The sequence below is a fragment of the Methylorubrum sp. POS3 genome, from assembly GCF_043352485.1.
Taxonomy (GTDB): Bacteria; Pseudomonadota; Alphaproteobacteria; order Rhizobiales; family Beijerinckiaceae; genus Methylobacterium; species Methylobacterium suomiense.
In genome coordinates this window covers 740984-797461 of the sequence record NZ_JAPRBT010000001.1, presented here as the reverse complement: position 1 = coordinate 797461, position 56478 = coordinate 740984, and the positions used below count along the sequence as shown (strand labels likewise).

Here is a 56478-nt window from a genome sequence, read left to right as displayed (position 1 = left end):
GCCTCGCGGACGGCCGAAAGTCGGAGGCCGGCAGACCGATGAGGCGCCCGCGGCTCACCGCACAAAAAGAAAGGGACGGCCGAAGCCGTCCCAATCCATCAACGTCCGAGGAAGATCGAAGCCAGTCGCTGGAGCAGGCCCCGCGGTGCGGGCGGAGGCTCGCTCTGCCCAGGACTGTGTCCGATCTAAGCGTTGGCGGCGAAGGGGTGGGTCGCCGACTTGCGCTGCTCGGTCACGGCCGAAGCCTTCGGCTCGCCGTTCACGGCGCGCTGGATCGAGAGCTTGGTGGCCTCGTAGTTGTACTTCTGGATCTTGGCGTCGTCGGCCGCTTCCCAGTGGATGAACACGCCGACGAGCACGAACACGTCGTCAGCCTCATCCGCCGGGATGATGCCTTCGGCGACCGCATCCTGCACCGCCATGGCGACGCCGTGCTGGGCCGGGCCGAACATCTGGACGGCCTGACGGGCGTCGTTGATGGTGACCTTGTTGAACATCAGCGTGTTCGGCTTGCACGGCAGGTTCGGCGCGATCACGGCGAGCAGGCTGGTGAAGCCGTGCTTGTTGTTGATCAGGCCGTTCGCGAAGGCCGTCTCGGCGGCCGAGCCGCGCGGGCCGATGATGAGATCGATGTGGGCGACCTCGTTGCCGTCGCCGACGAGGGCCTCACCGACCTGAAGCTTGTTGATCTTTGCCATTCGGGGTCTCTCCCTGCATTCCTGAAAAAAGGCCCGCCCTGAGAGGAGGCGGGGCCGGAAGCCATCCTTGTTCGCGGCGCCCGGCAGGGGGCCGAGCCGGTTAGCCCGGATAGCGGGGCGGACCCTACAGCGGGCCTTTGCGCCGAACAACCCGCGCAAGAGCCTGAAATCGGCGATTTTTTGGACCGGCCGGGTCCTTGACGGGACGGGATTTCGTTCCTTTGCGGGCGCGGGATCAGATCCGCTCGTCGCGAGCCGCGAGCAGGGCATCGAGGAACAGCGTCGCAACGGTGAAATCCGCGCTCGTTCCCGGATTGAGGCCGTCGGCCTTCAGGGCGCTGTCGTAATCGAGCAGGGCCGCGACGGGTTGTTCGGCGAGGTCGAGCCCGGCGAGGCGGGTCGCGGCCTCCGCCCGCACGGCCTCCGCGCGTTCGGCCCCGTGCTTGCGGGCGATGTGGCTGTCGGGAACCGTCGTGAGATGGGCCAGATGGACGGCCGTCGTCGTCCAGGGCGCGACAAGTCCCCGCCCCCGGGCCACCTCGAGCGCCGGGAGCCCGATCGCGAACAGATCACGGAAGCCGTCGGTATAGGCGCGGGCGATGCGGTCGCGCGGGGCGGCCTCGGCCATCGCCTCCGACAGCGACGGGACGGAAGCCGTCTCGGTGACGTCGTGGCGCGCGGCCTTGCCGAGGCCGCCGGGATTGGCTCGGCGGATCGCGGCGAAGACATCGGCCGCGTCCGACGCATCGAGTTCGCTGAGGACCGTCGAGAGGCCCTCCGCCAACGTCCCACCGGCCTCCGCGGCGCGGGCCAGCGGCGCACAGAGGAGCAGGATGCCGAGATTGGTGTTCTGGCCGACGGCCGCGATCGTCGCCTCCACGCCGCCGTGCACCCGTGCGCCGACCCGGGCACCCGGCGCCGCGAGCAGGGGGGCCGACACGTCGGCACTGGTGACGAAATCGGCCGTCACCATGCGGTGGCCGGAGGCATAGGCGTGAACGTTGCCGGGCTTGAGCGCGTCGAGTTCGGCGAGACAGGCGGCCCGATAGAGATCGGCCACCGTCGCGGCGGGCAATCCCGCCCTCATCCGAGGGCCGAGACGAGGCGCGGCGGGCGGGCGGCGCGGACCGCGTTGAGGAAGCCGCGGGCGACCGCGCCGGCGATATCGACCTCGGTGACCTGCTGGAGCCCTGACCAGGCCGGCATGGAATTGACCTCGAGTACGAGGAAGCCGCCCTCCCCGTCCTCGACGAGGTCGATGCCGGTATAGTCGACGCCGACCGCGGCGGCGGCGGCTTCCGCGAGTTCGGCGGCGCGGGCCGGTACGTCCCAGGCATGGGGCCGACCGCCGCGATGGACGTTGGTGATCCAGCCATCGCCCTCGCGGATCATGCCGGCGATGGCCCGGCCTTCGCAGACGAAGACGCGATAGTCGCGCCACAGCCCGTCGCTGCGCGGCACGTAGCGTTGGAGATAATAGACGCCGCTGACCGCCTCAGGGATCGGCAGGTCGTCCGGCGTCTCCAGCAGCATCAGCCCCTCGCCCTGCGAGCCGAACAGGGGCTTGAGAACGATCGGCCGGCCGGGTCGGGCCTCGCGGGCGACGATCTCGGCGGCGGCTTCGCGTTTTGAGACCACGAAGGTGTCGGGAGTGGGCAGGCCGGCGCGGGCGATCAGCAGCGAGGTCGCCGCCTTGTCCACCGAGCGCTCGATGGCCACCGGCCCGTTCCAGACGGTGACGCCCGAGGCGACCAAGGCGTGGAGCACGCCGAGCCGCATGGTGGTCGCCTCGAAGGTGCCGCCCGCGATGGTGCGCAGGAGGACGCCGTCGGGCAAGCCGTCCGCGAAGCCTGGCACCTGCAGCGGCTCGCCACCGCCGGTCACGACGGCCACGTCGGCGAGCGAGAACAGCACCGGCTCGACGCCGAGCGAGCGCAGCGCCGCACGCAGGCGCGCCTTGTGCCAATTGCCGTTATCGGCCGCGAGCCCGATGCGCATGGATTCTTCCGTTTTTCTCCCTCCCCCGCGGAGGAGGAGGGTTCTTTGGCGCTTGCGCTCTACGCGAACGAGGCCTCGACCAGCTGCGGCTCCAGCCGGCCGCCACGAAACGTCTTGCCGGTCTTGACCGAGGTCACGATCGCCTCGGCCGGCGAGAACAGGGCACCGTCGATCTTGTAGAAGTCGCCGTTCACCCGCGAGAAAATCTCGGCGAAGGGGGCGCCGTGATCCGCCGAGGTGGTGGAGGGCAGCTGCTCGGCGAGCTGCTTGGCATCGGCATCGTCGGCATCGATGAAGAGCTGCACCCGGCCGCCATAGATGATGGCGTCGTTGGTGCGGCCCATCGCCTGGATGAAGTCCGGGTGCTGCGGCGAGAGCGGCGCCGAACCGATGCCGTCGAGGATGCGGTGGAGGTCGAAGCCCACCGTGTGGGCCTTATGCAGGGCCACTTCGAGAACGCGGGCGACCACCTGGGTCGCGCCCGCCAAGCTCTGGGTCGGGGCGTAGATGAAGGTGACGTTCTCCGCCGCGATGCCCGTGGCGGCGGCGACCTTCTGAACGACCGAGGCCGGAGGGGCGCTGGCGGATTCCAGCACCAGGGCGGTCTTCGTCGCGTTGTCGCGGTAATTCAGCTCCTTGTAGAGTTCCTCCACCACGGCCACCGCGCGGCCGGGCCCGGAGCCGAGGGCGAAGAAGCCGGAATCGCCCTCCTCGTCGGCGAGGCTCCAGCCGGCATACTGGCTGCCGAGGCAGGCGAGCACCGGGTCGGACGAGTGGACGACGACGCTGTAGGGCCAGGAGGCGATCGGTCCGGTCGGGGCGATCGACACGGTGCCGAGGCCGCCCAGGCAGATCTCGGCGATGCGCCGACCCGCCTCGATCGAGCCGCGGGCATTGGCGCCGGCATCGACCGTGCGCGCTCCGTTCTCCTGTGCGACGACGAGCCGGAGCTTGGCTGCATCAGCGACGAGGCTCTCGACCAGCGGTCCCGCCAGCGCGTTGAGGCTCGGGACGGTCGTGTTGGAACTCATGCCTGTTCTCCGTGTCGTCGAGGCGAGCGCGTAGCGCATCGGCCCGCACCCGCAAATTCCTTTTGACCGTCGCCGCTTCTGGCCCGGTCGCCGTCACCGTGCAGAGCGGGGCGTCGCGCCCCACCCGGCTGCCGGCCCGCGGTCGGTCATGGACATGGGCCGGCCAGTCGAGCGGCGGCAAAGCCGCGTATCCCCGCGCCGCGTAACAGATCTCGGCGCCGGCCGCATCCGGCGGCGAGGGTTCCGGCGCCGCCATGCATCCGAGGCTCGCCTCGATATGCGCCAAGAACAGGGGCGTCGGGCGCCGGTCCAGAACGTCGAGGGTGGCGCCGGGGCGCGGATTGAACTCGAGGAGCCACCAACCTTCACCCTCGACCAGCAGATCGGCGCTGGCCAGACCCGCGAGGCCCGTGGCGGCCACGATCCGGCCGACGGCCTCCGTCACCGCCTCGCGGAGAGCGGGCGCGACCGGCCCGGCCTCGTCCCGGCCGCGAGCCAGGGCACCGCCGTAGCGGAACGGCCGCAGCCGCGAGGGCGCCTGCCACTGTTCCGTCAGCGCCAAAGCGGCGATGCGCCGGCCGTCGGCCAGAAAGTTGAGGGCGAAGGCTCGGCCGGGCATGCGGGCCTGGAGATAATGTCCGGGCGGGGCGGTACCGGTGGCGCTGACGCGAATATGCGAGCCGCCGCAGCCCCCCGCGCGCTTGAGGAGCCACGCGCTCCGCTCCGCCACGGGGCCGGCATGGAGCGGCGGGTGCGGGATGGCGAGGCGCGCGCACAGGGCGGCGAAGCCGGCCGGATCCTTCAGGGCCGCGATCGATGCGGCCGACGCACCGAGGAGCGGGAAACGGGCCGCGATATCCGCGATCAGATCCGGTGCGCCCTCGAAGCCGCTGCCGAGAACGATGCCGACCACCCCACCCGCCGTTTCGGCCAGCGCGGCGAGCCCGGAGAGCACGGCGTCGCGGTCGCGTCGGCCGGCGCCGAAGCGTCCGGGCAACGGACGATGGGCTTCGGCGAGGGCCAGGGTATCCTCGTCGCCGAACAGATCGAGCACGTAGGGCTTCAGCCCGGCCCGCCGGGCCGCCTGGGCCAGCGCCCGGCCGGATTGGGCGGCGATCAGGACCGCGCCGCCCTCGACGATGCGGGGCGCGGTCAGCCGGCGATCTCGACGGCGAGGGTGTAGGCGTCGCGGAAATCGAGGCAGAGCGGCTGGTCGGCCTCCAGCATCTTGCGGAACAGCCGGCACTGGGTCTGATACTTGACGTTTCCGACCGCGAGCGCACCGATGCCGACGCCCTTACCGACCGGCAGGGGGACGTCCTTGGCATTCACGTCGATGCCGGCGATGCCGGCGGGCGGCACGGCGTTCACGTCGGAGGCGACCAGGAGCTTCGGCGCCGATTCGAGATCCTCGGCCGTCAGGATCGGGATGCCGGCGGGACCGGCCGAGAGGATCACGTCGGCATCGGTGATGGCCGCACGGCGGGCTTCCGGCAGCGTGCCGTCGACCGCGCCGACATCGATGCCGAAGCGCCACTTCATCGTGAAGGCGATCTTGGAGACGCGCTCCTCGCCATCATGGCCCACCAGCACGGTCTTCGCGCCTTCCAGCGCCCCGATCACCGCCGCGACATAGGCGACCACGCCGGCGCCGCCGAAGATGACGATGCGCTTGCCCTTGAGATCGGTGCCAAACTTTGCCTTCAGCGCCCGGTTCACTTCGGCCACCATCGCCGCGCCGGTGGTGAAGGAGCCGGCCGGATCGGCGAAGACGTGGTTGGCGAAGGGCGGCACGAAGGCCTTCTTGGCGCGATCGACCATGTCGAGGGCCGTCTCGGCGTTCTTGCCGCCGATGAAGATGCCGGTGCGCACGCCGTCCTGCGGAGCGCGGGAGAAGATCGAATCCTGGGTGAGCGAGACCACGTCGGCGAGATCGACGCCCGTATAGGTGATCAGGGTCTCGAAGCCGGCATCGACCGCCATGTTCACGTCGAACGGGCTCATATGCTTGAGCGGCGTCAGCATGTGCAGGATCGAGCGGGTCATGGTGTTCGTCTCCCGTGATCGCGGTCCCGCGGGACCACCTCAGGTGCAAAGCCGATCGGACCCGTGCTGGTCAAGCACAGGTTTATCGAAACGGGTCTTAGCGAAAAAAATCTAAAGATCGGTCACCGAGGCGCCACCGTTGCGCCCGGAGGCGATGACGAAGCGCAAGCGACCCGGGCGTTCCAGGGCCCCGACCAGCCGTTCCGCCTCGGCCTGCGACGGCATCAGCGCGAAGCCGGTGGGCCCCCAGGAACTCTGGCCGTAGCCCCGCACGCCGCTCTGCGCGACCGCCGCCAGCGCCTCGGCCACGGCGGGGCTGGCGTAGCGGCCGCCCTGATGGGGGGCGAAATGATCGCCGACGCGCTTCTGAATCTCGGTGATTCCGGCGCCGAACCCGTCCGGCTCCGCCGTCGCCGCGGCGGGCAGGATCTGCATCAGCACGATCCGGCAGATCTCCGCCGCCTGAGCCGCGTCGAAGGGGGGGAGGTCGCGGAATGCTTCCGTCTCGCGCGAGCCATGCACACCCGTCATGGCTTCGTCGAGCATCAACACCACCCGCCAAGCCTCGGGATAGGGCAACCGCGCGATGACCGGAGGCGGCGCGCCGGACCCGTCGCGACCGCCATCGATGATCAGCCCCCCCTCGGTGAAAGCGGCGAGTCCGACACCGGAGCGATTGCCGCGGTCGAGCACATCGGCGAAATCGGCTGGGGCGAACGGTTTCCCGTTGAGGCGCGCGAGCGCGGCGGCGACCGCGAGGGCGAGCTGCGTGCCCGAGCCGAACCCGGCATGGGGCGGGATCGCCTCCTCGACCTCCACCGCCACCGTGTCCGGCACGTCGAGATAGGCGGAGGCCGCCAGCAGATTGGCCCGAACCCGCTCGGCCTCGGGACCGCTCGCGGCGACGCGCTTGGCCGGTCGCGCCACGAGCTGGATCGCGGGCGCGTCGAGGGCGAGGCCGATGCTGCCGAAGCGGCGCCCGAGGCCGCCATTGAGATCGAGGAAGCCGAAATGCAGGCGCGCCGGAGCGCGGACGCGGACACCCGTGGCGGTTCGGGTCGCGGTCTCACCCGTGCGTTGAGGGACCTCGGCCACCGTCGCTTTCCCCTCTGAAGATATCGGGCCGGAAAACGAGCCTTCCGCGATGCGGCGGCGGCGGGCGGCCTGTCCCGGCGGGCGGCTTGTCCCATGCTGCGGGGCCCGCGACAACCTCGAAGGCGCGGGACGTCCGAGCGCCGAGAATGTGGCGTCGGGGTTGGGCCGCGCCGCCCGCGTCATGCGCGCAGGGTAGGAATGGTGCGGGATGGGCCGGAAATCCTGGGCCGGAACCGCGACGGGACTTGCGGGCTCGGTTTCAGGGATGCAAAACCACCTCGCTCCTTCCCGGAGCCGGTCCGAGCATCTGCCCATCGCCTGTCGCAGGCACGGGACATCGAGGCTCCACCAAGGGCGTCCTCTCCGGCGTCCCTCGGACACGGCCGTCTTTCGCCCCGCCGCCCGTCCTTCGGGTATCGCGGGGATGCCCGAAGAAACGACGGTGAGGAATCATGGCAGCCTGGGTGAAGGGGGGCGCGGCGGATGTGGACGCGGCGGTGGCGGCCGCTGCCGACCTGCTGGCCGCCGCACGCGTGCCGGTGCTGGCCGGCCTGAACGCGGATGTCGCGGGCCTGCGGGCGGCCTATCGGCTCGCCGAGACGCTCGGCGCCTCGCTCGATCCGGTCGCCGGCAACAGCATCTATGCCGAACTCGGCGCGCTCAGTGCGGGCGGCGCCATGACGACGACCCGTGCCGAGACCGAGGCCCGCGCGGACGTGGTGCTGATCCTGGGCAACCGCCCCTGGGACGGCGACCTGATCGCCGAGATCGCCGCCGCTCCGATCCGCCGCGGCCGGGCGACCGGCTCGGAGCGCGCCCTGCTCTCGTTGGGTGGTCCGCAGAACGGGGCGATCCGCCACGTCGCCTACGGCGCCGACGAGGGCGGCCTCGCCGTCTCGCTCGGACATCTGCGTGCCTTCGCCAAGGGGCATCTCGCCGGCGAGGCCGCCTTCGCCGACCTCGCGAGGCGCCTGTTCACGGCCCAGTACGGCGTCGTGATCTACGATGCGGAAGAGGTCGGCGAGATCGGCGTGGAGATGCTCCAGGGCCTGATCCGCGATCTCAACGAGAGCACCCGCTTCTTCAGCCTGCCCCTCGCCGACCCGTTCCAGGGTCGCGCCGCGGTGCAGCTCTCCGCCTGGACCACAGGTCAGGCGCCCCGGGTCGGCTTCGGCCGCTCTCTGCCCGAGCACGATCCCTGGCGCTTCGACAGCGCCCGCCAGATCGCCTCCGGCGAGGCGGATGCCGCGCTCTGGCTCGCAGCGCTTCCCGCGCCGCGCCCCGACTGGCTCGGCAAGCTCCCCACGATCGCCATTGTCGGCGAAGGCTCGACGGAGGCCGCGGGCGAGACCGCGGAGATCGTCATCACCGTCGGCGTGCCGGGCGAGACCGTCGGCGGCGCGCTCTGGAACCAGCGGCGCGGCGTCATCGCCTACGCGGACGCGACCGCCCCATCCGAGGCCGAGACCGCCGCGGGCGTGCTCGCCCGCATCCGCGACCGCCTCATCGAGAAGGGTGTCTCATGCTGACCCGTATCCATGGCGGACGGGTGGTCGATCCGACCGCCGGGCGCGACGGCGTCGGCGACGTGTGGATCGAGGATGGCCGCATCGTCGCCCCCTCGGACCGCGCGCCCGACGAGACCATCGATGCCACCGGCTGCGTCGTGATGGCCGGCGGCGTCGAGGTTCACTCGCACATCGCGGGCGGCAACGTGGTGATGAGCCGCCTGCTCCTGCCCGACCTCTACGTCAGCGAATCCGCGCCCAACGGCCATCCCTTCGCCCATGCCGGCGGCTCGGGCAGCTGGGTCGGTGCGAACTACGCCCGGATGGGCTACACCACCGCGGTCGAGCCGGCGCTTCCGCCCTCGAACGCGCTGGCGACCCATCTGGAACTCGCCGACATTCCGCTGCTCGACCGCGGCGGCCTCGCGGTGCTCGGCAACGACGACCACCTGCTCCAATTCCTGCGCGACGGCGAGGGCAAGGCGGCGGTGCGCGATCTGGTGCAGCAGACGCTGGCCCATTCCCGGGGCCTGGGGGTCAAGTGCATCAATGCGGGCGGCGCCTCGGCCTTCAAGGACGGCGTCCTCAAGCTCAGCCTCGACGACGAGATCCCCTGCTACGGTCTCTCGACGCGCAAGATCATGTCGGCGCTGCTCGATGCGGTCGAGGAAATCGGCGTGCCGCATCCGCTGCATGTCCACTGCAACAATCTCGGCCTTCCCGGCGCCGACGACTCGCTCGTCGCGACGCTGGAGGCGGCGGAGGGCCGGCGCATCCACTTCGCCCACGCCCAGTTCTACGCCTACGGCGTCGCCGATCCCGAGAACCCGATGACCGGCGGCTTCCGCTCGGCGGCCGAGCGGATCAACGCCGCGATGGAGGCCCACCCGAACGCGACCTACGACGTCGGTCAGGTGGTGTTCGGCCAGACCGTGACGATCTCCCTCGACATCCTGCGCCAGTTCGGCGGCCGCAAAGGCGCCAAGCCGAAGAAGTGGGTGCTCACGGCGGGCGATGCCGAGGGCGGCGGCGTGGTGCCGTTCCTCTACCGGCCGCGCGGCCCGGTCTCCTCGCTGCAATGGGCGATCGGCCTGGAGCTGATGCTGCTGTCGTCGAACCCCGAGCGCACCATCCTGACGACCGACCACCCGAATGGCGGCGTCTTCACCGAGTATCCGCGCATCATCCACCTGCTGATGGATGCCGAGGAGCGGGCGAAGGAGATCGCGACGCTGCCGGCCGTCGTCGGCGAGCGCTCCGGCCTGCCCAAGATCGAGCGCGAGTACAGCTTGAGCGAGATCGCCCAGCTAACCCGCTCGGGCCCGGCCAAGCTCCTCGGGCTGACCGACCGTGGCCATCTGCGCGAGGGCGCCAAGGCGGATATCGCCGTCTACCGCGATCAGAAGGATCGCACGGCGATGTTCTCCCACGCCAAACTGGTGCTCAAGGACGGCCGTCGCATCGTCGAGGACGGCGAGGTCGTGGCCTGGATCTCCGGCAAGACGCTGTCGCTCGATGTCGAGGCCGATGCCGGCATGGAAAAGCGCGCCGAGAGCTACCTGCAGGACCGCTTCGGCGCCGGACTCGACACCTTCGCGGTGCCGGACGCCGCGTTCCCGGAAAACACCGGGACGTTCGAAGACGTGGCATGCCGGGCGTGAGGGAACTGAACTGATGGCTGACCTCACCCTCAACGGCATCAAGGTCGAGGACACCTTCGCCGAGGCCTTCGACGTCGCGGGCACCGCGATCATCGTGACCAACGACACCCCGAAATGGGCGATGATCGCGGCCACGGTGATGACCGGCTTCGCCACCTCGGTGATCGGCTGCGGCGCCGAGGCCGGCATCGATGCCGAGCTCTCCCCGGAGGAGACCCCGGACGGACGCCCCGGCGTGCGGATCCTGCTGTTCGGCTTCGAGCCGAACGGGCTCAAGGACCAGCTCCTGAAGCGCGTCGGCCAGTGCATCCTGACCTGCCCCGGCACCGCCTGCTACGCGGGTGTCGAGGGCCCCCACAAGATCAAGCTCGGCGGCGCCATCCGCTACTTCGGCGACGGCTTCGCGGTCGCCAAGCGGCTGCCGGACGCGACCGGCAAGATGCGCCGCTACTGGCGCATCCCGGTCATGGACGGCGAGTTCCTGTGCGAGGACTCGACCCGCGCCGTCGATGGTGCGGTCGGCGGCGGCAACCTGCTGTTCCTCGGCCGCAAGCACGCGGACACGCTCATCGTCGCCGAGGTCGCGGTCGAGGCGGCCAAAGCCGTGCCCGGCGCGATCCTGCCCTTCCCCGGCGGCATCGTCCGCTCCGGCTCGAAGGTCGGTGGCCGTACCAAGGGCATGATGGCCTCGACCAACGACGCCTATTGCCCGACCCTCAAGGGCCGAGCCGGTTCGGCGCTGCCGCCCGAATGCGGCGTGGTGCTAGAGATCGTCATCGACGCCCTGACCTCGCAGGGCGTCGCCGAGTCGATGCGCGCGGCGCTCCACGCTTCCACCGAGATCGGCGCCAAATACGGGCTCGTCGCGGTCACCGCCGGCAATTACGGCGGCAATCTCGGCCGGCACCACTACCACCTCCGCGACCTGTTGGAGAAACCCGCCGCATGAGCACGCTGAGACTGCGCGGGGCGCCGCCGGAGCGGATCGACCTCCTCAACGTCACGCCTTTGGCGCTCAAGGGTCTGTCGGAGGCGGAGGCCGGAAAGCTCACCGTGGGCACCAGCCGTCGCGGCGTGAGCCTCGGCGACCTGTTCGACATCTCCCTCGACGGATCCGATACGCTCGTGATCGAGGGCGGCTCGGACCGGCTCGACCGGGTCGGCGCGGCCCTCTCGGAGGGTGCGATCCGCGTGGAGGGCGATGTCGGTCAACGCCTCGGCGAAGGCATGGCCGGCGGCACGCTCATCGTCTCCGGCTCGGCCGGCCCATTCGCCGCCACCGGCGCCACCGGCGGCACGATCACCATCGAGGGTGATGCGGGCGATCACGCCGGCGGTGCCGTCTACGCCGCCAAGGCCGGGCTCGACGGTGCGATCCTGATCATCAAGGGCAAGGCGGGCGACCAACTCGGCGACCGCATGCGCCGCGGGATCATCCTGGCCGGCTCGGCCGGTGCACAGACCGCCTCCCGCATGATCGCGGGCACCATCGTGGTCTCGGGCAGCATCGGCGACCATCCGGGCTACGGCATGCGGCGCGGCACCCTGATCGCGGGCGGCCACGGTGCCCTGCTTCCCACCTTCGTCGAGACCGGCACGCCCGACCTCGTCTACGTGCGGCTGCTGGCCCAGACGCTCAAGCGCCTCGGCGCGCAGCAAGCCGGACTGCTCGGCGGGGCGCTGCGGCGCTATTCGGGCGACCTCGCGACGCTCGGCAAGGGCGAGATGTTCGTACCAGCTTGAGGCCGGAAGTCTCAGGCGTCTTCCAAGGCCGTGATCCCGGGTCCGTGCAGCGGAACCCGGAATCCACGATGGGCTAAGACATCGTCCGCAATCGCGCATCACAGGTCGATTGCAGGTTCGCCTGCGGCGGCCCGGCATGACGCCTGGGGCTTTCGGACGCGGCACGATCGTGCAGCAACACCCATCACCCATTGCATAAAATCACTTGCCGCCCTGCCGCTTCCTCCCACTTTGCTTCGAGGCGGTGTGCGGGTGGAAGCCTCACGCCGCGCTCACCCTACGAGGTCTGCGGCATGTTCCTGCTCCTGTCCGTCTGTCTCATCGCCGAGCCGACGAAGTGCCACGACGAGCGGATCAACCTGACTTTCGACAATCCGAACCCGTTTCTCTGCCTGCGCAATTCGCAGGCGACGCTGGCCGCGTGGCAGGAGGAGCATCCCGACCTGCACGTGAAGAGCTGGCGCTGCGCGCCGAAGGGCAGCGTGCCGGACAAGACGTGAGACGGTCCGGCTGCCTTCCCATCATTGCGAGGCGAGATTGATGCAATCCAGCGCTCTGCGCTGACCAGAGCATTCGTCGGGGCAACCCCCTCGTCGGCGTAGTCTCGCTCTGTCCGAAAAGGTCCCACCTTGGATCACTTCGGCTCCGCTTCGCGAAGACGGCGTGAGGCGGGGGATGGGGCGAACAACCGAACTTGTGGGCTTACGCGCGCTTGAGCCCCCCGCTCCGCGGTGGCAGGGTCCACCGGCCGCCTCAAGCGGTGGGAACAAGCAAGTCCATGCGTTCGCTCAAGGTTCGGTTCGCCCTGTTGCTCGGCGGAACGGCGCTGATCGCGCTGATGGCCGCGGCCGGCGTGCTGTGGTCGACGCGCTTGTCCGAGCACGTGATCGAGCGGACGCTGGCCGCCCAGCATCGGCTGGAGCTGATGGCCGAGTTGTCGGGTCGGCTCGCGCAGTACGGGTTGGCGGCCATCGAGAGCGTGAACAATCCGGAAGCCCCGCCCGAGGCTCTTTCGGTGACCCGTGACCGGGTCGATCAGGCTTTGACGACCGTCGACGACGCCCTCGGTCGGGGGCTCGGTTCGAGCAGCGATCCCCAGGACCGCATCCAGTATCTCGCCCGGACCCGGCCGCTCGCGAGCGTGCGCGCCGCCCGCGCGATGCTCGACCGCCAAGTGCTGATCGCCCAGCGCGAGAACGAGCCGGAGCGCCGCCGCACGGCGATGCAGGGCGCGCTCAACGGCTTCGGCGCAATGACCGGTCCGCCCCTCTCGCTCCTGATCGAGGCCGAGCGTCGCAGCATGCAGGTGGGCTCGGAGGATGCTCGCACCCTGTCGCACCGCCTCACCGCCGCGTCGCTGGCCGCCATGGCCTTGGCGCTCGCCTTCGTCGGCCTGCTCTACCGGACGGTCACCCGCCCGACCCTAGCGCGGATTGCCGAGATCCGCCGCGCGGCGGGAGCCGTCGGCAGCGGAGCGCTCGACACCCGCCTCTCGGTCGAGACCCGCGACGAGCTCGGCGTGCTGGTGGCGAACTTCAACCGCATGGTCGCCCGCCTGTCACGGCGCGAGGGCCGGCTCGCCGCCGACCGCGCCGCCCTGGAGGACACGGTCCAGGCCCGCACCGCCGATCTGCGCGCCGCCAATCAGCGGTTGGAGATGGTCGACCGCTCGCGGCGCCGCTTCTTCGCCGATGTGAGCCACGAGCTGCGCACGCCGTTGACCGTCATCCTGGGCGAGTGCGATCTCTCCCAACGCTCGATCGAGCGAGGGACGCCGCGCCCCAGCGATTTCACCCCCGTCTTCGGCACCATCCGGAAGCGGGCGCAGCGCCTGAAGCGGCGGGTGGAGGATCTGCTGCGGGTCGCGCGCTCGGAATCCGGGCAGATCGAGCTGGACCGGCGCCCGGTTTCGGCGGTCGCCATCGCGAGCGATGCCGTGGACGATCTCGCCTCCGAGGCGGCGCGCCGCCGGATCGAACTGGTGCTGGAGCCCGGGCATCGCGATCTCGAACTCTCCGCCGACCCCGAATGGCTGCGCCAAGTCATCGAGAGCCTGATCGACAACGCTTTCCGTCACGCCAGCGGACTGACGCGCGTCGTCGTCTCGGTCGGCGAGCGCGTCACCGCCGAGGGCGAGCGGGCGCTCATCCTGGTCGAGGATGACGGGCCCGGCTTCCCCGAGAACGCCGATGCGCTGTTCGAACGGTTTCGCCGCGACAATCATTCGGGGGAGCCCGGCTTCGGCATCGGTTTGGCTCTGGCGCGCTGGGTCGTTGAGCGTCATGATGGAACGATCAGCCTCGGCAAAGCCGGGCACGGCGCGGGCGCGCGGGTGGTCCTAGACCTGCCCGCGTTCGATCTGGCGGCCGGGCCGGAGAGACACGGGGCGGCACGGGAGAGGATCGACGCCGTATGACGACGCGCGTTCTGATCGTCGAGGACGACATCGACATCCGCGGCATGCTGGCCCGCGGTCTGGAAGCCGAGGGGTTCGACGTGGGCGTCGCCGGCCGCGTCGAGGATGCCCTGAGCGCCGCCCGCGAGGCGGCGCCGGAAGCGGTGGTGCTGGACATCACCCTCCCCGACGGTTCGGGCCATGACGTCTGCCGCTCGCTGCGCGAAGGGGGTTATCCTGGGGCGATCCTGTTTCTGAGCGCCCGCGACGAGGTGCGTGACCGGGCCGAGGGCCTCGCGCTCGGCGCCGACGATTACATCGTCAAGCCGTTCGTGTTCGATGAGCTGCTGGCCCGGTTGCAGGTCCACCTGCTGCGCCGCCGGGAGGCCGACACGCCGCGCACGGTCTTCACGGCGGGCCGTCTGACCCTCGACGTGAACATCCGCCAAGTGAGCTTCGGCGAGGCCTCGGCCCGGCTGACCCCGCGCGAGGCCGAGCTCCTCGCCCTGCTGATGCAGGAGGTGAATCGTCCGGTCTCGCGCGGCGAGATCTTCGACCGCCTCTGGGCGAGTCAGGGCGGCCTGTCGCTCAACGTCGTCGATGTCTATGTCGGCTATCTGCGCTCAAAGCTGTCGGATTTCGTGCGGTTGGGCGGACCCATCATCACCACGGTGCGCGGCAAGGGCTTCATGCTCGATCTACGGGGCCAGGATTTCCGGCACTGAGTCTCGCTTTGCGTCCATCAGCCCGGGGCTGACACCGAAGCGGGCATCGAATATCCGCCGCTTCGAGTGGCTCCGAAAACGGGTTCGCGGTTCCGCTCGGCGACGTCGAATTGACGCGTTCGGGTCGTCGTCATGGCGTTCCGTCCCGTCACCGCCCAGCGCGGAACACCGTCCCACTCGGATCGTCGGCCCCTCGCCCACGGCGGCCGCCGGGGCTACATAGCCCGGACTTCAGCCTTCTCCGGGAGACTCAACCATGCCCTTCTCGCCGCTTCGGCCGGCCGGCCTTCTGTCCGTGCTGTTGCTCGCCGCGACGCCGGTCGCGGCACAGATGGCGCAGACACCCGAGAAGACGGTGCCGCTCTCCAAGGGCGAGATTCAACTCTCCTTCGCCCCCGTGGTGAAACGGGCGGCGCCCTCGGTGGTCAACGTCTACGCGACCCATGTCGAGAAGCGCACCGCCCGCTCGAGCGCCATGGACGAGTTCATGCGCCGCTTCTTCGGCGAGGACCGCCCCGGAGGCGGGCGCAGCCCCGGCGGCATGCCGGGCGAGCGGGCCCAGCGCTCGCTGGGTTCGGGGGTGATCGTCGACGGATCCGGGCTCGTCATCACCAACAACCACGTCATCGCCGAGATGAACGAGGTAAAGGTCTCGCTCGCCGACAAGCGCGAGTTCGAGGCGCAGATCGTGCTGCGCGACCCCCGCACGGACTTGGCCGTCCTCAAGATCAAGACGCCCGCCGACATCGCACCGATGCCGATCGGCGATTCCGACCATCTCGAGGTCGGTGACGTGGTGCTGGCGATCGGCAACCCATTCGGCGTCGGCCAGACGGTGACGCAGGGCATCGTCTCGGCTCTCGCCCGCACGCAGGTCGGCTCGTCGGACTACCAGTTCTTCATCCAGACCGATGCGGCGATCAATCCGGGCAATTCCGGCGGTGCCCTGGTCGATCTCCAGGGCCGGCTCGTCGGCGTCAACACCGCGATCTACTCGCAATCCGGCGGCAGCCACGGCATCGGCTTCGCCATTCCGGCCAGCATGATCCGTGCTGTGGTCGAGGCCGCCAAGACCGGCGGCAGCCTCGTGCGGCGGCCCTGGCTCGGGGCACGGGTGCAGAGCGTGACGCCGGATATCGCCGAGAGCGTCGGGCTCGATCGGCCGACCGGCGTGCTGGTGGCCAGCATGCAGGCCAAGAGTCCGGCGGAAGAGGCCGGCCTCAAGCGCGGCGACGTGGTCCTGTCGATCGACGGGCAATCGGTCGATGATCCGGAGGCGTTCGGGTACCGCTTCGCCCTCAAGGGCATCTCCGGCACCACGCAATTCGGCATTCTGCGCGGCACGCGGCGGCAGACCCTCGCCGTCAAGCTCAGCCCGGCGCCGGAGACGCGTCCGCGCGACGCCCTCAAGGTCCGGGCCCGCACGCCCTTCGCGGGGGCGACCCTGGTCAACACCTCGCCCGCGGTCGGCGAGGAGTTGCAGGCGGATCTGCCGGAGGAAGGCGTGGCGGTGAGCGCGGTCGAGGACGGCTCGCTCGCCAACCGCGCCGGCTTCAAGAAGGGCGACGTGATCGTGGCGATCAACGGCATCCCGGTGGCCTCGACCAAGGATCTCGATCGACTGACCCAGCGCAGCTTCGGCCTCTGGGAAGTCTCGATCAACCGCGGCGGCGAGGTGCTCACCTCCGTGTTCGGGGGCTGAGCCCGCTCGCATGGAAAGCCTCGGGACGGAGCACGTCCATGTCGGCCGAGACGGCTGGCTGTTCCTGACGGCGGGCAGCAACAACGTCGTCGGGCAGTTCAGCCGCTCGCGGCTGATGGCGCGGCGCGTGCGGGGGTGGAAGCGTCTGTTGCTGTCCCGCCTGCGCGGCTGCGACGCCCTCGGCGCGCAATACCTCCACGTGATCGTGCCGGAAAAGCTGACGGTCTACGATCATAAGCTCTCCGAGGGGCTCGCCGTGAAGGTTCGCCTCTCGCCGGCTTGGCGCCTGCGCCGCTCCCTGTTCTGGCATCGGCGCGCCCGCCGCGCCTGCCTCGACCTCGTCGGCACCTTCCGTTCGCTCCGGGATGCCCGCGACCTCTACTACCGGACCGACAGTCATTGGTCGTTCGAGGGCTGTGCGGCCGCCTACCGCTTGATCTGCGCGGCCTGCGGCGCGGAGCCGAGGGATCTATCGAGCGAGCCGCAGGAGCGGCGGGAGATGGCGGGCGATCTCGGCAGCAAGCTGACGCCGCCGCAAACCGAGCTGTGGTCGATCCGCAGCATCCAACACCATGCGGAGCGGATCCATGCGAGTCCGATCGTACGCCTGCGGGAGCAGACCGGCCGGGCCGACACGCTCCATGTCGGCGCGCATGTGGTCTTCCGGAACGAAACGCCGGGGATCGACCCGCGGCGGGTGGTCCTGTTCGGTGATTCCTACGCGCATTTCGCGCCGATCATGCTGACCGCCTTCATCGCCGAGACCTTCGCCGAGGTGCACTTCGTGTGGTCGTCGTCCCTCGATTGGGGCTACCTGACGCGCGTGCGGCCGGACCTCGTAATCGGGCAGGTGGCCGAGCGCTTCATGTTTCAGCTGCCCGACGATCGCTTCGACTTGGACGCATACGCCGCCGAACGCTTCGGCGCTGAGCTGGCGCAGGCCGGCCCGGAATCGGATCAGACAGTCGGAGTGGCTTCGGACGCCTGATCGCCCAGGAGGAGAGTATCGGCACGGGAGATGGATGCCAGCTTCCAGAATGAACCGATGCAGCCCAGAGGCTTCGAAAATCGGAACTCGCTCGACCGGGATAGGGGCCTCCGACCGTTCCACATCATCCCGACGGTCGGGCCCGACATGCCCGGCGCAAGGTTTCATTCAACCTGTTTCTTGAATGTTGCGTGGCAGCTGCTCCGCACCGTCGCCATGTGCGCTCGCGCAATGCACCGGCAACCTGAGCGGTCTACACCCGAACGCACACGAGGGCCGACAAGGCTCCGAAGCGAGGGGTGGACATCATGCGGGACCTGTTCAAGATCGCGGCAGCCGGAGCGGTGCTGAGCGCCTACGCGGCCCTGGTGCCCTCGATGATCGAGGCGGCACCCGCCCGGGGCGAGGCCAAGACCTTCACCCATCGTCTGCCCCAGGCCGGGGGCGCGACCCCGGTCAGCGTCCGGATCGAGACGGCAGATGCGGGCGATCGCCTGTTCGACGCCCGCCGGCCGATCCTCGTCGGCTTCTCGGCGGGCGGAGCCTCCCGTTGACCACCGCGGACGCGCCCCTTCTCGCCGCGGTGTTTCTTGCAGGCCTTGGTGGGGCCGTGATCGTGAACGCCCTGTTCGCCTGACCTTTCCTTCAGGCGTCGGACGAGCTGACGGGCCCCGGCTCTAGCGGGCGAGCCTCGCGTCCCTCATCCCGTCGCGGCGAGTGCATGCATGTTGCCGCGCAAGCCGGCGCAGAGGTCGTCGACCTCCGCCTGATCGAGGGCATCGCCGCTCGTCGCCGCGATGGTGTCGATCAGGTCGTCCTTCCGAGGGTCGAACGGGTGACCCTGCATTCGGTAGAACTGGTAATAGCGCAACGCCGCCAGGAGCGTGTCACGCTCGCGAGCGGTCACGGTGATGTTCTGCGTCGTCATGGGAGTCCCCTTGGCTTGCAACGAACGGCTGGGCGAGGCCGCGCGCGACTCGCCAAGCTTGACCGTTGTAACCCCGGGATACGAGGTCCGTCCATGAACGGATGTTAAGGTTGCCGATCCCAATCAAGCCGGAACCCGGTCCGCCTGCCCGCGACTGGCGGTCGGCTGCGTGGCCGGAAGCTCGTAGTAATCTTCGAGGATGCGCGGGTAGACAGCGGGCCGGAAGGCGGGCAGCTCGGCTCTGAGCGCGTCCAGAGGCAGCGCCAGCAACGCCGCGTTGAGCCGCTGCGGATCGCGGGCCAACGTTGGGTCGAGGCGGTAGCCGCACCCGATCTCCGCCAGCCGCTCGGCCTGCGCCCCGAGATCGAACACGACCGGCGGCACGCCTGCGGCGAGCGCCAGGGAGAGGGTGTAGCAATAGGTTTCCGGCCACAGCGAGGGCAGTAGGACGACATCGGGATCGAGCCGCGCCAACTCGGCGAGCGCCAAAGCATCGCTGGCATACGGGCCACTCTCGCGTACGCCAACGGCCTCCAGGGTTTTGGTGGCGTAGCTATGCCCGATGATGGTGTAGCTGATCGGCAGATCGCGCAGCTGTGCGTCCAAGGCTAGGTCGTGGACGACGTCGAAGCCCTTATGGATTCCGATCGAACCGATCAGCGCCACGCGCATCGGCCCGTCCCGACGCTGAGCCAGTCGCGGCGGAACCTTGGGCACGACTTCCTCATGCGGGCGGAGCGTCAGTCCCGAGAGGCCGAGTGCCGAGCCGATGCGCTCGGCGAGATCACGCGACGGCGCGTAGACCCGCCGGGCACCGGAGAGGAAACCGGCCCAGGCACGGCGCCGCTCCGCCGGATCCGGCGGTGAACTCTCCTTGTCGCAGTCGAGACGGATGCACGTGCGGCAGGCCGACGGCTCGGGCAGACCGCAATAGAAACCCTCGGGCCGCACGAGATTGTTGCGGTGGCAGACGGCGGAATAGTCGTGCAGCGTCACGTCGTAGCCGGAGGGCAGGCTGACGATCAGATCCATCAGGGCGCGCGTCGAGCGCTCGTCGAGGCCGGCCAGCGAGTGGACATGGACGAGGGCCGGATCCAGCCACGAGATCAACTCGGCCACGAAGTCGACCTCGTGTGCCAGCGCGATCGAGGAGAGCACCAGTGCCGGAAAATCGATGGCGCTCGTTCCCGGCAGATCGACACGGATCTGGGACAGCGCGTCGGTGCGCAGATAGACGACATCGAGCCCGACTGGGGCCAAGCGTGCGCTCAGCCCCTCGATATGGGTTTCGATGCCGCCACCCAGATCGTGGGTGACGATGAGGGCGGTGCGGCGCTCCGGCTTGGCCGTTGCCCGCTGGGCGAAGCGATAATAGTCGAGGCGTTGTCGGGCCGAGCGGGCGGGATCGACCTGGATGTGGGTCTCGACCCGGCGCTGGTAGTCGGGGTGCTTGGTCAGCACAGTGCGAAAGATGTCCGCCCCCTTGGTGGCCAACAGCGCCCCGAAGGAGACGCTGCCCGAATGGAAGACGAACACGTCATGGGCGAGGATGTTGGCGTATCCTGCCTTGAGTGCGCGTAGGCAGAAATCGTTCTCTTCCCCGTAGCCGCGCCCGAAAGTCTCGGCATCGAGGGGGCCGACCGAGTCGATGACGTCCCGGCGCATGTAGAGGCAGAACCCGACCCCCGTCGGCACCGGTGAACTGGTCCGGCTGTTGCAACGGCTGGCAAAGGCATCGATCTCGGCCGGGCCGACTTCCAGCTGAGCTTGGTTGTCGACGCAGAAGACCGGGTAGCTACAGATCGTGGCATTGTTGGAGAACGGGGTAACCGTCGCGACCTTCGGGTCGTCGGCAGCGTGCCAGAGCAGCCGGTCGAGCCAGTCCCCGAAAACGACGATGTCGGCGTTCAGCAGCACGACATCCCGGCCCGCCGCGAGATCGAGACCGCGATTGCACGTCCGGACGAAGCCGAGATTCTCGGCATTGCGCTCCAGCCTGAAGAGGCCGCGGCCAGCGAGCTTCGCCAGCGCGGCGGAGAGGGCGGGCTCGGGACTACAATCGTCGAGGACCAACAGGGCGAAGGGCGTGAGCTGACGCGTCGTCAGAACCGAGTGGATCGCCCGCAGCGTGTCGTCGATGCCCTTGTAGACCGGCATGATCAGGACCACGCTGGCGAATTCGAGATCGGCGGCGGGGTGCGCCCGATCCCACTCGTCCGGCTGCGGCGCGACTTGCGGCGGCCATTGTCCGCGTCCGTAGGGGTCGGGCTTGAAGCCTCGCTCTCGACCGACGGTGAGGTAATGGAAGAACGGGTTCAGCCCGGGGGCGATCTCGCGGCGGTAATGCGCGCGATAGAAGCGCATCGAGAAATGCGGGTTCGGATCGCGATTCTCACGCGCGCCGTGGTCGAGGAAATGCCGGATCGGATCGATGCCGGAATCCCGGATATCGGCATTGCGATCGAGGTAATACGCTTGGTCGAACGCGGCGGCGACCGCATCGTAGATCTGTCGATCGGTCGCCTGTGACGGGTCGGACGGGAGCCGGGTCGCCCGTTCTGCCGCCGGCCTCAGCGGCTGGCCGTCCGAAGCGATCAGGCGTTGGGTGGAGACGAAGTGGTAGAACGGGCTGACGTCGAGGCGACGGACATGGGCGTGGCGCAACAGGTAGCCCGCGCCGTCGAAGCTGTCGTTGGGCGCAAGCCCGCGCCGCCAGCCCGTCGTCAGGTAGTGGAGGAGGAGATCCTCCCCGCCCGCCTCCAGGCCGGCCGCGCCCGCATAGTGGCGGGCGTCGAAATACGGTGCGACGACCTCCGCCTGCAACGCGAAGAAATCAGCGCCCGGATGCGTCGGCCTGCGCAGCCGCTCGGCGGGCGACAGCCGCGCGTAATGCAGCAGCGGGTTCTGGGGTGCACCCTCGGACAGGTACCGGTCGGCGTAGTAGAGCGTCGAGAACACCGCCGACGGATTGCGGCCCTCGCGCCAGCCATGATCGAGGTAATGCAGCAGCAGGTCCATCCCGCCGGCGGCGACGTCGGGATATTCCGCTCGATAGAACTGAGGATCGAAGAAGGATCGCACCGCAACGGCATCGCGGCGATTGCGCCGAAGTATCCTCGGCAGTCTGATCACGACCCATCCTTCGAAGCGGCTTGCATCGGCCCGTTTCCTACATCGACGGTAGGGGAATCTGGGAGCGAAAAATGGCTTCGGCGCGGCGCATCCCTCGGTGCTGGCCATCGCTGTCCGAAGCCATCGCGCGAGGCGATTTTCTCGTAGTTCGCGCCCCGCACGGGTTGGCGCGCGACGGCCGATACACATTCTTGGGCGAATACCCGCTGGCCGACGGGACAAGATCGCGGACTGTCGGTGCGAGCGGATGCCGCGTCGCAGAGACCCAAAGGCAGCGCACTTCGCGCGATTGCTCCGGTCCGCCCCCTTCCCCCGCCCCCAGGTTCGGCCTTAATGCTGCCTGCCGCCGATACGTGCGGTCGTTGAAGCGGCATCGCCCCGGGAGGGCACGATTTCCGACGGTCTCTGGTCTTCGGCGCTCGGCCTGCTCGCCGTCGTCGCCCTCGTCCTCGCCAACGGCTTCTTCGTCGCGGCGGAGTTCTCCCTGGTCGCGGTGCGGCGCAGCCGGATTGCGGAACTTGTCAACGAGGGCCGCCTCAACGCCAAGGCGCTGCAGCGGGCGACCGACCGCCTCGACGCGCATCTCGCCGCGACCCAGCTCGGCATCACGCTCTCGTCGCTCGCACTCGGATGGGTCGGCGAGCCGGCTCTCGCCCATTTGATCGAGCCGGCATTCACCTGGATGCCGCCGATGGCCTCCGGCTTCACCGCCCATACGCTGGCGGTCGTGCTGGCCTTCGCGATCATTACCACGCTGCATATCGTGCTGGGCGAGCTGGCTCCGAAGAGCCTGGCGCTTCAGCGCAGCGAGCGGACCGCGCTGGTCATCGTGCGCCCGCTCAGCCTCTTCCTGCTGGTGTTCGGGCCCGCCATCCACTTCCTCAACGGGCTCGGCAACGGCGTGCTGCGTTTGCTCGGCCTGCGCCCCGGCGAGGGCGATGGCAACCTGCCCTCACCGGCCGAACTCAGCCTCCTCGTCACGGCAAGTCACGAGGCCGGCCTGCTGCACGAAGCCCAGGAAGATGCGGTGGCGCGCATTCTCGCCATCGGCGAGCGGCGCATCCGCGAAATCATGACGCCGCGCAACGAGGTCGACTGGGTCGATCTCGACGATTCTCAGGAGGAGATGATCGAGGCCGTGCGCGCCTGCCGTCACGAGCAGATCGTGGTGAGCCGCAGCCAGATCGACGATGTGGTCGGCGTTCTGCGCAAGCAGGATCTTCTCGATCAATTCCTCGACGGGAAGCCGCTGGACGTAAAGGCGGCGACCCGCGAACCCATCGTGGTCCATGAGGGGCTGGCGATCCTGAAGGTGCTGGAGATGTTCCAGACCAAGCCCGTGCGTATGGCGATCGTGGTTGACGAGTACGGCAGCCTCGAGGGCATCATCACCCAGACCGATCTTCTGGAGGCCATGGCCGGCGAGATCCCGGAACCGGGCGAGGAGAAGATGGTGACGGAGCGCGAGGACGGCTCGCTCCTCATCGACGGCATGATGTCGGCGACGGATGCCTTCGACCGCCTGGGCTTCACCGACAAGCCGCGCTCGGACGATTTCTCGACGCTCGCCGGCTTCTTCATCGTTCAACTCGGCCGCATCCCCACCGAAGGTGATTTCATCGAGGCGCAGGGGTGGCGCATCGAAGTGGTCGACATGGACGGACGCCGCATCGACAAGGTTCTGGCGCAGCGGCTGGAGGAGGTCTAACGACCTGCCGCGACCGGGAACCGGCGATGGTCGCCGGCCCCGTTCGGGCCGGGCACGATCCGCAGGCTTACAGTTCAGGGGCATGCCGATCCGGCACCCGATTATGGCACCGGCGCGCCCTGCACAGCCCCGATCGAACCTCCGACCCGGCATCGAGGCTGTTGCGTCCGCGACCGTTCTAATGGGCTGCGGAACAGCCGGGCCGATCGTCCGCGGCGCAGCTCGATCGTTCAAGAAATACCGTTCTCGCGCCGAGGCCGGACAGGGAAGGCCCGCTTTGCAGCGTTGAACCGTGGATTCAATGGTTCAGCCAGAGCTCGGCCAACGGTACACGAATTAAGGCTACGTTCTCCGTCTTGTGGGCGGAGACTACAAACGGGCGAAACCGGCGGCCGAAGTCTTGCAGGTCCTTCTCATCTCCGTCAGCCTCCTGACGGGTACGGCCTCTGGCCGAATGCAGATTGCCGTTGCCGGGGCAGGATGGACATCCAGAACGTCTTCGTACTGACAGGAGCCGGCATTTCCGCCGAGAGCGGTCTCGGGACGTTCCGCGACCGCGGAGGCGTGTGGAGCCGCTTCGATCCGATGAAGCTTGCGACGCCGGAAGCCTTTGCCGCCGATCCCGTACTCGTGCACGACTTCTACAACATGCGGCGCCGCGATGCCCTGAACGCGCAGCCCAACGCGGCCCATACGGCGCTCGCACAACTCGAATCCGGGCTCGCGGCGCAGGGCAGAAACCTGTTCCTGTGCACCCAGAACGTCGACGATCTGCATGAGCGGGCGGGCTCACGCGCCGTCGTGCATATGCACGGCGAGTTGTCGCGGGTGCGCTGCCTCGCCTGCGGGAACGGGCGGCCCTGGCGGGAGGATCTGACGGTGGAGACGCCGTGTCCGAGCTGCGGCGTGGCCGGTCGGATGCGGCCGGACGTGGTCTGGTTCGGCGAGATGCCGAAACATCTCGACGCCATCGAGGACGCCCTCATTAAATCCGATCTCTTCGTGGCCATCGGCACGTCGGGGGCGGTCTATCCGGCGGCGGGCTACGTCGCACAGGCGCAGGCCTTCGGCATCCCGACACTCGCGCTCAATCTGGAAGCCGCCGACAATGCCGGCATGTTCGCGCGCACGCGGCTCGGGCCGGCAAGTGCGACCGTGCCGGCCTTCGTCGCCGACATTCTGGCCGGCGCCGACGGATCGGGCTGAACCGACAGGTGCAGATCGCCGTCGCGGGGATGGGCCGCCCCGCGCGATCCCCTATTTCCCGGAAACGTCGCCGCACGGAGCGCGGGCGACGGGACGGGGCTGGACCCCGAACCGTCGCCGTGGCCTGCCTCTTGCTCCGGCAGACGGACAATGATGGGAGGGGTGGCGCGGATGGCGCACACGGCGTTCGACGAAATGAACGGGGGCGGGGCCGGTCAGCCCGATCCGGCCACCGTGCGGCAGGCCTACGACATCCTCAAGGCCTGGCTCGACAAAACCTCCCCCGAGCATTTCAACACCCGCCGCAGCCAGGCCGAGATGCTGTTCCGGCGCATTGGCATCACCTTCGCGGTCTACGGCGCCAACGAATCCACCGAACGGCTCATCCCGTTCGACATCATTCCCCGCGTCCTGACCAAACCGGAATGGGACTTTCTGGAGCGTGGGCTGAAGCAGCGGGTCACGGCCCTCAACGCCTTCATCAACGATATCTACGGCGCCGAGGAGTGCATCAAGGCCGGCATCATCCCGCCCGACCTCGTCTACCGCAACCCGCATTACCGGATGGAGATGCGGGCCTTCGATGTGCCGCACGATCTCTACGTCCACATCGCCGGCATCGACATCGTCCGCACCGGTGAGAACGACTTCTTCGTGCTGGAGGACAATGCCCGCACCCCGTCCGGCGTCTCCTACATGCTGGAGAACCGCGAGGTGATGATGCGGCTCTTCCCCGAATTGTTCTCGCGCCACCGCGTCGCCCCGGTCGAAAATTATCCGGATGCGCTGCTGGCGACCCTGCGCAGCCTCGCGCCACAATCGGCGACGCGCGACCCCACCGTCGTGCTGCTGACCCCGGGGCGCTACAATTCGGCCTTCTACGAACACTCGTTCCTGGCCGACAAACTGGGCGTCGAACTCGTGGAGGCAGGCGACCTCTTCACCAAGGACGACGTCGTCTACATGCGCACGACGGAAGGGCCGCGCCGGGTCGACGTGATCTACCGCCGCCTCGACGACGATTTCCTCGATCCCCTGGTTTTCCGCCCGGACTCGGTCCTGGGCGTGCCCGGCTTGATGAACGCCTATGAGCGCGGGAACGTGACCCTGTCAAACGCCGTCGGCACCGGCATCTCGGACGACAAGGCCGTCTACAGCTACATGCCGGAGATCGTGAAGTTCTTCACCGGCGAGGAGCCGATCCTGCACAACGTGCCGACCTATCGCTGCCGCGAGCGGGAGGCCCTGTCCTACGTCACGGAAAACCTCAAGGATCTTGTCGTGAAGGAGGTCAACGGTTCGGGGGGATACGGCATGCTGGTGGGGCCGCACGCGACGAAGCGCGAAATCGACGAGTTCGCCAAGAAGTTGCGGCACGCGCCAGACAACTTCATCGCCCAGCCGACGCTCTCGCTCTCCACCTGCCCGACCTTCGTTGCCTCCGGCGTGGCCCCGCGTCACGTCGATCTGCGCCCGTTCGTGCTGGCAGGCGCCGACGAGATCCGCATCGTGCCGGGCGGTTTGACCCGCGTCGCCCTCAAGGAAGGCTCCCTGGTGGTCAATTCCAGCCAGGGCGGCGGCACCAAGGACACTTGGGTGCTGGATGCCTAGGCATCTCGATCACCTGTTGAGCAATTTTTCCGCGGGGTGTCGCAGGGCTCTGCCTCGTAACCGGGCAGATGCCGCGCCGATCGCCGAAATGTCTAAGAGCTGGCCTGCGAGCTGAACCCCCATGCTGTCCCGGACTGCCGACAATCTCTACTGGCTCTCGCGTTACGCCGAGCGTGCCGATTTCCTCGCGCGCATCCTCGATGCAGCCCATCGATTGGCCGCCCTGCCGTCGAGCTATGGCGGGCGCGAATCGAACGAATGGGCCTCCGCCCTGTCCTCGGCGGGCGATCCGGAACTGTTCCGCACGCTCTACGACACGGTCAACGAGCACACGGTCTGCAACTTTCTGGCGTTCTCGGCCCAGAATCCGTCCTCGATCCGCTCCTGCATCGCCACCGCCCGCGAGAACGCCCGCTCGATCCGCACCGCACTCACTACCGAGATGTGGGACACGATCAACGGGGCCTGGCTTGAGTTGCGCTCCTACGAGGGCCGCGACCTGTCGCGGGAGGAGTTCACCCAGTTCCTCGATTGGGTGAAGCGCGTCTCCCTGACATTCGACGGCTCGGCCTACCGGACGATGCTGCGCAACGACGCCTACTGGTTCACCCGCGCCGGCACGGCGATCGAGCGGGCCGACAACACCGCCCGCATCCTCGACGTGAAGTACCAGATCCTGTTGCCGGCCTCCGAGCGCGTCGGCGGCTCGCTCGATTACTTTCAATGGACCACGATCCTGCGCGAGGTCTCGGCCTTCAACGCCTATCACTGGGTCTACCGCGAGAGCATCAAGCCGCTCTTGGTCGCCGACTTGCTCATCCTGAACCCCGAGATGCCGCGCTCGCTCGCGAGCTGTTACCGGATGCTGGTGGAGCATCTCGATCTGATCGCCGATGCCTATGGGCGTCGCGGCGAGAGCCAGCGCTTGGCGAGCAAGATGCGGGCGAAGCTCGGCAGCGCCGATATCGAGCGCATCTTCGCCTCCGGCCTGCACGAATTCATCCAGGGCTTCATCGGCGAGAACAACGCCCTCGGTGCGGCGATCAGCGAGCAATATCTCGTGTGACGCGGCCGATGCACGATGGGGCAATCGCGAGCGCCGCACGATGCGATCCATGGCTTCCGGTCGCGATGACGGATCGCTAGACCCTCTCCATCCGCGCGGCGCCGGTTTGCCGTGCGGGCGGCGAGGCGGCAACCGACTGCCAAGCCTTTGGGCATTCGACCCGATTCCCGAATCGCCAGCGTGGCCCTAGCGTGCGCCGAGGCGCCGAGGCAGGATTCCCGACATGCGTATCCGCATCGTCCACGACACCGTCTACACCTACGAGCAGCCGGCACGCGGCCTGATCCAGCTGATGCGGCTCACGCCCCGCGATCACGATGGGCAACACGTGCGGGAGTGGCGCATCGAGCCTTCGGTCAATGGACGGCTGACCGCGCGGGAGGACGGCTTCGGCAACCTGATCCATTGGTTCTCGGCGGACGATCCGACCGACGCGCTCACCGTGCGGGTCACCGGCGAAGTCGAGACCTTCGAGACCGACGGCATCGTGCGCGGCGCGGTCGAACGACTGCCCGATCTGTTCTATCTGCGCGATACGCCGCTCACGGAGGCGAGCCCCGAGCTTCAGGTGTTTGCCCGGCGGATCGCGGACGCGGGTGACGCCGGCCCGCTCCCCGTGCTGCATCGATTGCTCAGCGCGGTGCCCGAGGCGGTGGCCTTCGCCCCCGGCCCCGCCAGCGCCAGCACGACGGCGTCGCAAGCCTTCGAGGCGGGCAGCGGTGTCTGTCAGGACCTCGCGCATGTTTTCCTCGCCGCCGCGCGGCATCTCGATATCCCCGCCCGTTACGTCTCCGGTTATGTCCGCCGCAGCGACGAGGAGGAGGATGCGGCCCATGGCTGGGCCGAGGCTCTGGTCCCCGATCTCGGCTGGGTCGGGTTCGACCCGGCCTACGGACTCTCGACCACCGAGGCGCATGTGAGGGTCGCCACCGGCCTCGATTATCTGGGCGCAGCGCCGATCCGGGGCAGCCGCACCGGCGGCGGCACCGAGACGCTCACGGTGACGTTACAGGTCGGCGAGAGCACGGTTCCGGTGCATCGTCCCAACCTCCCGATCCAGGCGCAGAGCCAGTCCCAGGGCGGATAGACCGAGGGTCCGGGATCCGCTGTTTCGGGCCACGGCCCGGCACACCTGCTCGAAAGATCGGCTTGCGGGCCGAACCCGTGCCGTGCCATCCGGCGCGCTCTTCTGTTTCGAGGCCCAGCGCCGCCATGACCTACTGCGTCGGAGTGCTCGTCGAGGACGGGCTCGTGATGATCGCCGACACCCGCACCAATGCGGGTCTCGACAACATCTCGACCTACCGCAAGCTCCACATGTTCAATGCCCCCGGCGAGCGGGTGATGATGCTGGCCTCGGCCGGCAATCTCTCGATGACGCAATCCGTCCTCTCCATGTTGCACGAAGGCGTGGATGACGAGGAGACCGACGGTCCGCCCCCGCGGCTTCGCGACGCGCCGACCATGTTCAAGGCAGCTCAACTCGTCGGTCGGGCGATCCGGCGGGTGCGCGAGATCGAGAAGGCAGGAGCCGAAGCGGCCAACCTGCGCATGGAGGTCTCGTTCCTGTTCGGCGGCCAGATCGGCAGCGAGCCGATGCGGCTGTTCATGATCTACTCCGCGGGCAACTTCATCGAGTGCAGCCGCGACGCGCCGTTCCTGCAGATCGGCGAGCACAAATACGGCAAGCCGATCCTCGACCGAGCGGTCACCTTCGAGACCGATCTCTACGACGCCCTCAAGGTCGGTCTCGTCTCGATGGACTCGACCATGCGGTCCAATCTCGGCGTGGGGCTGCCGATCGATATCGCGGTCCTGCGCCGCGAGGCCCTCGACCTCGAGGTGAATTACCGGATCGAGGCCGGCGAGAGCTATTTTCACGATCTGCGCGAGCGCTGGTCGGCGGCTTTGCGCGCGGCGCACCGGGCGATCCCGCGCCCGCCCTACGGGCCACAGCGGTAGCCGTCACCGGTCCCCATCCCCTCACTTGAGGTATCGCGCCAGCGGCCTTGGAGGATTCCGGTGACTTGCGCGTTTCGCTGGATTCCTCCTTCCAGCCGCCGCTCCGCACCTCAGGGTGAGGTGTCGATGGACGAACCAACAGAACTCCGCACGGCAGTGCCCTCCCCCACCAGCCGCTCGACGATGGACCGCACTGCGGCCCGGTCGGCCGGGTCGCGATCGACCGAGCGGTGGATCGACAATCCCTCGATCATCGCGTCGAGCGCCTTCGCCGTCTCCGGTGCGAAGTGGCGGCCGAGCGCCGCGCGGCTCTTGTCCATCCAGTCCCGCATGACCGATTGGAGCGCCGGACGGCGCGCGGCGAAGGCGTAGAGTTCGTAGCTCAGGAGCATGGTCCGCGGCCTGGCCCAGCTCTCATCGACCACGAGATCGACGACCGCCTCGAGGGCCTCGTCACGGTTCGAGGCTGCCGCGAGCCGTTCGGTGAACCGGGCCGCCACCGTGTCGGCAAGCAGCGTGAACGCCTCGGTCAGGAGCAACTCCATCCCCTCGAAATGATAGGTCATCGAGCCGAGCGGCACGCCGGCCGCCGCCGCGATCCGGCGATGCGTTGCACCGGCGACGCCGTGCTCGGCGACGACGTCGAGGGTCGCCCGCAGGATACGGGCGCGGCGATCCGGGTCGTAACGGCGGGCGGCGGGCAAGCGAGACCGGCGATTGGCATCCGGGGAGGATGCGTACATATGTACGCATCGCTTCCGGCAACGGAAGCCCTCCCCTTCTCGCGGGCTCGGACCATCAACCATGACGATCAAGACGCAGAAGCAGCGGATGCTGGCGGGCGAACTCTACGTCGCCGACGACCCCGAGCTCGCCGCCGATATCCGGCGCATCTCGGAATGGATGGACCGCTACAATGCCTCCAACACCCTGAGCCAGCCCGAGCGGCAGGCCCTGCTGGAAGAGGCGTTCGCCGATGTCGGCGAGGGCTGCAACATCCGACCACCCTTCACCTGCGATTACGGCTACAACATCCGCCTCGGCCGCGGCGTATTCATGAACTTCAATTGCTGCATCCTCGACGTCGTCGCAGTCTCCATCGGGGATATGACCCAGATCGGCCCCGGTGTGCAGATCCTGACCGCCGACCATCCGCGTGATCCGGCTCAGCGGCGCCAAATGCTCGAATTCGGCCGCCCGATCCGCATCGGGGCGAATGTCTGGATCGGCGGCGGTGCCCTGATCCTGCCGGGCGTCACCATCGGCGACGACGCCATCATCGGCGCCGGCAGCGTCGTCACCCGCGACGTGCCTGCGGGCGCCACCGTCGTCGGCAATCCGGCCCGCCAGCGCTAGTCAGGCGACCCCAAAGGGCAAAGTCCTCGGGCGGGGCGCCGGGGCCGAGCCCCGGTATTCCTTCAAAACAGGGCTTCGCCCTGAACCCACGAAACGACTTGTCTTTCGAAACCTACGACCATCGCTCAGATCAGTTTGAGGCCCTTCAGGCTGGCATGGCCATCCCGGCCGAGGATGACGTGGTCGTGGACCACGATGCCGAGCGGATCGAGGACCGTGACAATCTCGCGGGTCATGCGGATATCGGGGCCCGACGGCGTCGGATCGCCCGAAGGATGATTGTGGGCCAGGATGATCGCGGTGGAGGACAGTTCCAGCGCCCGCCGCGCCACCTCGCGGGGATAGACCGGTGTGTGATCGACGGTGCCACGGCCTTGCACCTCGTCGGCAATGAGGTGATTGCGCCGATCGAGGAACAAGACCCGGAATTCTTCCCGCGCCGAGAACGCCATGGTGGCTCGCAGGTATTCGAGCAGCGCGCTCCAGGAGGCCAGCAGCGGACGGGCCGCGATCGCGCCCCGGGCCAGTCGGCGACCGGCGGCCTCCATCAGCTTGAGATCGGCGATCACGCCCGCGCTGACGCCCTCGATCTCGGCCAATCGCGCCGGCTCGGCGGAGAGCACTTCGGCGAACGAGCCGAACCGGCGGATCAACGCCTTGGCCAGCGGCTTCACATCCCGCCGGGGAATGGCCCGAAACAGGGCGAGTTCGAGCAGTTCGTAGTCCGGCAGGGCGTCGGCGCCGGCCTCGGCGAAGCGTGCCCGCAGGCGCTCGCGGTGGCCGTGATAATGCGGCGCCTCCGCGGGTGCAGCCTCGGCGAGCCCCGGCAGCGTTGCGGCGGGATCGGGCGGCCGACGGGCCATCGCGGACGGCTATTCCCCGGTCCGCTCCGTCAGAACTGGGGCTTGGGCTGATCGAGCCCCTTGGGCGAGAGGGTGAAGATCTCGAAACCGGTCTCGGTCACGGCCACGGTGTGCTCGAACTGGGCGGAGAGCGAACGGTCGCGGGTCACCGCGGTCCATCCATCGGCGAGCACCTTCACCGCCGGGCGCCCGAGATTGATCATCGGCTCGACCGTGAAGAATTGCCCAGCCTTCAGCGGCACGTCGTAGCTCGCCTCGACGTAATGCAGGATGGTCGGCGCATCGTGATAGACCCGGCCGAGCCCGTGGCCGCAGAAATCGCGCACCACCGAGCAGCGCTCGGCCTCCGCATAGCTCTGGATGGCCCGGCCGATGTCGTTGGTCGAGCCGCCGGGCTTCACCGCGTGGATGCCGCGCATCAACGCCTCATAGGTGATCTCGCACAGGCGCTGCGCCTTGCGCGGCACCTCGCCGATATAGGCCATCCGGCTCGAATCCCCGTGCCACCCATCGAGGATCAGGCAGATGTCGAGGTTGACGATGTCGCCCTCGCGCAGCGGCTTGTCGTTGGGAATCCCGTGGCAGACCACGTGATTGATCGAGGTGCAGATCGACTTGCGGTAGCCGCGATAGAACAGGGACGCCGGATAGGCGCCGTGATCCATGCCGAACTCGTAGGCGAGCTTGTCGAGCTCGTCCGTCGTCACGCCGGGCTGCGCCGCCTCCATCAACAGGTCGAGCGCCTCCGCCGTGAGGCGCCCGGCCCGGCGCATGCCCTCGAACCCCTCGGGCCCGTGGATCGGCGGCTCGGGCGCACGGCGCCCGGCCTCGGCGGTCTGGTCTCGGCTCACTGGGCTCGGCTCGTGAATTTCGTGCGTGACTGGCGTTGCGAACGTTCTACGCCGCGCCCAAGGCGGCGCCAACCCGGCTGAGTGGCAGGCGGGCATCGTTGCGGCGCAGACCCGCCCGTGCCAGACGACGTTGGGATCGGCAGGCCCGCCGATGGTGTTAACGGGCGGTGTTCCCGGCCAAAGCGGAGGATGACATGGCGACGCGCGGCTTCACGGGGCGCCCACCGGCGGCGGAGATCCGCGAGCGACTGCCGCCGGGCCAGTATCTCACCGACGATTTTCCCGTGCTTCAGCTCGGGCCGACGCCGCGGGTCTCGACCGATGGCTGGCGCTTCACCCTGCGTCATGGCTCCCGGCCCCTGGTGAGCTGGACCTGGGAGGAGTTTCAGGCCCTGCCCCGCACCCGCTGGGGCGGCGACATCCATTGCGTCACCAAGTGGTCCAAGTTCGACACCGCCTGGGAGGGCGTCAGCATCGACGACCTGCTGGCCGCTGCCGGACTCGATGCGCCGACCGGCTTCGTCCTGGCCGAGGGCCACGACGATTACACCACCAACGTGCCGGTGGCGGATCTCGTCGGCGGCAAGGCGATGGTGGCGACGCTCTACGACGGCAAGCCGATCGAGCCCGATCATGGCGGCCCGGCGCGCCTGCTGGTGCCGCACCTGTATTTCTGGAAGAGCGCGAAGTGGGTGAAGGGCCTGCGATTCACCGAGCGCGACGAGGCCGGCTTCTGGGAATTGCGCGGCTACCATATGTACGGCGATCCCTGGCGCGAGCAGCGCTTCACCGACGATTAGAGGATCCCGTGGCCGAGGCCGCCCCGTCCCGCTGGCGCGACGCGACGATCCGGGCGATCACGCCCGCGACGCCGCGGGTCAAGAGCTTCCGGTTCGACGCCCTCGGTGCGCCGCACCGCGCCGGTCAGCATGTCGACGTTCGGCTGACAGCGCCGGATGGCTACCAAGCGCAGCGGAGCTACTCCATTGCCTCCGCACCGGGCGATCCGCGCGGCCTGGAGCTGATGATCGAACGGCTCGAAGGCGGTGAGGTCTCCGGCTTCTTCGACGCGATCGCGGAGGTCGGCGACACGATCGAGATCCGTGGTCCCATCGGGTCCTTTGCCTGGGAGGCCGGTGACGGTGGCCCGGTGCTGCTGATCGGCGGCGGTTCGGGCGTGGTGCCGTTGCTGGCCATGGTGCGTGAGCGGGCGCTGCGCGCACCGCAGGTGCCGATGCTGTTGCTCTATTCGGTACGAACGGCGGCCGAGGCCATCGCCCGCGGCGAGTTGACGGCACGCTCCCGCGACGAGACCGGGTTCGACCTGACGCTCCTCCTGACCCGCGAGGGCCCGACGACGGGCCGACGCATCGACCGCGTGATGATCGATACGGCGATCGAGTGTCTCGGGATGCCGCGCCACAGCTTCGTTTGTGGCAGCAACGCCTTCGTCGGCACCGTGGCCGATCTGCTGGTCGATGCCGGCGTGCGGCCGGCCACGATCCGCACCGAGCGGTTCGGGGAATAGATCGTTCGCCGAGGCCGGCGCCGACAGAAGAAATCTACGCTCTACCGGGAACCTTGACCGCAAAATCCTTCTTCCTATCGGGCCTGGGACGGCAATACGTTCCCTGGGAGACAGAGATGAAGAAGACCACGCTCGCGCTGGCGGTCCTGCTGGGCGGCCTCGCTTTCGCTTCCGGTTCGGCTTCGGCGGCTCCCCTCGCCCCGGCTGGCCTTCAGGCTGAGACCGGTGTGACGCCCGTGCGGATGAGCCCCGGCGAGCGGATGATGATGCGTCGGCACATGATGCGGAAGCGGATGATGCACCGCCATCACCACCACCGGATGATGCGCCATCGCATGATGCACCGCATGTAATCGAGCGGACCGGGAGGACACCATCTTCCCGGTCCCCAGCACGGGACGAGGAGGGCTCAGCGTTGGTTGCCGCTCCCGTCCGGACGCCCGATTGAAATGAGGGTCCGGGCCGCTGTTTCGACCGAAATCGTCCCGCCCCAGGAGATATTGGCTCGACGACCGATACGATGGGGACGCAGCCTCGAAACCGAGGCGCATCGATCATCTTTCCGTTTTATAAAAATCAGTTGCCTCGAATCCTGGACTTGTCATCACAGGAGAGGGATCGATGCGCGATACGCGTGCTGCCGGCCCTTCACCGATCCGGCCCTCGAATCGAACTAAGATGCGGCCGGGCTCTCGGGCATTCAGAGTACCGTGTCCCCGAACATGCCTGATCCAGATATCAGCGAGCGGCTGAAACGGCCTCACCAGTGTCGGCCATCAAAGGTCTATTCGGGTACAGCAACGCAGGTCCGAGACGCGCGGTTGGTCCCAAACCACGGACGCCCCAGCGGTTTCACGATCACGACCGAAGCTGTCAAGTCAAAACGGCTACCACTCGAAGAACGAGTCGAAACCGGGTAACAGGCACGCCAGGGTCGCCGCGGCCCCGACTAGGCCCGCCATCATCACCGCCACCGCCACGCGACACTCCTCCACAGTCTCGGCAGACTGAACGTCGCAGGGCGCCATAAGTTCAGGCGGGCCCCTCACCATTTGATGAAACGGTCGGCACTCGGGCGTGCCGCAATCGTCAGGGCGATCGCGCCGATCGCACCGGTGATCATGATGACAGCGGCAAGCGTCACGTCAGCTCCCCTCCGCACGGCAGCCGGAGCGCCGATCACGCTGTCCTCGTGGGGTTGCGCCGCTCATCGTTGAGGGCGGCGCCTTGCCCGAAAGGCTCGCGAGACGCTTCGGATGGCTGTTTGGAGGTCAACAGTGCCAGACCATGGTCTGTGCCGTGCGGCAGATTGGCCGCACATCGTTCCGCATCCCCTGAACTGACTTCAGGAAATTTTGCGCTTGGCCGTCGAACGCCGTTTCGTTCGTTTGGGCTTCGCAGCCTGGCCAGCCGCAGCCTTCGTCATCTCGGCGAGCATCAGGCGCTGCTGGCGCCGGAGCGTATTGGCGCCGTGCCCCATCCAGAAGCCGGCCACCCGATTGACCGACGACAGCCACAGGCCGAGCGCAGGGTTCTTCATGCTGAGATCTCCACCGGTTCAACGAAACCGGGCGGGATCCGTTCAGCAAAGGACCAAACGTTCTGATTTCGGTGACAGCAGGACGGATCCAGGCACCCCCGAAAACTTCGGCGGCTGCGATTGGCCGGTGCGGCTACCGCGATCTGCCGAGCGAAACCCCGCAGACAGCCGGATCTCCGGCCAATCCCGTCAGACGCGGTCTTCCGTGGCTCTCAGGAAAGGCTGCACCAAGACGCGTCGGCCAGAGAGATCATGGACGCTGACGTGCCATTCCTCCCAATCTTCCCGGTCGTCGAGGCTCCGCATGACCTCGCGCGCCACTTCATCGGCGCGCCGCACCACGCGCTCGGGAAGACGAATGTCCTTCCCCGTGGAATCGAAGACGCATTCGGTGCCGTTCGTCGCATGAAAACGGTAGCGAGCCATTGCGAGCCTGTCCCTCCTCACCGAATCGACCGAGATAAGCGTTCGTGTTTCGTTCCAGTATGTGGACAGGTTGTGGAGAAAGGCAAGGCAGGGCGTGCAATTCCAACGGCTTGCACGCCCTTCGGGTGAACGGGACAACGCGTACTCCAAGCGTCGCAGGGCGCGGGGAATACATCGCAAGCTGTTGATGTCGCTCGAACCGTCGTTCGAAATACCCGCAAGACTACGACCGGGGGTCTCGGAGCGGCTGGCGAAGGACGGGAAACGCGTTGGCCGCCCCTCAGCGCTAAGCATCACTCTGGTGATGCTCACCGTGCACCAGCGTTATCATCAATTATTCGAGAGCAGAGTGCTTCTGTCAACGTGCTATCCTTGGTGGCATGGATGTATGCGCCCAAGTGCGCACAGAAAATAAGTAATTATCAGGGTACGTTGGCAGCCAACGGATGGGAGAGAGACCTGCCATCGCAAGCGGAGAGGTTCAGTGCCGCCGACGAATTTCGACACACATCAGTTCGCGGCTCAGGCGCACGCTGGCCAAGTGGACAAACGTGGCAAACCCTACATAAGGCACATCAATCGCGTCGCTGCCGCTGCTGACAAGCGCGCTCGCCATGCCCTTGAAGTCGATGGCCTCAGGATCAATCCTGAGCACGTGCTACAGGCGGCCTACCTTCACGACGTGCTCGAAGATACACCGACATCAGCCGATGATTTGATCCGTGCAGGCTATGCCCCCGCCGTAATCGAGATGGTTCGCCTCCTCACGAAGACGGACGAACCCATGAACTACGCCGAGCGTATCAGTGCCCTCATCGAAACGAGAAGCCTCGGGGCCATTCTCATCAAGTTATCCGACAATGAGGACAACGCGAGCATCGAGCGCGCGCTTTCGAACAAAGAGGGGCTGACGGCACGTTACGCCGCGTCCATGCCGCGCCTGAGGGATGCCGCTGCCGCATTGGGATATACGGGCTCCTAAGTCGCAAACGGCCGCCTTGTCGGTCGCGCGCATGTTCCTCTCGGATGCCCTGACGAGCGCGACAAGCGCCATATGGGGCGCGGCTCAGGACAGCTTCTTGCATCTTCAAGGGATTGGTGCGGACGGCGGGACTCGAACCCGCATGGCCGTGGGGCCGCAAGATTTTAAGTCTCGTGCGTCTACCGGTTCCGCCACGTCCGCGCCGGCTTAGCGGTAGCGGGGCACCGGGGTCAGATCAAGCGGCAGAGGGGTTCCAGCCGTAGAGCCACGCATAGCGGGCAGCCATGCCTTCGGGGCCGAGGCGGGCCATCACCCTGTCGCGGGCGAACCCCACCAGGCGACCGGCATGGTAGACACGGCCATTGCCGCGGGCCGCTCGCTGCACCGCCGCGACGCGGTCCGACCGGGCGGCGGCGTAGGCGTCCAGCGCGGCGGGCACCTCCGCATGGGCGGAGAGTTGCGCGGTCAGCACCGCCGCATCCTCGATGGCGAGCGCCGCGCCCTGAGCCAGGAACGGCAGGACCGGGTGAGCGGCATCGCCCAGAAGCGCGATCCGGCCCCGTGCCATGGGCCGGGCGGCGGGACGGTCGACGAGGGACCATACCACCCAGGCATCGGGGGTGCCGAGCAACTCCGCCAAGGGGGCGGCGGCGTCGGGGAAATGGTCGCGCAGGGCTGCCGGATCGCCGATGCGGCCCCAATCCTCGTCGCCGTCGCGCTCTGGGGCGATGGCGACGACATTGAGCCGCTTGCCGCCGCCGACGGGATAATGGACCACGTGCCGGCCCGGGCCGAGCCACAGACCCGTCTCCTCCCCCTGGAACGCCTCGGGTGCGGCTTCCCTCGGGATCAGGGCGCGCCACGCCGCCTGCCGGTGCAGCCGTAGGGGACGCGCGTCGAACCGGGCGCGGAGCGACGAACGGACCCCGTCGGCGCCGATCAGCAGATCGGCGCGCCAGGATTCGCTCTTGCCGCCGTCGATCCCCGACATGGTGAGCGCGACCCCATCCGCCGTCTCGCTCAGGGCGGTCACCTCGCGACCGACGCAGAGTCGGATGCCGGGGCGCCCGCGCACGGCATCGAGAAGCAGCGTCTGCAGGTCGGCCCGGTGGATGACGTAGTAGGGCGCGCCGTGCCGTTGCCGGATCGAGGCGCCGAGGCGGATCCCGCCAATGGTCCGCCCCGTCGCGAGCGATCGCACCCGCACCCCCGGCGGCTCGTCGGCCGCCCGTCGCAAGGCGGCGCCGAGACCGAGCCCGATCAGGACAGCGCTGGCGTTGGGCGAGAGTTGCAGCCCCGCCCCCACCTCGGAAAAGCCGGTGCGGCGCTCGATCAGCGTGACCGTGTGTCCCGCACCGGCGAGCGCCAGCGCCGCGGTCAACCCGCCGATGCCGGCCCCGACGATGGCGATGGTACGGCCCGTCACGGCCCGCTCAGGCCGCCTTCTCTCTCTTGCCGATCCCGTCCGCCGCCTCGGTCCAGACGCAGGAGGCGGGCTCCGCCGTGCCGGGCTTCAATTGAGCGTCGTAACGGAACAGGGTGGAGCAGTACTGGCAGATGATCTCCGTGTCCGCCCCCATATCGAGGAAGACGTGCGGATGGTCGAACGGCGGCAGCGCACCGATGCACATGAATTCCTTCGAGCCCACCGCGACCACCCGCAAGCCGGGTTGATTGTGGAAGTGCGGAACGCCCTTGTCGGCCATCTCGGATTCCTGCTCTCGCCCCGTCTCGCGCTCTCAGGGCGGTCCCCGCACGGTCTAACCCGCGAGCGCGCCCACCGCTAGAGCGATGCCCGACCTTACCGGTCACAGCCGTCGGCCTTCGGATTGTCGGGCATTCTTCGAGCGGGCCGCGGCCCTCGGCAGGATGGGGGGCTCGCGCTCCAGGTTTCCCAAGGACCGTCCAACCTTGTGCATCGCCGCTGGCTTCAGCGCGCGTCGCGGCAGTCCTGGCAGATGCTGTCCAACACGCCATCGAGACGCTTCTGGCGCGCCGTGCGCTCGGTCGGATCGGCCTCGGGCGCGGCGGCACGGCCGGGGGGCACGGTCTGTCCCGTGCCCGCGCGATAGGGCGCATTGACCGTGGTCTCCGGCCCACCGCCGGTCCCGGTATAAGTTGCCGCCACCGCCCCGGCGGGCGCGAGCGCAAGACTCCCCAGGACGAGGCCCCTGAGACCTCCCCTCCGAATTCCGTCGATGATCCGCGCCGCTCCCCTCATCCCTCTCTCCGATCGTTCACGCCGAATTGGCGTCTCGAATGACAAAGACGGGATGGCGCACGCCGATCCCGTCGGCGCGCATGGGGCGTGCTCGATCGCACGCTGGAGCATGCGCCGGTCAAAGGCTTTCGCCGCTTCATCAATTCCGCACGTCGCCCGTTCGATGGCAGAAAGCTGCGCCCGGGCTGAACTGGATCGGGTCGGCGAAGCCCTCGACGAGTTCCGCACAGCGATGGACCACGGTTCGCTCGATGGCACCGCAACGATCCGTTCGCATCCAACGCGTGCGCGACCTCTCAGCGACTCCGAATGCGTCGCTCTTGCATGATCGTCGGGAAAGCAGCGGTGTAACCAGTGAGGGACTTCGCGCCATTGAGCAATCAGTAATACATTTGTCGAGAAACGACCGGGAAGCTACTTTCGATCGTAGAAGTTTTTCCGCCAGTACACAATCGCTCCGCACCTGAAAAAGTAGCTGATAATTCCACATATATTTGTGAAAGTTACAATTTTTACGGAAACCCGACTTATAACATCACATTGCCTCGTCCGGCAGCCGCACCAGGAACGTCGCCCCCTGGCCTGGCCCGTCCGAGAACGCCTCGGCTCGGCCCCCATGCAGTTCGGCGATGCGCTTGACGATGGAAAGGCCCAGGCCGGTCGAGCCCTCGCCGCCGGTGGGCTTCGCGGACAGGCGCTGGAAGCGGCCGAACAGGCGGGCAGCGTCCTCCGGGGACAGGCCGGGCCCCTCGTCCGTGACGGCGCAGACGGTCGCCCCGGTCTCCTGGCGCACCGCGACCGCGATGGCGCCGCCGGGATGCGAATACTTGATCGCGTTGGACACGAGATTGTCGACGGCCTCCCGCAGGCGCTCGGCATCGCCGCACACGAATAATTCGGCCGGCAACGCGGTGGTCAGGCGCTGCCCCTTGGCTTCGGCCAGCGGGCGGTTGGCCTCGCAGACCTCCCGCGCCAGGCCGGCGAGGTCCACGGGCTCACGCCGCAGAGTGATGTCGAGGGCATCGTTCATCGCGTCCGCCATCAAGCTGTCGATCATGTCGATCAGCCGGGTCGCGGAGGCGCGCACATGCTCGACCTGGGTCGCCATCGCGGCCCGCGCCGGGGGCGGAGCCGGCTGGCCCGCTTCGGGCTCCATCCCGATCAGGTCGGTCAGCATCTCGGACCGTCCCAGGATCACCGCGAGCGGGTTCTTCAGATCGTGGGCGATGGTGCCGAGAATCTCGGTCTTGAGATTGTTGGCGCGGCGCAGGTCCGAGCGTTGCAGGGCGAGGCGCCGGTTGGCCCGGATCAACTCCGCGGTCCGTTCCAGCACCCGCTGCTCCAGGGTGACGTTGGCCCGCTGCAGCCGCTCGTAGAGGATCACGTTGTCGAAGGCGATCGAGAGCCGGCCGGTCAGGAGCGTGATCAGGGCCCGGTCGGTGTCGGAGAGCGGGCGATCGGTGTCGATCAGCGCCACGATCTCGCTGCCGCTCGCGGTATGGACATAGAGCGTCGACCAATGCTCGCCGAAGCTGTGACGGCGGGCGGCGAATGCCTCTTCGACCACCGGCCGGATATCGGGTGCGAGCGCGTCCGGCGTCCGCCCGACATAGCCGCCATAGAGGCCGGATCCGGCCAGCACACTGAAGCGGCTCGCGGAATGATCCGCCTCATTGCCCTCGCGCAGCACCAGGATACCCGCGCAATCGGCATTGAGCAGCGAGGCGACCTGGGTCAGCACGCCCTCGGCCAAGCGCTGCATCGATTTCTGATCGAGCAGCATCGGGGCGGCATCGATGATGATTTCGAGCCCGCGCCTCGTCTCGTCGAGGCGCTTCAGCTGCTGATAGGCCCGCAAGGCCGCCGTCAGACTGGTGAACAGCCGGTCGGCGGTCAGTTCGGTCTTCGCCTTGTAGTCGTTGATGTCGTAATCGACGATCACCCGTCGCTCCGGGGCCTGCCCCGGCTGCCCGGTGCGCAGGATGATGCGGGTCGTCTCCTCCCGTAATTCCCTGCGGATGTAGTCGACGAGCTTCAGCCCCGCATCGTCGGTCTCCATCACCACATCGAGCAGGACGATGGCGACGTCCCGCCGCTCGGCCAGCAGGAGGCGCGCCTCCGCGGCGGAATAGGCGGACAGGATCTCGAGCCCCCGCCCATCGAGTTCGTAGCCCGACAGCGCGTAGCGGGTGCCCTCGTGCACCGCCGGATCGTCGTCGACCAGAGCGATGGTCCATGCACCGACGCGGGGCCCGACGGCGGGCTCCTCGTCAGGCACGAGGTGGAGCAGATCGTCGTCCATCGTCGCTTTCAGCCTCGTGAGACCCCCGGACATCGGCCGTGTCTTGATCGATGCGCGTCTTCCATGCAGTTCGATACCGCATGCAGCGGGAGAGTTCGAACAGGCGAAGAAATCGTGGTGAAAGATAGGCCGTGTTGATCCGTTTCCTGTGTACGTAGCGTGCTCGATCACTGACGGCGGCTCCAGACGATGCATCGAAGAAATAACGATCTTCTGTGCAATGCGGAACCAAACAGGTCGCCATACGGTGATGGTTCGGGCATCGTCCGAAATGCAAATGGTCTATCCACACCGAGACCGAGCATGCGAAGCATTGCGAGCAGGGAAACCTTCAGCCCGATGACGCGCGACATCGCTTCACCATGCGGGATCGTGCCGCGATGACGGAATCATCCGGCTCCGGCCCTCATATCGTCGTCGTGGACGACGAGCCCGATGCCCGAGCGATGGTCGGCGATTATCTCCGCTTGCACGGCTTCGACGTGGCGCTCTGCGACGGTGGACAGGCGCTTCGGGCGCATCTCGCCGGACGCGCACCCGACCTGATCGTGCTCGACCTCAACATGCCGCAGGAAGACGGCCTGTCGATCGTCCGCGATCTGAAGGCGCGCAGCCGGATTCCGATCATCATGCTTACGGCGACCGCCAGTCCGATCGACCGGGTGGTCGGGCTCGAACTCGGTGCCGACGATTACCTGCCCAAGCCCTGCGAGCTGCGCGAACTGGTCGCCCGTGTGCGCTCGGTGCTGCGTCGGGCGCAGGGCGCGCCCGCCCCGGTGCAGGCCAAGCCCGAGACGCCGGACCTGCCCGCGCGCCGGATCCGGTTCGGGACGAAATGGCTCGAACTCGACGCCGTGCGCCTGCGCGACGACCAGGGCGTGGAGCAGCCGCTGACCCGCTCGGAATTCGAGCTGCTCAAAGCCTTTGCCGATCATCCCAAGCGGGCGCTCTCGCGCGAGCGCCTGCTCGACCTCGCCGATGCCCGCGACCCCGATGCCTTCGATCGGGCGATCGACGTGCGGATCAACCGTATCCGCAAGAAGGTCGAACCCGACCCGGCCCATCCGCGATTCATCCGCACGGTGCGCGGCCTGGGCTACGTCTTCCGCCCCGACGGGGACTGATCGCGTTCGGCCGCAGGGCGGATGACCGAATTGTTTCGTCGATTCCTGAGCCGACGTAACAGAAGCCCCGGATCCGGTGATCCTGTGACGGGCGACGCAAAACCCCGGACATGCGGTCTCCCTACAAGGCTCCTATCGACGACGGCGAAGCCGCGGGGGATGTCATGCAGGGATGGATTTCGATCGTGGCCGTGAGTGCGGTGCTCTCGGCCGGCCTCGTGGCCGGACGCGCGGCCGCGGATGCGACGGCGGCCCCGGCCGCGCCCCCCTCGACGGCGACCTGGAGCGACCCGCCGGCCCGGTCCGCCGTCACGGCGCCGGTCGCCGTCGAGCGTCGAACCGAGGCGCGCCCCGCACCGGCCTGCACGGCCCAGGCTTGGGCTCCGCTGGCGTCGGGCTGCGACGCCCGGGGCCGCCCGGTGCGCATCATCGCCCTGACCCAGCGCTGAGGAGGGGGCGATGCCGCATTTCTCGAAGGATCTCCTCGACGCCGCGCCCGAGAGCCTCGACTTCCTGCGCGAAGTTCTGCACGGCCCCGGCTCGGGCCAATCGACGAAGCGTGGGCGGAGCAGCCAACCAGCCGCGATGACGGTTACCAACGAGGAACGCCTCCTCGGACGTCGCATGGGCGATTCGGTCACCAAAACGAGCGGCAGCACGGTCGGTGGCAATCCCGGCCGCACGGCACCGGTCCGGCGGCGTCGACCCGCCTCCCTGATCGGGGCGTGAATCCGGGCGGACGCGTCCGTTGATGAAGGGCAGCCGGGACACGGTGCGTGAAAGCCTTGTCGCCCCGGGGAATTCCGGCGACGATCGGCCCCGTTGGCCACTTCTGCTCTCCGGAGCGCGGCGCGGGTTGAGGATGCGGGTCGGGCGAAAGATTGCCCTCGTCGGCGGCGTCCCGATCCTGGTGGCCGCGGCCATCGCGGCGGCGGGCTGGGTCTTGCTGGCCCAGGAGCAGCGCGCCCGCTCCGGCGCCCTGCTCGCTGCCCGCGTCTTTCACGATCTGACCGTCGCCCGGACCGAGCGCGAAGCCTATATCGCGGCGCATCCAGCCGAACGCGCGGCGCGCGAGGAGCGCTTCCTGACGCTCACCGGCGATGCTCGTCGCGGCCTCGATGCCCTGCAGATCGATGTCCGCACCAAGGGACAGGCCGAGCGCGTCGCCTCGGCGCTGCGGACGCTCGACCGTTCGATCGAGCGCATGCGTGCGCTGTCGGCGCTGACCCGCGAGAACGACGGACTCGTCGCCGAAATGAACCGGCGGGCGAGCCGGCTGATCGAACTGGCGGATCAGGCGCGCTTGCGCCAGCAGGGGTCGAACGCCGACATCGCCCGGACGCTGGCCCTGAAGGTGGAACGGCTCCGCACCACCCGCGACGTGGTGGCCCGCATCAACGCCTTATCGGCCGCTCTCGCCCGTCTCGATCTGGCCGAGGCGCGGCCCGCAGCGAGCGATTCGGCCAGCGCGCCCTCTCCTGACTCTGCGGGCCTGTCAGAGGCCGGCAACAACCTTGCCGCGTCCCTACGCGGCTCGGGCCGGGACAGGGAGGCTACGGAACTCGCCCCCCTGCTCGCCGCTCGCCGGACCGGACCGGATGAGAACGGGCGACTCGCCGAGGCACTCGAGTGGCTGCTCAAGCTCGTTTCCTCGGAGCAGCGCGCCCTGCACGACGAGGTGACGCAGCTTCTCGCCTACGCAATCACCGCCAACGAAACGCAGCAGGCGACCCAGAACATCAGCATCACGGCCCTCAAACTCGGACAGCGCACCGCCGACGCCCTGGCGCGCCGCGATCCTGTAGGAGCGAGCGCCATGCTGACGGAGGGTGAACAGCTCTCGGCCACCACGGCGGAGCTGCCGATCGCGCCGCTGATCCAGGGCGACATGATCGACGCCATCGACGGTTGGCGTCACCGCCTCGCCACGACCATCGAGGGCCTGAAGCGGCAGAACGCGATGATCGCCGAGATGGACACGCTCGCCGCCGCGATGGGCCAGAGCGCCAACGCCCTCAACGACGCCGCCTTGGAAGATGCCGATCGTTTCGGCGCGTTCCTTCGCCAGCTCCTTCTCGTCGGAGCGGCGGGCGGCCTGCTGCTCGGCGCCCTCGCGGCGCTCGCCGTCGCCCGCTCGATTCTGGTGCCGCTGCGCCAGCTTCAGGGCGACATGATCGCGCTCGCCGCCGACCCAAGAGCGACCGGCCTCTCGGGCACGCAACGGACGGACGAACTGGGCGACATTGCCCGGGCCACGAGCTTCTTCGTCACGGAGATCGGACGCCGCGAGCGCGCCCTGCGCCGGGCCAAGGATCAGGCCGATGCGGCGCTCCACGATCTGCGCCAAGCCCAGGACGACCTGATCCGCGCGGAAAAACTCGCTTCCCTGGGTCAGTTGGTGGCGGGCGTGGCCCACGAGATCAACACGCCGCTCGGCATCGCCCTGACCACCGCGACGCTGGTGCGCGACGAGACGCGAACCTTCCAATCGGTGGTGGCCTCGGGCCAGCTGTCACGGTCGCGCCTGAATCACTTCGTCGATCGCGTCGGCGAGGGCGCGCATCTGCTCGCGTCCAACCTGACCCGGGCGGCGGACCTCGTCCACGGCTTCAAGCAAGTCGCGGTCGATCGGGCGAGTGATGAGCGCCGCAGCTTCACGCTCGATGTGTGGCTCGACGAGCTCCTGACGAGCCTCCAGCCGATGCTGCGCAAGGGCGGGCACCGAATCCAACCGGATTGTCCTCCGGGGATCACCGTCGACACCTATCCGGGGGTGCTGGCGCAGGTCGTCACCAACCTGATCACCAACGCGGTGGTGCACGGCTTCGCCCAGCGGCCGCAGGGCAGCCACGGAACCATCGTGGTGAGGGTCCAATCCTCGGGTGCCTATGCACGAATCGAGGTCGCCGATGACGGTGCCGGCATCGCATCCGAGAATCTCGCCCGGATTTTCGATCCGTTCTTCACCACCGCCCGATCCCGCGGCAGCACCGGGCTCGGCATGCACATCGTCCACAACCTCGTCACGGTGAAACTCCAGGGGCGCATCGCCGTGGAGAGCGAACCCGGCATGGGCACCACCGTGCGGGTCGAGTTCCCCCGCGAACCTGCGGGCGGCGATCGGCCGATGGCGCGGGCGACGGCGGGAGCCGCCCAGTGAGACGTCCGGCCCCGCCCGCCGGTTTGGCAGCGCCGACGACGCGGCCGCCCGAGCGGCCTCGCGAACCGATGATTCGGAGATGGGCTTACAGCTCTTTCCGCGAAACGTCGGATCGCTATCGTGCGGCATTGCCCTCGGCGCCCCTCACCCATACCGTGGTCTAGGGGCGAGCCAGCGCAGCTTCATTGGCCTTTGGACCACCCCTGAGGCGCTCCCTGTTGAACGGGCCTCTTTCGCAGGGCGATCAATCGAACGCCAAAACAACCATAAGATGTATTGTTGAGCGCAACAGAACTCAAAAAAGAAAACAACAAATATTTTATCCACCGCCGAGATCGCATGGATGCCGCGCCCGCGCTATGGGTTGCGCGTGAGCCATTCACGCGCCAGATGACGAATCCCGTTCTCTCGCAGTCGCGAGATGTGGCCCGTGCGTTGCAGCAGGCCGAGCTGAACGGGTAACGGCCTTTGGACAAGTGATGCGGAACGTGCGTCGGAACCGGACGAGAGGTGAGTTGAGGCCATGACCGACGCGGCCCAACAAGAAGCGGATTTCCTGAACGAGCTGGGCCGGCGCGTGCGGCACGCCCGGACCGTTCGCGGACTCTCGCGCAAGCTGCTCTCGCAGGCATCCGGCCTGTCGGAGCGCTACATCGCCCAGCTCGAAGGTGGCCAGGGCAATGTGTCCATCATCCTGCTGCGCCGCGTGGCCAATGCCATGGGCATGCGCCTCGACGACCTGGTGGCCGCACAGGAAACCTCATCGGATTGGCGGGTCGTCCGCGATCTCGTCGAGCAGGCGAACCCCGAGCAGATCGCCCTCGCGAAATCGGCGCTGGCGGGATCGGCTACCGCCGAAAGTCGTGTGGTTCGTCGCCGCGTGGCGGTCGTGGGTCTGCGTGGCGCCGGCAAGTCGACGCTCGGGCGCATGGCGGCAGCCCATCTCGGCTGGCGATTCGTTGAGCTCAACACCGAGATCGAGCGCGAGAACGGCCTGTCCGTGGGCGAGATCTTCGCGATCTACGGGCAGGAAGGCTATCGCCGCCTGGAACAGAAGGCCCTGCGCCAACTCGCGGAACATCCGGGGCCGATGGTTCTCGCCACCGGCGGCTCCATCGTCGCCGAGCCGCTGACCTACGACCTGCTCCTGTCCTCGTTCTACACGATCTGGCTGCGGGCACGGCCGGAGGAGCACCTGCAGCGGGTGCGCGATCAGGGGCATGTCGAGGGCAAGGGCGATCCGACCTCGGTGCTGGAGGATCTGCGCGCCGTTCTGCTGAGCCGCGAGCCGCTCTACGCCCGCGCCTCGGCGGTGGTCGACACGTCCGACGTTCCGGTCGAGGTCATGGCCGAGCGGGTGATCGGCGTCATCGAAGATCGGTTCAACGGTACCGATAACGGCGGCAGGCGCCCGGCGGCCTGATCGCCCCGTTGATCTCACGTCGGAGGGACCGATCATCCCGGTCTCTTCGGTCCTGAAGCCAGTGACGATCGTCGGCGATTGACGCGCCATGGGTGCGCGGTCCCCACGCCGCCCCCTTGATGCGGGCGGGTTCGGACCCAAGCTGTACGGCCATGCCGCGCCGCGGTAGGGATGGTTCTCGCGCCGGCGCCGCTTGGACGAGATCGGTCGTTCCCGCGCAGGCCATCGAGCAGCCGAATTCATCTCGCCCTACGGACCACCGCGATGTGCGGTCGGGAGCGTTTCCGTCGAGGAGGAATGCATGTCCGCCAGTCCTTCGCTCAGCCCGATCGGGCGCGAGGCGATCGCCGGCATCGTCGATCCGCTTTGGACGCGGATACGGGGCGAGGCCGAGACGGTCTTGCGGGACGAGCCGCAGCTCGCCTCCTTCTTCGTGGCGACCATCCTCAACCATCCGACCCTCGAGGCGGCGGTGGGCCATCGCGTCGCGGCGCGCCTCGGTCATGCCTCGCTGCCCACCGACCTCGTGGCGCACGGCTTCTACGAGGCGGTGAACGACGATCCCACCATCGGCCAAAGCATGCGCGCCGACATCCTCGCCGTGATGGATCGCGACCCCGCGACCACGCGGGCAATCGAGCCGCTGCTCTATTTCAAGGGCTTCCACGCCCTGCAGGCGCATCGCCTCGCCCATTGGTACTGGCATCAGGGACGGCGCGATCTCGCCCTCTACCTCCAAAGCCGGTCGTCGGAGGTGTTCCAGACCGACATCCATCCCGCAGCCCGCATCGGGCGCGGCGTGTTCTTCGATCACGCCACGGGTGTCGTGGTGGGATCGACCGCCGTGATCGAGGACGATGTGTCGATCCTGCATGCCGTGACCCTCGGTGGCACCGGCAAGCATGGCGGCGACCGTCACCCGAAGATCCGCCGCGGAGTCATGATCGGCGCGGGCGCCAAAATCCTCGGCAATATCGAGGTGGGCGCCTGCGCGCGGGTCGCCGCCGGCTCGGTAGTCCTGCGCCCGGTGCCGCCCCACACCACCGTCGTCGGCGTCCCGGCCCGCGTGGTCGGCGCCGCCGGCTGTGCCGAGCCCGCCCGCTCCATGGATCAGCTCGTCGCGATGAGCGAATTCGTCGACATCGCCGGCGGGATCTGAACGGATCCTCGCCGGAGCTTCGGGCGCTTGCTTGGGCCTGCGTGGCATGGCAAGCCGCCCACGACCACCGAATAAACCGTTGTCGCCGACGTTTCCGAGGCCGTGAAGGTCTGGATGCGTGGCATCGCACCAAAAAGGAAACCCGCGTGAACAAGACTGAGGTCACCAAGCTGCAGGGCTATCTGCGCCGCAAGTTCGCCAACACCAATATCCGCGTGGTGGCGATGAAGACCGGCGATTCCGCCGAAGTGTTCATCGGTGACGAGTCGATCGGTGTGCTGGCCGACGACAAGGAAGACGGCGACGATTCCTTCACGTTCCGGATGGCGATCCTCGACATCGACCTGGAAGAAGACGCCTGACCTCGAACAACGCCGATCCTGCACCACGCTAGGATCGGTTCGATGGGCCGCCGAGGGCGGGGCCGGCGAGAGGGCTCCTCGCACCTACCGGCCTCGGCCCTTCACGGCCCGCGGCCCTGCCGCCGCGATCCCTGTGGGCGGCGTTAACGTTGAGGAAAGGTCTTCCTTAACAAGGCGTAAACGATCGGTCAGACTGCGCGTCTCATCCTGAAAAGGAGCGTCGCGTCATGGCCCTGAGCCCTTCCTCCCTCGAATCCCTTCAGGCGCTGATCATCGGTCTGGCACTGTCGGGCCTTCTGGCGAGCGCCTTCGAGTGCGCCACCAACCGCCGGGCGAGTTTCCGGCTGTTGGAGGCCGGCGGCGTTTCGACCCTCGCGGCCCTGCCGATGATCGCGTTCGTCGCGCCCTTCATCATCCTGCGCAACACCCTGCGCGGACGGAAACTGGAGCGACGGCCGATCCCCTTCGTGATGATCGCCACGATGATCGCCTGCGGCTGGGGCCTGCTCTCGGGCCACGTGGCCCTCGATGTGGCACACCGGATCGCGGGCATCTGAAACGGCGCCCGAGCGGGGCGGCGAGGCGCAGATCCCTCCGAACCGACGCGAACAGTGGCGACGACGGAATCGCGATCCTACTGGCGAACCCACATCACCCGCGCCATCCAGGCGATTTCGGCGAGCGGCACCGTGCGATCCTCGTGGTCCGGGTTCAGCGAGATGAGCTCGACGGTGCGGGCGGTACGGCGGCGAAGTTCCTTGGCGACGACTTCGCCGTTGGCGAGGCGCGCCACCACGCGGTCGCCCTTGCGGATGCTCGCGGTCGGCGACACGATCAGCACATCGCCGTCCCGGTAGAGTGGCTTCATCGAATCGCCCTGGACTTCCAGGGCGAAGGCTCGCTCCCCGTCGAGATCGGGAAACTCGATCTCATCCCAGCCGGGGCCGCCCGCCGGCATGCCCTCGTCGGTGAACAAGCGGCCGGCGCCGGCCTGCGTCAGTCCGATCAACGGCACCATCGTGCGCGCCGGCCCCTCGCGGGATTCGACCAGGCGCAGGAAGTCGTCGAGGCTGGCCCCCGTGGCGGCCAGAACTTTCGAGACCGATTCGGTGGAGGGCCAGCGCTTGCGCCCGTCCGGCCCGATCCGCTTGGAGCGGTTGAAGCTCGTGGCGTCGAGGCCCGCGCGGCGTGCGAGCCCCGAGGCGGAATAGCCGTAGCGCTCGGCCAGACGATCGATGGCAGCCCAGATCTGCTCGTGCGACAGCATGACGGCCTCGGCCCGGCGCGCCCGCCGATGGGACAAGCCGCCTAGTGCTAGGAAACTAGAACCAGCCCCAGGCGAATGCAAACGAGACGAATGCAAACATGGCGCCGAACGCCCGGCACTGTCGCATCGCCTGACCTTCGGCGGAAGATTGCCACCGAAGGGGGCGCCTTCCGCGCCGGAGCAGCTCCCCGCGGCGGCGGCCTCCGTGCGGCATCGGCCCCAAATCTGCGCCGGGTCGCTGGGTAAGCGATCGGTGCGAGCGAAGCCCCGCGGTTGCGGCAGACCGAGGCCAGCCCTATCGATCGCACGCGTCCGTCAGAGTTCGGCAGGAGCCGCATGCCCCTCGTCTACAAGATCTGTCCGCGCCCGCTCTGGCGGGAGGCGGAAGCCCAAGGTCGCTTCCTCGGCGCTCCGGTCGATCTCGCCGACGGATTCATCCACTTCTCGACGGCCGATCAGGTGGCCGAGACCGCCGCACGCCATTTCGCGGCCCAGGACGATCTGCTCCTGATCGCGGTCGAGGCCGACGATCTCGGCGAGGCCCTGCGCTTCGAGCCGTCCCGGGGCGGCGCCCTATTTCCGCATCTCTACGGCGCCCTGCCCCCGAACGCCGTGCGCTCGGTCGCCGAATTGCCTCTGGGCGCCGACGGGCGCCACGTCTTCCCGACGGGGATCGCTCGCGCATGATTGAGACCCTGATCCAGGCCGCCTTCCCCCTGGCGCGGCCGATCCTGCACGGGCTCAATGCCGAGACCGCCCACGATGTGACCTTGCGCGGCCTGAGCCTGCTGCCCCCACGCCGCCCGGAGCCGGACGATCCGGTCCTGGCGGTCGATCTGTTCGGGCAGCGTTTTCCCAACCCGGTCGGGCTCGCCGCGGGGTTCGACAAGGGCGCGCGGGTCGCGGACGCGATGCTCGGTCTCGGCTTCGGTTTCGTCGAGGTCGGCGGCGTGGTGCCTCGGCCGCAGCCCGGCAATCCGCGGCCGCGGGTGTTCCGGCTCACCCGCGACCGGGCGGTCATCAATCGCTTCGGCCTCAACAGCGAGGGTCTCGACCCCGTCGCCGACCGGCTGAAGGCCCGGAGCGGACGGCCCGGCATCGTCGGCGTCAATATCGGGGCCAACAAGGATTCGCAGGATCGGCTCGCCGATTACGTCGCCTGCACCGAACGGCTGGCCCCGCATGTCGCCTTCCTGACCGTCAACGTGTCCTCGCCCAACACGCCGGGCCTGCGCGATCTGCAGGGCGAGGCCTTCCTCGACGATCTGCTGGCACGCGTCGTCGCGGCCCGCGACGCGTCCGGCGCCCGGCCGGCGGTGCTGCTCAAGATCGCCCCCGACATCGCCCTCGACGGCCTCGATGCCATGACGGGCACGGCCCTGCGGCGCGGCATCGATGGCCTCGTCGTCTCGAACACGACGGTGGCGCGCCCCGTCACGCTCACCGAATCCGCGCTGGCGGCCGAAACCGGCGGCCTCTCGGGACGACCGCTCTTCGCCGCCTCGACGCGGCTCCTGGCCGAGACCTTCCTGCGGGTGGGGGATCGCATCCCGCTCATCGGGGTCGGCGGTATTGATTCGGCCGAGACCGCCTGGACCAAGATCCGCGCCGGCGCCCGACTGCTCCAGCTCTATTCCGCCCTCGTTTACGAGGGACCGGGGCTCGTCGGGACGATCAAGCGGGGGCTCATCGAGCGGGTTCGGGCCGAGGGCCTGACGAACCTTGCGCCCGTCGTCGGCCGCGATGCGGCGGTGATCGCGCGGGACCTCGGATCGCGGTGAGGAGGGCGGCGAGCGAGCCGATGCAACCGTCGCTTGGTGGTGCTTGCCCTGTGCCGAACGCGTCGCGCAATGCCGTTCCCCTCTACGAGGATCGCCGGCAATTTCCTGCATTGCAGCAAAGTGCCGAGTTTTCGGCCTTCTTCCGACGCCGCATACTCTTTAGCTATTCGAATTAGGAATATACCAGCCACGCAAGCCAGATGAGACCGCGTACAGGGAATGCCTCCCCCGGCATCCGACGCTCATCCCGTCGCAGTTGCGAGATGATAGCTTGAGGTTATCGACAACCGGAATCGCCCTGCCCCGTACGAGGAGGCGGCGGACCGGGATGGGCGATGCAACCTCCTGACACCGCGAAGACCGGGCTCTCGATGGACCGTTCGCAATCCCTCCCCAAGCGCTCCTCCGCCGCGGGCGGCTGGGGGGCGTTGAAGAGTTGCGGCAAGCACCTGCTCGGCAGCCGCGCCCCGTTCTCCAACGCCCGGGCGCTGCTGTCGGCCAACCAGCCCGACGGCTTCGACTGCCCCGGCTGCGCCTGGGGCGACCCGGCCCACGGCTCCTCGTTCGAGTTCTGCGAGAACGGCGTGAAAGCGGTCTCCTGGGAGGCCACCGACAAGCGCGCCGCGCCGCGCTTCTTCGCCAAGCACACGGTCACCGAATTGCGCGGCTGGACCGATTACGCCCTGGAGAGCGAGGGCCGTCTGACGCATCCGATGCGCTACGACGCGGGCACCGACACCTATCGCCCGGTGACGTGGGACGAGGCCTTCGCCGAGATCGGTACGGTCCTGCGCGGCCTCGACCATGCGGATCGCGCCGAATTCTACACTTCCGGCCGTGCCTCGAACGAGGCCGCCTATCTCTACCAGCTGTTCGCCCGGGCCTACGGCACCAACAATTTCCCCGATTGCTCGAACATGTGCCACGAGGCCAGCGGCATCGCGCTGATCCAGGCCATCGGCATCGGCAAGGGGACGGTGCTGCTGGAAGATTTCGAGAAGGCGGACGCGGTCTTCGTCGTCGGCCAGAACCCCGGCACCAACCATCCCCGCATGCTGGGCGACCTGCGTCGTGCCGCCGAGCGGGGCGCGCGCATCGTCGTGCTCAATCCCGTGCGGGAGCGCGGCCTGGAGCGCTTCGCCGATCCGCAGAACAGCGTGGAGATGCTGCGCGGGGCGAGCCATCCCATCGCCAGCCATTATCTCCAGCCGAAGCCCGGCGGCGACATGGCCGCCTTCCGCGGCATTGCCAAGGTCGTGTTCGCCCGCGACGCGGCAGCCCTCGCCGAGGGGCGTCCCTCGCTCCTCGACCACGCCTTCCTGACGACCCACACGCTGGCGCTCGAGGATTACCGTGCCGCCGTCGAGGCGACGGAATGGTCCGCGATCCTCGATCAATCGGGGCTGACGCGCGAGGAGATCGAGGCGGCCGCGGAGGTCTATCTCGGCGCCGACAAGGTCATCGCCACCTGGGCGATGGGGGTGACCCAGCACCGCCACTCGGTGGCGACGATCCGCGAGATCGCCAACGTGCTGTTCCTCCGTGGTCATATCGGGCGGCCGGGCGCCGGCCTGTGCCCGGTGCGCGGCCACTCGAACGTCCAGGGCGACCGCACCGTCGGCATCAACGAGAAGCCGCCCCTCGCCCTGCTCGAAGCGCTGGAGCGCGAGTTCGGCTTCAGCGCCCCGCGCAAGCACGGCCACAACGTCCTCGGCGCCATCGGCGCCATGCTCGACGGCACGTCGAAGGCCTTCATCGGCCTCGGCGGAAACTTCCTGCGGGCGACGCCGGACACGCCGCTGGTGGCGAAGGCGCTCGCCGGCTGCGAACTCACCGTCCACATCGCCACGAAGCTCAACCACTCCCATCTCGTGCCGGGGCGAGTCTCCTACGTGCTGCCCTGCCTCGGCCGCACCGAGGTCGACCGCAACAGCCGGGGCAAGGTCCAGATCGTGACCGTCGAAGATTCGATGAGCATGGTCCACGGCTCCGGCGGCATCAACAAGCCGGCCTCGGCGCATCTGCGCTCCGAGGTCGCCATCATCGCCGGCATGGCGGCGGCGACCGTCGGCTCGGAGCGGATCGACTGGGCCGGCCTCGCCGACGACCACGACCGCATTCGCGATCTGATCGAGCGCACGATTCCGGGCTTTTCCGGCTTCAACACCCGGGTGCGGCGCCCCCGCGGCTTCATGCTGCGCAATCTCGCCTCGGAACGCGTGTTCGACACGGCGACGGGACGGGCCAATTTCTCCAGCGGGCCACTGCCCGTGGCGACGGCACACCAGCGCGCGACGGCGCTCGGCGAGACCTTCGTGCTCCAGACCTTCCGCAGCCACGATCAGTACAACACCACCATCTACGGCCTCGACGACCGCTATCGCGGCGTCTACGGCGAGCGCCGCGTGGTCTTCGCCCATCCGGACGATCTTGCGGTTCTGAAGGCGCAGTTCGGCGAGTGGGTGGATCTCGTCGGCGTGGGCACCGAGGACGGGATCGAGCGGGTGGCGGAAGATTTCCGTCTCGTGCCGTTCGACATGCCGCGCGGTTCGCTGGCCGGCTACTACCCCGAACTCAACGTGCTGGTGCCGCTCTCGGCCTTCGGTGAATTCTCGGAAACGCCGACCTCGAAATCGGTTCTGGTTCAGGTGCGCGCCCGCGGAGCCGCAGCGAAGGCGGCATGAGCGAGCCGCCCGCCGATGCGGAAACCTTCCTGGCGACGACCGACACCATCGCGGCGTTGCGGCCCGAACTGAGCCTGCTGGAAGCCGGCATTCTCGCCGGTCTTCATCTCGGGCTCGCCTCCGACAGCCGCAGCTTCGCCCGCGTCTTCGGCATCGAGCATGCCCTGGTGCTGCGGGCAGTGGACAGCCTTTCGGGCGCAGCGCTCATCGGGGTGACCGCCCGGGATCCGCGCACGCAGCGCAGCCGCTACGTCGCGAGCGAGGCCGGGCTGGATGTGCTGGCAGCGCTCGCCGCCTAGCGCTTCGGCCCGAACGGTGGGTCACCGGCTTTCGAACAAAGCCGACGTGATACGAGAAGACGGAAGCTCGTCCGGGATCTGAAATCGCCGACGATCCTCCTTGGCCTCGTCCTGGGCGAACCTGCCCCATTGCGGGCCGTTCGGGCGGGCGCCACCCTGGTCGGGTGGAGGTACCGGATGTCATCCCGTGAAGCGCCCGACGATCCTGCGCGCGCGGAGGCGGGCCCGCCCAGCCTGTTGTCCCGGCGCTGGCGCGTCGGGCTGTTCACGGGGCTCTATCTCTATCAGGGATTGATCGCGGGCTTCGCGACCCTCGCGCTCGCCAACCACCTCGCCGCGACCGGGCACGATACGGGCGCGGTCGGCTCGCTCCTCGCCCTGATCGGCCTGCCCTGGGTGTTGCAGCCGCTCTTGTGGGGGCCGCTCCTCGACGGTGCGGCGCCTCATCCGATGGGCGCTCGCCGGGTCTGGCTCGTGCGCGCCTTGCTCGGGGGTCAGATCGCCCTGTGCCTCCTCCCGCTCCTCGGCCTCCGGCCGGAGCCGGTGACGATCGGGGCTGTCCTCCTACTGCACAGCCTCTGCGCCTCCCTCGCGGACACGGCGACGGATCGCATGATCGTGGCGAGCGTGCCGGAGGAGGAACTCGGCCGCGTCAGTGCCTGCACCCGCGCCGGATTCGTTACCGGCTCCGCGCTCGGCGCCGCGTCGTTCGGCTGGCTGATCCCGGCCATCGGACTTCCCGGCGCCGCATCGATGCTGCTTGCCGCAACCACCCTCCTCGCGATGGTCGCGCTCCTCGTGCGCGAGCGACCCACCGATGCGCTTCTGCGGATCGGGCCGCGTCCGCCATCGGTGTCGGATCTCGTCACCGCGGCGCCGGCGGCGCTCGCGTCCCATTGGAGCGGCGTCATGGGCGTCCTCGCCTCGTTCCGCCATCGGGACGCGGCCCTGCTGCTGGCGATGTGCTTCGGGATCGATTTCGCCCTGGCGCTGTTCCAAGTCCCCATCGCAGTGGCGATGGTGCGCGATCATGGCTGGGAGGCCGGGGCGCTGTCGCAGTTGCAGGCGCTGCTGGCCTTCCTCAGCGGCACCGTAGGCGCTGGGCTCGTCGGCTTCGCCGTCGACCGGATCGGACCGGCCCGTGCCCTGCGACGGCTCTGCCTCGCCTGCGCGGCCGCCTTCGCCCTCATCGCGCTGCTCATCCTCGGCGGATTGGACGCGCGGGGCGGCCCGGTGATTCTCGGCCTCGCGAATGTCGTCCCGGCCCTGCTCTACGTCGCGCTGCTGCCGGCTGTCGTGCTGGCGAGTCGCGCAGAGGGTGTGTCGGCCACGCAGTTCCAGATCTTCATGGCCGCGATGAATCTCGGGGACGTGGCCGGCGCATCGATGGCCGGCCTCGTCGAGCGCTGGGCGACCCCGACCGTCACCGCCTGCGGGGTTGCCCTGGTGTTCCTGATCGCCGCGGCCAGGGGCGGCCGGAGCCCCCGATGATCGGGTTTCAGTAGGCCTGCGCCTCCGCCTCCACCAAGATCTCCCGCTTGCCCGCGTGGTTGGCAGGGCCGACGAGACCTTCGGTCTCCATGCGCTCCATCAGCGAGGCGGCCCGGTTGTAGCCGATCTGCAGGCGCCGCTGGATGTAGGAGGTGGACGCCTTCTTGTCCCGCATGACGACGGCGACCGCCTGCTCGTAGAGATCGCCGCTCTCGCCACCGCCGAACTGGCCGGCATCGAAGACCGGGCCATCGCCGGCCGGAGCGCCGCCGGAGGGCAACTCGCCCTCCTCCGCCGTGACCGCCTCGAGATAGGCGGGCCGGCCCTGGCGCTTCAGATGCGCCACCACGCTCTCGACCTCGCTGTCCGAGCAGAACGGCCCGTGCACGCGGGTCGTGCGCCCACCGCCGGCCATGAACAGCATGTCGCCCTGGCCCAGCAGCTGCTCCGCGCCCA

56 protein-coding genes and 1 tRNA gene are annotated in these 56478 nt (G+C 68.3%); 35 read left to right on the top strand and 22 right to left on the bottom strand.

Features of this window, described 5'->3' with window-relative positions:
• Positions 1-185: 185 nt before the first annotated feature.
• The 7 genes from fae to OWC43_RS03790 form a co-directional block, all read right to left on the bottom strand.
• Positions 186-698 carry a 5,6,7,8-tetrahydromethanopterin hydro-lyase gene (fae, locus tag OWC43_RS03820; RefSeq protein ID WP_137828430.1) on the bottom strand — a complete coding sequence of 171 codons (513 nt, stop codon included), beginning with the start codon at positions 696-698 and terminating at the stop codon, positions 186-188.
• Between the two features lie 235 nt (positions 699-933).
• A complete protein-coding gene (locus tag OWC43_RS03815) occupies positions 934-1785 on the bottom strand; it encodes a triphosphoribosyl-dephospho-CoA synthase (RefSeq protein ID WP_393955763.1) in 852 nt (283 codons plus the stop codon).
• Positions 1782-2696: a RimK family alpha-L-glutamate ligase gene (locus OWC43_RS03810; protein ID WP_137828428.1), complete on the bottom strand. Its 915-nt coding sequence runs from the start codon at positions 2694-2696 to the stop codon at positions 1782-1784. Before OWC43_RS03810 ends, OWC43_RS03815 begins: the two co-directional genes overlap by 4 nt.
• A gap of 59 nt (positions 2697-2755) precedes the next feature.
• Positions 2756-3727, bottom strand: coding sequence for a methenyltetrahydromethanopterin cyclohydrolase (gene mch / locus OWC43_RS03805; RefSeq protein ID WP_393955762.1), 972 nt, complete (start codon positions 3725-3727; stop codon positions 2756-2758).
• Positions 3657-4781 (bottom strand): ATP-grasp domain-containing protein, encoded by a 1125-nt coding sequence (locus OWC43_RS03800; protein WP_393955761.1) that lies wholly within the window; start codon positions 4779-4781, stop codon positions 3657-3659. The genes mch and OWC43_RS03800 overlap by 71 nt, the downstream gene beginning before the upstream one ends.
• A 98-nt stretch (positions 4782-4879) precedes the next feature.
• Positions 4880-5773, bottom strand: coding sequence for an NAD(P)-dependent methylenetetrahydromethanopterin dehydrogenase (mtdB, locus tag OWC43_RS03795; protein ID WP_137828425.1), 894 nt, complete (start codon positions 5771-5773; stop codon positions 4880-4882).
• Positions 5774-5884: 111 nt separating this feature from the next.
• A complete protein-coding gene (locus OWC43_RS03790; RefSeq protein WP_393955760.1) occupies positions 5885-6868 on the bottom strand; it encodes a beta-ribofuranosylaminobenzene 5'-phosphate synthase family protein in 984 nt (327 codons plus the stop codon).
• Between the two features lie 452 nt (positions 6869-7320).
• Here OWC43_RS03790 and OWC43_RS03785 point away from each other — a divergent pair, with 452 nt between their 5' ends.
• From OWC43_RS03785 to OWC43_RS03740, 10 genes are all read left to right on the top strand, one after another.
• Positions 7321-8397, top strand: coding sequence for a formyltransferase (locus OWC43_RS03785; protein WP_393955759.1), 1077 nt, complete (start codon positions 7321-7323; stop codon positions 8395-8397).
• Entirely contained in the window at positions 8391-10037 is a 1647-nt protein-coding gene (locus tag OWC43_RS03780; RefSeq protein ID WP_393955758.1) for a formylmethanofuran dehydrogenase subunit A, read from the top strand. Before OWC43_RS03785 ends, OWC43_RS03780 begins: the two co-directional genes overlap by 7 nt.
• A 13-nt stretch (positions 10038-10050) precedes the next feature.
• Positions 10051-10986 carry a formylmethanofuran--tetrahydromethanopterin N-formyltransferase gene (gene fhcD / locus OWC43_RS03775; RefSeq protein ID WP_393955757.1) on the top strand — a complete coding sequence of 312 codons (936 nt, stop codon included), beginning with the start codon at positions 10051-10053 and terminating at the stop codon, positions 10984-10986.
• A complete protein-coding gene (locus OWC43_RS03770) occupies positions 10983-11780 on the top strand; it encodes a formylmethanofuran dehydrogenase subunit C (protein WP_393955756.1) in 798 nt (265 codons plus the stop codon). The genes fhcD and OWC43_RS03770 overlap by 4 nt, the downstream gene beginning before the upstream one ends.
• Positions 11781-12073: 293 nt before the next feature.
• A complete protein-coding gene (locus tag OWC43_RS03765; RefSeq protein ID WP_137828498.1) occupies positions 12074-12280 on the top strand; it encodes a hypothetical protein in 207 nt (68 codons plus the stop codon).
• Positions 12281-12558: 278 nt separating this feature from the next.
• Positions 12559-14196: a sensor histidine kinase gene (locus OWC43_RS03760; RefSeq protein ID WP_137828420.1), complete on the top strand. Its 1638-nt coding sequence runs from the start codon at positions 12559-12561 to the stop codon at positions 14194-14196.
• Positions 14193-14900, top strand: a complete 708-nt coding sequence (locus OWC43_RS03755; protein WP_137828419.1) for a response regulator transcription factor — start codon at positions 14193-14195, stop codon at positions 14898-14900. The genes OWC43_RS03760 and OWC43_RS03755 overlap by 4 nt, the downstream gene beginning before the upstream one ends.
• 256 nt (positions 14901-15156) lie before the next feature.
• On the top strand, positions 15157-16602 hold the full coding sequence (locus tag OWC43_RS03750; protein WP_137828418.1) for a Do family serine endopeptidase: 1446 nt from the start codon (positions 15157-15159) through the stop codon (positions 16600-16602).
• Positions 16603-16612: 10 nt separating this feature from the next.
• Positions 16613-17590: a hypothetical protein gene (locus OWC43_RS03745; RefSeq protein ID WP_393955755.1), complete on the top strand. Its 978-nt coding sequence runs from the start codon at positions 16613-16615 to the stop codon at positions 17588-17590.
• A gap of 308 nt (positions 17591-17898) precedes the next feature.
• Complete coding sequence (locus OWC43_RS03740) at positions 17899-18144, top strand: hypothetical protein (protein ID WP_393955754.1); 246 nt, start codon at positions 17899-17901, stop codon at positions 18142-18144.
• A 146-nt stretch (positions 18145-18290) separates the two neighbouring features.
• Here OWC43_RS03740 and OWC43_RS03735 read toward each other — a convergent pair whose 3' ends face one another.
• Positions 18291-18518 (bottom strand): hypothetical protein, encoded by a 228-nt coding sequence (locus tag OWC43_RS03735; RefSeq protein WP_137828415.1) that lies wholly within the window; start codon positions 18516-18518, stop codon positions 18291-18293.
• Positions 18519-18641: 123 nt separating this feature from the next.
• On the bottom strand, positions 18642-21599 hold the full coding sequence (locus OWC43_RS03730; RefSeq protein WP_393955753.1) for a glycosyltransferase: 2958 nt from the start codon (positions 21597-21599) through the stop codon (positions 18642-18644).
• A gap of 442 nt (positions 21600-22041) precedes the next feature.
• Here OWC43_RS03730 and OWC43_RS03725 point away from each other — a divergent pair, with 442 nt between their 5' ends.
• From OWC43_RS03725 to OWC43_RS03700, 6 genes are all read left to right on the top strand, one after another.
• A complete protein-coding gene (locus tag OWC43_RS03725; RefSeq protein ID WP_393958482.1) occupies positions 22042-23358 on the top strand; it encodes a hemolysin family protein in 1317 nt (438 codons plus the stop codon).
• Between the two features lie 480 nt (positions 23359-23838).
• Positions 23839-24564, top strand: coding sequence for an NAD-dependent deacylase (locus OWC43_RS03720; protein WP_393955752.1), 726 nt, complete (start codon positions 23839-23841; stop codon positions 24562-24564).
• A 171-nt stretch (positions 24565-24735) separates the two neighbouring features.
• Positions 24736-26175 carry a circularly permuted type 2 ATP-grasp protein gene (locus OWC43_RS03715; RefSeq protein WP_393955751.1) on the top strand — a complete coding sequence of 480 codons (1440 nt, stop codon included), beginning with the start codon at positions 24736-24738 and terminating at the stop codon, positions 26173-26175.
• Between the two features lie 121 nt (positions 26176-26296).
• Complete coding sequence (locus OWC43_RS03710) at positions 26297-27241, top strand: alpha-E domain-containing protein (protein WP_137828410.1); 945 nt, start codon at positions 26297-26299, stop codon at positions 27239-27241.
• 223 nt (positions 27242-27464) lie between these two features.
• A complete protein-coding gene (locus OWC43_RS03705; RefSeq protein ID WP_137828409.1) occupies positions 27465-28328 on the top strand; it encodes a transglutaminase family protein in 864 nt (287 codons plus the stop codon).
• A 125-nt stretch (positions 28329-28453) separates the two neighbouring features.
• Positions 28454-29203, top strand: a complete 750-nt coding sequence (locus OWC43_RS03700; protein ID WP_137828408.1) for a peptidase — start codon at positions 28454-28456, stop codon at positions 29201-29203.
• 110 nt (positions 29204-29313) lie between these two features.
• Here the strand turns inward: OWC43_RS03700 and OWC43_RS03695 are convergent, their stop codons facing one another.
• Entirely contained in the window at positions 29314-29946 is a 633-nt protein-coding gene (locus OWC43_RS03695) for a TetR/AcrR family transcriptional regulator (RefSeq protein ID WP_393955750.1), read from the bottom strand.
• Between the two features lie 61 nt (positions 29947-30007).
• Between OWC43_RS03695 and OWC43_RS03690 the strand changes: the two genes are divergently transcribed.
• A complete protein-coding gene (locus OWC43_RS03690; protein WP_171015424.1) occupies positions 30008-30559 on the top strand; it encodes a sugar O-acetyltransferase in 552 nt (183 codons plus the stop codon).
• A 125-nt stretch (positions 30560-30684) separates the two neighbouring features.
• Here OWC43_RS03690 and radC read toward each other — a convergent pair whose 3' ends face one another.
• Positions 30685-31422 (bottom strand): DNA repair protein RadC, encoded by a 738-nt coding sequence (gene radC / locus OWC43_RS03685; RefSeq protein WP_137828407.1) that lies wholly within the window; start codon positions 31420-31422, stop codon positions 30685-30687.
• A gap of 29 nt (positions 31423-31451) precedes the next feature.
• Positions 31452-32273 carry a type I methionyl aminopeptidase gene (gene map, locus OWC43_RS03680; RefSeq protein WP_137828406.1) on the bottom strand — a complete coding sequence of 274 codons (822 nt, stop codon included), beginning with the start codon at positions 32271-32273 and terminating at the stop codon, positions 31452-31454.
• Between the two features lie 194 nt (positions 32274-32467).
• On the opposite strand from map, the gene OWC43_RS03675 reads away from it, so the two are divergent.
• The 3 genes from OWC43_RS03675 to OWC43_RS03665 all read left to right on the top strand — a co-directional run bounded on the left by OWC43_RS03675 (position 32468) and on the right by OWC43_RS03665 (position 34154).
• Positions 32468-33073 carry a sulfite oxidase-like oxidoreductase gene (locus tag OWC43_RS03675; RefSeq protein WP_393955749.1) on the top strand — a complete coding sequence of 202 codons (606 nt, stop codon included), beginning with the start codon at positions 32468-32470 and terminating at the stop codon, positions 33071-33073.
• 8 nt (positions 33074-33081) lie between these two features.
• A complete protein-coding gene (locus OWC43_RS03670; RefSeq protein ID WP_137828404.1) occupies positions 33082-33801 on the top strand; it encodes a ferredoxin reductase in 720 nt (239 codons plus the stop codon).
• Positions 33802-33917: 116 nt separating this feature from the next.
• Positions 33918-34154, top strand: a complete 237-nt coding sequence (locus OWC43_RS03665; RefSeq protein ID WP_137828403.1) for a hypothetical protein — start codon at positions 33918-33920, stop codon at positions 34152-34154.
• Positions 34155-34846: 692 nt separating this feature from the next.
• On the opposite strand, the gene OWC43_RS03660 is transcribed toward OWC43_RS03665, so the two are convergent.
• The 3 genes from OWC43_RS03660 to OWC43_RS03650 all read right to left on the bottom strand — a co-directional run bounded on the left by OWC43_RS03660 (position 34847) and on the right by OWC43_RS03650 (position 35767).
• Positions 34847-34984 carry a hypothetical protein gene (locus OWC43_RS03660; protein WP_393955748.1) on the bottom strand — a complete coding sequence of 46 codons (138 nt, stop codon included), beginning with the start codon at positions 34982-34984 and terminating at the stop codon, positions 34847-34849.
• Positions 34985-35146: 162 nt separating this feature from the next.
• Complete coding sequence (locus OWC43_RS03655; protein WP_393955747.1) at positions 35147-35341, bottom strand: hypothetical protein; 195 nt, start codon at positions 35339-35341, stop codon at positions 35147-35149.
• A 189-nt stretch (positions 35342-35530) separates the two neighbouring features.
• A complete protein-coding gene (locus tag OWC43_RS03650; protein WP_393955746.1) occupies positions 35531-35767 on the bottom strand; it encodes a DUF6894 family protein in 237 nt (78 codons plus the stop codon).
• 484 nt (positions 35768-36251) lie between these two features.
• Between OWC43_RS03650 and OWC43_RS03645 the strand changes: the two genes are divergently transcribed.
• Positions 36252-36749, top strand: a complete 498-nt coding sequence (locus OWC43_RS03645; protein ID WP_393955745.1) for an HD domain-containing protein — start codon at positions 36252-36254, stop codon at positions 36747-36749.
• Positions 36750-36863: 114 nt separating this feature from the next.
• Here the strand turns inward: OWC43_RS03645 and OWC43_RS03640 are convergent.
• The 4 genes from OWC43_RS03640 to OWC43_RS03625 all read right to left on the bottom strand — a co-directional run bounded on the left by OWC43_RS03640 (position 36864) and on the right by OWC43_RS03625 (position 38970).
• Positions 36864-36950, bottom strand: a tRNA-Leu gene (locus tag OWC43_RS03640).
• Between the two features lie 34 nt (positions 36951-36984).
• Positions 36985-38175 (bottom strand): FAD-dependent monooxygenase, encoded by a 1191-nt coding sequence (locus OWC43_RS03635; protein WP_137828399.1) that lies wholly within the window; start codon positions 38173-38175, stop codon positions 36985-36987.
• A gap of 7 nt (positions 38176-38182) precedes the next feature.
• Positions 38183-38455 (bottom strand): zinc-finger domain-containing protein, encoded by a 273-nt coding sequence (locus OWC43_RS03630; RefSeq protein ID WP_393955744.1) that lies wholly within the window; start codon positions 38453-38455, stop codon positions 38183-38185.
• Between the two features lie 224 nt (positions 38456-38679).
• Complete coding sequence (locus tag OWC43_RS03625) at positions 38680-38970, bottom strand: hypothetical protein (protein ID WP_393955743.1); 291 nt, start codon at positions 38968-38970, stop codon at positions 38680-38682.
• A gap of 52 nt (positions 38971-39022) precedes the next feature.
• Here OWC43_RS03625 and OWC43_RS03620 point away from each other — a divergent pair, with 52 nt between their 5' ends.
• Positions 39023-39298: a hypothetical protein gene (locus OWC43_RS03620; protein WP_393955742.1), complete on the top strand. Its 276-nt coding sequence runs from the start codon at positions 39023-39025 to the stop codon at positions 39296-39298.
• A 207-nt stretch (positions 39299-39505) separates the two neighbouring features.
• Here OWC43_RS03620 and OWC43_RS03615 read toward each other — a convergent pair whose 3' ends face one another.
• Positions 39506-41272, bottom strand: coding sequence for a DUF3369 domain-containing protein (locus OWC43_RS03615; RefSeq protein WP_393955741.1), 1767 nt, complete (start codon positions 41270-41272; stop codon positions 39506-39508).
• 380 nt (positions 41273-41652) lie between these two features.
• Here OWC43_RS03615 and OWC43_RS03610 point away from each other — a divergent pair, with 380 nt between their 5' ends.
• The 8 genes from OWC43_RS03610 to OWC43_RS03575 all read left to right on the top strand — a co-directional run bounded on the left by OWC43_RS03610 (position 41653) and on the right by OWC43_RS03575 (position 49057).
• On the top strand, positions 41653-42396 hold the full coding sequence (locus OWC43_RS03610) for a response regulator (RefSeq protein WP_393955740.1): 744 nt from the start codon (positions 41653-41655) through the stop codon (positions 42394-42396).
• Between the two features lie 164 nt (positions 42397-42560).
• Positions 42561-42845 carry a hypothetical protein gene (locus OWC43_RS03605; RefSeq protein WP_393955739.1) on the top strand — a complete coding sequence of 95 codons (285 nt, stop codon included), beginning with the start codon at positions 42561-42563 and terminating at the stop codon, positions 42843-42845.
• A 10-nt stretch (positions 42846-42855) separates the two neighbouring features.
• Positions 42856-43125: a hypothetical protein gene (locus OWC43_RS03600; protein WP_393955738.1), complete on the top strand. Its 270-nt coding sequence runs from the start codon at positions 42856-42858 to the stop codon at positions 43123-43125.
• A 133-nt stretch (positions 43126-43258) separates the two neighbouring features.
• Positions 43259-45556, top strand: a complete 2298-nt coding sequence (locus OWC43_RS03595) for an ATP-binding protein (protein ID WP_393955737.1) — start codon at positions 43259-43261, stop codon at positions 45554-45556.
• Between the two features lie 523 nt (positions 45557-46079).
• On the top strand, positions 46080-46979 hold the full coding sequence (locus OWC43_RS03590; RefSeq protein ID WP_137828392.1) for a helix-turn-helix transcriptional regulator: 900 nt from the start codon (positions 46080-46082) through the stop codon (positions 46977-46979).
• A gap of 301 nt (positions 46980-47280) precedes the next feature.
• Entirely contained in the window at positions 47281-48138 is an 858-nt protein-coding gene (cysE, locus tag OWC43_RS03585) for a serine O-acetyltransferase (RefSeq protein ID WP_137828391.1), read from the top strand.
• A 146-nt stretch (positions 48139-48284) separates the two neighbouring features.
• On the top strand, positions 48285-48500 hold the full coding sequence (locus tag OWC43_RS03580; protein WP_137828390.1) for a DUF3126 family protein: 216 nt from the start codon (positions 48285-48287) through the stop codon (positions 48498-48500).
• 227 nt (positions 48501-48727) lie between these two features.
• Positions 48728-49057, top strand: coding sequence for a DUF6949 family protein (locus OWC43_RS03575; RefSeq protein WP_137828389.1), 330 nt, complete (start codon positions 48728-48730; stop codon positions 49055-49057).
• Positions 49058-49134: 77 nt separating this feature from the next.
• Here OWC43_RS03575 and OWC43_RS03570 read toward each other — a convergent pair whose 3' ends face one another.
• Positions 49135-49767, bottom strand: coding sequence for a helix-turn-helix transcriptional regulator (locus tag OWC43_RS03570; protein WP_393955736.1), 633 nt, complete (start codon positions 49765-49767; stop codon positions 49135-49137).
• A 336-nt stretch (positions 49768-50103) separates the two neighbouring features.
• Here OWC43_RS03570 and OWC43_RS03565 point away from each other — a divergent pair, with 336 nt between their 5' ends.
• From OWC43_RS03565 to OWC43_RS03545, 5 genes are all read left to right on the top strand, one after another.
• Positions 50104-50454, top strand: a complete 351-nt coding sequence (locus OWC43_RS03565; protein ID WP_393955735.1) for a DUF952 domain-containing protein — start codon at positions 50104-50106, stop codon at positions 50452-50454.
• 8 nt (positions 50455-50462) lie between these two features.
• A complete protein-coding gene (locus tag OWC43_RS03560) occupies positions 50463-51548 on the top strand; it encodes a quinone-dependent dihydroorotate dehydrogenase (RefSeq protein WP_393958481.1) in 1086 nt (361 codons plus the stop codon).
• 371 nt (positions 51549-51919) lie between these two features.
• On the top strand, positions 51920-54232 hold the full coding sequence (locus OWC43_RS03555; RefSeq protein WP_393958480.1) for an FdhF/YdeP family oxidoreductase: 2313 nt from the start codon (positions 51920-51922) through the stop codon (positions 54230-54232).
• On the top strand, positions 54229-54531 hold the full coding sequence (locus OWC43_RS03550; RefSeq protein WP_393955734.1) for a hypothetical protein: 303 nt from the start codon (positions 54229-54231) through the stop codon (positions 54529-54531). Before OWC43_RS03555 ends, OWC43_RS03550 begins: the two co-directional genes overlap by 4 nt.
• Positions 54532-54708: 177 nt before the next feature.
• Positions 54709-56022, top strand: a complete 1314-nt coding sequence (locus tag OWC43_RS03545; protein WP_393955733.1) for an MFS transporter — start codon at positions 54709-54711, stop codon at positions 56020-56022.
• A gap of 7 nt (positions 56023-56029) precedes the next feature.
• Here OWC43_RS03545 and OWC43_RS03540 read toward each other — a convergent pair.
• Positions 56030-56478, bottom strand: a 449-nt coding sequence (locus OWC43_RS03540; protein ID WP_393955732.1) for a DNA translocase FtsK, incomplete at its 5' end; no start/stop codon positions are given.

Bases quoted from the DNA above. Each gene is read 5' to 3' on its own strand.
- OWC43_RS03755 (WP_137828419.1), top strand. From the start codon at position 14,193: ATGACGACGCGCGTTCTGATCGTCGAGGACGACATCGACATCCGCGGC.
- OWC43_RS03655 (WP_393955747.1), bottom strand. From the start codon at position 35,341: ATGAAGAACCCTGCGCTCGGCCTGTGGCTGTCGTCGGTCAATCGGGTG.
- OWC43_RS03715 (WP_393955751.1), top strand. From the start codon at position 24,736: ATGGCGCACACGGCGTTCGACGAAATGAACGGGGGCGGGGCCGGTCAG.
- OWC43_RS03575 (WP_137828389.1), top strand. From the start codon at position 48,728: ATGGCCCTGAGCCCTTCCTCCCTCGAATCCCTTCAGGCGCTGATCATC.
- OWC43_RS03650 (WP_393955746.1), bottom strand. From the start codon at position 35,767: ATGGCTCGCTACCGTTTTCATGCGACGAACGGCACCGAATGCGTCTTC.
- mch (WP_393955762.1), bottom strand. From the start codon at position 3,727: ATGAGTTCCAACACGACCGTCCCGAGCCTCAACGCGCTGGCGGGACCG.
- OWC43_RS03590 (WP_137828392.1), top strand. From the start codon at position 46,080: ATGACCGACGCGGCCCAACAAGAAGCGGATTTCCTGAACGAGCTGGGC.
- OWC43_RS03665 (WP_137828403.1), top strand. From the start codon at position 33,918: ATGAAGAAGACCACGCTCGCGCTGGCGGTCCTGCTGGGCGGCCTCGCT.
- OWC43_RS03550 (WP_393955734.1), top strand. From the start codon at position 54,229: ATGAGCGAGCCGCCCGCCGATGCGGAAACCTTCCTGGCGACGACCGAC.
- OWC43_RS03705 (WP_137828409.1), top strand. From the start codon at position 27,465: ATGCGTATCCGCATCGTCCACGACACCGTCTACACCTACGAGCAGCCG.
- OWC43_RS03555 (WP_393958480.1), top strand. From the start codon at position 51,920: ATGGACCGTTCGCAATCCCTCCCCAAGCGCTCCTCCGCCGCGGGCGGC.
- OWC43_RS03740 (WP_393955754.1), top strand. From the start codon at position 17,899: ATGCGGGACCTGTTCAAGATCGCGGCAGCCGGAGCGGTGCTGAGCGCC.
- fhcD (WP_393955757.1), top strand. From the start codon at position 10,051: ATGGCTGACCTCACCCTCAACGGCATCAAGGTCGAGGACACCTTCGCC.
- OWC43_RS03545 (WP_393955733.1), top strand. From the start codon at position 54,709: ATGTCATCCCGTGAAGCGCCCGACGATCCTGCGCGCGCGGAGGCGGGC.
- cysE (WP_137828391.1), top strand. From the start codon at position 47,281: ATGTCCGCCAGTCCTTCGCTCAGCCCGATCGGGCGCGAGGCGATCGCC.
- OWC43_RS03610 (WP_393955740.1), top strand. From the start codon at position 41,653: ATGACGGAATCATCCGGCTCCGGCCCTCATATCGTCGTCGTGGACGAC.
- mtdB (WP_137828425.1), bottom strand. From the start codon at position 5,773: ATGACCCGCTCGATCCTGCACATGCTGACGCCGCTCAAGCATATGAGC.
- OWC43_RS03785 (WP_393955759.1), top strand. From the start codon at position 7,321: ATGGCAGCCTGGGTGAAGGGGGGCGCGGCGGATGTGGACGCGGCGGTG.
- OWC43_RS03565 (WP_393955735.1), top strand. From the start codon at position 50,104: ATGCCCCTCGTCTACAAGATCTGTCCGCGCCCGCTCTGGCGGGAGGCG.
- OWC43_RS03625 (WP_393955743.1), bottom strand. From the start codon at position 38,970: ATGAGGGGAGCGGCGCGGATCATCGACGGAATTCGGAGGGGAGGTCTC.
- OWC43_RS03595 (WP_393955737.1), top strand. From the start codon at position 43,259: ATGCGGGTCGGGCGAAAGATTGCCCTCGTCGGCGGCGTCCCGATCCTG.
- OWC43_RS03815 (WP_393955763.1), bottom strand. From the start codon at position 1,785: ATGAGGGCGGGATTGCCCGCCGCGACGGTGGCCGATCTCTATCGGGCC.
- OWC43_RS03760 (WP_137828420.1), top strand. From the start codon at position 12,559: ATGCGTTCGCTCAAGGTTCGGTTCGCCCTGTTGCTCGGCGGAACGGCG.
- OWC43_RS03600 (WP_393955738.1), top strand. From the start codon at position 42,856: ATGCCGCATTTCTCGAAGGATCTCCTCGACGCCGCGCCCGAGAGCCTC.
- OWC43_RS03720 (WP_393955752.1), top strand. From the start codon at position 23,839: ATGGACATCCAGAACGTCTTCGTACTGACAGGAGCCGGCATTTCCGCC.
- OWC43_RS03765 (WP_137828498.1), top strand. From the start codon at position 12,074: ATGTTCCTGCTCCTGTCCGTCTGTCTCATCGCCGAGCCGACGAAGTGC.
- OWC43_RS03770 (WP_393955756.1), top strand. From the start codon at position 10,983: ATGAGCACGCTGAGACTGCGCGGGGCGCCGCCGGAGCGGATCGACCTC.
- OWC43_RS03690 (WP_171015424.1), top strand. From the start codon at position 30,008: ATGACGATCAAGACGCAGAAGCAGCGGATGCTGGCGGGCGAACTCTAC.
- OWC43_RS03810 (WP_137828428.1), bottom strand. From the start codon at position 2,696: ATGCGCATCGGGCTCGCGGCCGATAACGGCAATTGGCACAAGGCGCGC.
- OWC43_RS03570 (WP_393955736.1), bottom strand. From the start codon at position 49,767: ATGCTGTCGCACGAGCAGATCTGGGCTGCCATCGATCGTCTGGCCGAG.
- OWC43_RS03780 (WP_393955758.1), top strand. From the start codon at position 8,391: ATGCTGACCCGTATCCATGGCGGACGGGTGGTCGATCCGACCGCCGGG.
- fae (WP_137828430.1), bottom strand. From the start codon at position 698: ATGGCAAAGATCAACAAGCTTCAGGTCGGTGAGGCCCTCGTCGGCGAC.
- OWC43_RS03735 (WP_137828415.1), bottom strand. From the start codon at position 18,518: ATGACGACGCAGAACATCACCGTGACCGCTCGCGAGCGTGACACGCTC.
- OWC43_RS03745 (WP_393955755.1), top strand. From the start codon at position 16,613: ATGGAAAGCCTCGGGACGGAGCACGTCCATGTCGGCCGAGACGGCTGG.
- radC (WP_137828407.1), bottom strand. From the start codon at position 31,422: ATGGCCCGTCGGCCGCCCGATCCCGCCGCAACGCTGCCGGGGCTCGCC.
- OWC43_RS03675 (WP_393955749.1), top strand. From the start codon at position 32,468: ATGGCGACGCGCGGCTTCACGGGGCGCCCACCGGCGGCGGAGATCCGC.
- OWC43_RS03695 (WP_393955750.1), bottom strand. From the start codon at position 29,946: ATGTACGCATCCTCCCCGGATGCCAATCGCCGGTCTCGCTTGCCCGCC.
- OWC43_RS03630 (WP_393955744.1), bottom strand. From the start codon at position 38,455: ATGGCCGACAAGGGCGTTCCGCACTTCCACAATCAACCCGGCTTGCGG.
- OWC43_RS03615 (WP_393955741.1), bottom strand. From the start codon at position 41,272: ATGGACGACGATCTGCTCCACCTCGTGCCTGACGAGGAGCCCGCCGTC.
- OWC43_RS03750 (WP_137828418.1), top strand. From the start codon at position 15,157: ATGCCCTTCTCGCCGCTTCGGCCGGCCGGCCTTCTGTCCGTGCTGTTG.
- OWC43_RS03710 (WP_137828410.1), top strand. From the start codon at position 26,297: ATGCTGTCCCGGACTGCCGACAATCTCTACTGGCTCTCGCGTTACGCC.
- OWC43_RS03700 (WP_137828408.1), top strand. From the start codon at position 28,454: ATGACCTACTGCGTCGGAGTGCTCGTCGAGGACGGGCTCGTGATGATC.
- OWC43_RS03605 (WP_393955739.1), top strand. From the start codon at position 42,561: ATGCAGGGATGGATTTCGATCGTGGCCGTGAGTGCGGTGCTCTCGGCC.
- OWC43_RS03620 (WP_393955742.1), top strand. From the start codon at position 39,023: ATGGCGCACGCCGATCCCGTCGGCGCGCATGGGGCGTGCTCGATCGCA.